This is a genomic window from Nocardiopsis sp. YSL2 (genome assembly GCF_030555055.1).
In the GTDB taxonomy this organism is placed as follows: domain Bacteria; phylum Actinomycetota; class Actinomycetes; order Streptosporangiales; family Streptosporangiaceae; genus Nocardiopsis.
This window is the reverse complement of sequence record NZ_JAMOAO010000001.1, coordinates 456,301-513,971: the sequence shown is the minus strand read 5'-3', so window position 1 is coordinate 513,971 and position 57,671 is coordinate 456,301. Positions and strand designations below refer to the sequence as shown.

General features: G+C 71.4%; 46 protein-coding genes and 3 rRNA genes (2 of these 49 only partly in view). 40 read left to right on the top strand and 9 right to left on the bottom strand.

What is annotated here, in order from left to right:
* From M1P99_RS02225 to M1P99_RS02110, 24 genes are all read left to right on the top strand, one after another.
* Positions 1 to 500, top strand: the 3' end of a protein-coding gene (locus M1P99_RS02225) for an ATP-binding protein (protein ID WP_304455538.1). The gene continues 565 nt to the left of window position 1, outside the view; the window shows 500 of its 1,065 coding nt (coding positions 566-1,065); the start codon falls outside the window, past its left edge; its stop codon occupies positions 498 to 500.
* 168 nt (positions 501 to 668) lie between these two features.
* Positions 669 to 1,787: a phenylalanine--tRNA ligase subunit alpha gene (gene pheS, locus M1P99_RS02220; RefSeq protein ID WP_304451022.1), complete on the top strand. Its 1,119-nt coding sequence runs from the start codon at positions 669 to 671 to the stop codon at positions 1,785 to 1,787.
* A complete protein-coding gene (gene pheT, locus M1P99_RS02215; protein ID WP_304451021.1) occupies positions 1,787 to 4,276 on the top strand; it encodes a phenylalanine--tRNA ligase subunit beta in 2,490 nt (829 codons plus the stop codon). The genes pheS and pheT overlap by 1 nt, the downstream gene beginning before the upstream one ends.
* A gap of 858 nt (positions 4,277 to 5,134) precedes the next feature.
* Positions 5,135 to 6,382, top strand: a complete 1,248-nt coding sequence (locus M1P99_RS02210; RefSeq protein ID WP_304455537.1) for an aspartate aminotransferase family protein — start codon at positions 5,135 to 5,137, stop codon at positions 6,380 to 6,382.
* Positions 6,383 to 6,734: 352 nt separating this feature from the next.
* Complete coding sequence (locus M1P99_RS02205; RefSeq protein WP_304451020.1) at positions 6,735 to 7,226, top strand: MarR family winged helix-turn-helix transcriptional regulator; 492 nt, start codon at positions 6,735 to 6,737, stop codon at positions 7,224 to 7,226.
* 172 nt (positions 7,227 to 7,398) lie between these two features.
* The gene (locus tag M1P99_RS02200) at positions 7,399 to 8,850 is read left to right on the top strand and encodes an FAD-binding oxidoreductase (RefSeq protein WP_304455536.1); all 1,452 of its coding nucleotides are present in this window, start codon (positions 7,399 to 7,401) and stop codon (positions 8,848 to 8,850) included.
* Between the two features lie 109 nt (positions 8,851 to 8,959).
* Positions 8,960 to 9,988, top strand: a complete 1,029-nt coding sequence (gene argC, locus M1P99_RS02195) for an N-acetyl-gamma-glutamyl-phosphate reductase (protein WP_304451019.1) — start codon at positions 8,960 to 8,962, stop codon at positions 9,986 to 9,988.
* A 396-nt stretch (positions 9,989 to 10,384) separates the two neighbouring features.
* The gene (locus tag M1P99_RS02190; RefSeq protein WP_304451018.1) at positions 10,385 to 11,173 is read left to right on the top strand and encodes a bifunctional ornithine acetyltransferase/N-acetylglutamate synthase; all 789 of its coding nucleotides are present in this window, start codon (positions 10,385 to 10,387) and stop codon (positions 11,171 to 11,173) included.
* Positions 11,170 to 12,168 (top strand): acetylglutamate kinase, encoded by a 999-nt coding sequence (gene argB / locus M1P99_RS02185; RefSeq protein WP_304451017.1) that lies wholly within the window; start codon positions 11,170 to 11,172, stop codon positions 12,166 to 12,168. Before M1P99_RS02190 ends, argB begins: the two co-directional genes overlap by 4 nt.
* Complete coding sequence (locus M1P99_RS02180; protein WP_304451016.1) at positions 12,165 to 13,373, top strand: acetylornithine transaminase; 1,209 nt, start codon at positions 12,165 to 12,167, stop codon at positions 13,371 to 13,373. Before argB ends, M1P99_RS02180 begins: the two co-directional genes overlap by 4 nt.
* Positions 13,370 to 14,317: an ornithine carbamoyltransferase gene (gene argF / locus M1P99_RS02175; RefSeq protein ID WP_304451015.1), complete on the top strand. Its 948-nt coding sequence runs from the start codon at positions 13,370 to 13,372 to the stop codon at positions 14,315 to 14,317. The genes M1P99_RS02180 and argF overlap by 4 nt, the downstream gene beginning before the upstream one ends.
* The gene (locus M1P99_RS02170; protein ID WP_053618953.1) at positions 14,314 to 14,847 is read left to right on the top strand and encodes an arginine repressor; all 534 of its coding nucleotides are present in this window, start codon (positions 14,314 to 14,316) and stop codon (positions 14,845 to 14,847) included. Before argF ends, M1P99_RS02170 begins: the two co-directional genes overlap by 4 nt.
* Positions 14,848 to 14,911: 64 nt before the next feature.
* Positions 14,912 to 16,114: an argininosuccinate synthase gene (locus M1P99_RS02165; protein ID WP_304451014.1), complete on the top strand. Its 1,203-nt coding sequence runs from the start codon at positions 14,912 to 14,914 to the stop codon at positions 16,112 to 16,114.
* Between the two features lie 90 nt (positions 16,115 to 16,204).
* Positions 16,205 to 17,650, top strand: a complete 1,446-nt coding sequence (gene argH / locus M1P99_RS02160; protein ID WP_304451013.1) for an argininosuccinate lyase — start codon at positions 16,205 to 16,207, stop codon at positions 17,648 to 17,650.
* A 384-nt stretch (positions 17,651 to 18,034) separates the two neighbouring features.
* On the top strand, positions 18,035 to 18,301 hold the full coding sequence (locus tag M1P99_RS02155) for a hypothetical protein (protein WP_304451012.1): 267 nt from the start codon (positions 18,035 to 18,037) through the stop codon (positions 18,299 to 18,301).
* A gap of 29 nt (positions 18,302 to 18,330) precedes the next feature.
* Positions 18,331 to 20,958 carry a nitrate- and nitrite sensing domain-containing protein gene (locus M1P99_RS02150; protein WP_304451011.1) on the top strand — a complete coding sequence of 876 codons (2,628 nt, stop codon included), beginning with the start codon at positions 18,331 to 18,333 and terminating at the stop codon, positions 20,956 to 20,958.
* Between the two features lies 1 nt (position 20,959).
* Positions 20,960 to 21,394 carry a roadblock/LC7 domain-containing protein gene (locus tag M1P99_RS02145; RefSeq protein ID WP_304451010.1) on the top strand — a complete coding sequence of 145 codons (435 nt, stop codon included), beginning with the start codon at positions 20,960 to 20,962 and terminating at the stop codon, positions 21,392 to 21,394.
* A 38-nt stretch (positions 21,395 to 21,432) separates the two neighbouring features.
* Entirely contained in the window at positions 21,433 to 21,885 is a 453-nt protein-coding gene (locus M1P99_RS02140; RefSeq protein WP_304455535.1) for a DUF742 domain-containing protein, read from the top strand.
* Positions 21,866 to 22,468, top strand: coding sequence for an ATP/GTP-binding protein (locus tag M1P99_RS02135; protein ID WP_304451009.1), 603 nt, complete (start codon positions 21,866 to 21,868; stop codon positions 22,466 to 22,468). Before M1P99_RS02140 ends, M1P99_RS02135 begins: the two co-directional genes overlap by 20 nt.
* Positions 22,469 to 22,623: 155 nt before the next feature.
* A complete protein-coding gene (locus tag M1P99_RS02130; RefSeq protein ID WP_304451008.1) occupies positions 22,624 to 23,541 on the top strand; it encodes a sirohydrochlorin chelatase in 918 nt (305 codons plus the stop codon).
* Positions 23,542 to 23,806: 265 nt separating this feature from the next.
* Positions 23,807 to 26,881: a nitrate- and nitrite sensing domain-containing protein gene (locus M1P99_RS02125; RefSeq protein WP_304451007.1), complete on the top strand. Its 3,075-nt coding sequence runs from the start codon at positions 23,807 to 23,809 to the stop codon at positions 26,879 to 26,881.
* Positions 26,871 to 27,332: a DUF742 domain-containing protein gene (locus M1P99_RS02120; protein WP_304451006.1), complete on the top strand. Its 462-nt coding sequence runs from the start codon at positions 26,871 to 26,873 to the stop codon at positions 27,330 to 27,332. The genes M1P99_RS02125 and M1P99_RS02120 overlap by 11 nt, the downstream gene beginning before the upstream one ends.
* A 96-nt stretch (positions 27,333 to 27,428) precedes the next feature.
* A complete protein-coding gene (gene lhgO, locus M1P99_RS02115; RefSeq protein WP_304451005.1) occupies positions 27,429 to 28,646 on the top strand; it encodes an L-2-hydroxyglutarate oxidase in 1,218 nt (405 codons plus the stop codon).
* Between the two features lie 119 nt (positions 28,647 to 28,765).
* Positions 28,766 to 29,263, top strand: coding sequence for a hypothetical protein (locus tag M1P99_RS02110; RefSeq protein WP_304451004.1), 498 nt, complete (start codon positions 28,766 to 28,768; stop codon positions 29,261 to 29,263).
* Positions 29,264 to 29,428: 165 nt separating this feature from the next.
* Here M1P99_RS02110 and M1P99_RS02105 read toward each other — a convergent pair whose 3' ends face one another.
* The 3 genes from M1P99_RS02105 to M1P99_RS02095 all read right to left on the bottom strand — a co-directional run bounded on the left by M1P99_RS02105 (position 29,429) and on the right by M1P99_RS02095 (position 31,888).
* Positions 29,429 to 30,127 (bottom strand): HNH endonuclease family protein, encoded by a 699-nt coding sequence (locus tag M1P99_RS02105; RefSeq protein WP_304451003.1) that lies wholly within the window; start codon positions 30,125 to 30,127, stop codon positions 29,429 to 29,431.
* Between the two features lie 365 nt (positions 30,128 to 30,492).
* A complete protein-coding gene (locus tag M1P99_RS02100) occupies positions 30,493 to 31,086 on the bottom strand; it encodes a TetR/AcrR family transcriptional regulator (RefSeq protein ID WP_304451002.1) in 594 nt (197 codons plus the stop codon).
* Positions 31,079 to 31,888 (bottom strand): alpha/beta fold hydrolase, encoded by an 810-nt coding sequence (locus M1P99_RS02095; RefSeq protein WP_304451001.1) that lies wholly within the window; start codon positions 31,886 to 31,888, stop codon positions 31,079 to 31,081. The genes M1P99_RS02100 and M1P99_RS02095 overlap by 8 nt, the downstream gene beginning before the upstream one ends.
* Positions 31,889 to 32,141: 253 nt before the next feature.
* Between M1P99_RS02095 and tyrS the strand changes: the two genes are divergently transcribed.
* From tyrS to rrf, 4 genes are all read left to right on the top strand, one after another.
* On the top strand, positions 32,142 to 33,443 hold the full coding sequence (tyrS, locus tag M1P99_RS02090; protein ID WP_304451000.1) for a tyrosine--tRNA ligase: 1,302 nt from the start codon (positions 32,142 to 32,144) through the stop codon (positions 33,441 to 33,443).
* A gap of 883 nt (positions 33,444 to 34,326) precedes the next feature.
* Positions 34,327 to 35,859: ribosomal RNA gene (locus M1P99_RS02085) — 16S ribosomal RNA — on the top strand.
* 350 nt (positions 35,860 to 36,209) lie between these two features.
* Positions 36,210 to 39,303, top strand: a 23S ribosomal RNA gene (locus tag M1P99_RS02080).
* A 118-nt stretch (positions 39,304 to 39,421) separates the two neighbouring features.
* Positions 39,422 to 39,537: ribosomal RNA gene (gene rrf / locus M1P99_RS02075) — 5S ribosomal RNA — on the top strand.
* Together the 16S, 23S and 5S rRNA genes form the textbook arrangement of a ribosomal RNA operon.
* 239 nt (positions 39,538 to 39,776) lie before the next feature.
* Here the strand turns inward: rrf and M1P99_RS02070 are convergent.
* On the bottom strand, positions 39,777 to 40,628 hold the full coding sequence (locus M1P99_RS02070; protein WP_304450999.1) for a hypothetical protein: 852 nt from the start codon (positions 40,626 to 40,628) through the stop codon (positions 39,777 to 39,779).
* Here M1P99_RS02070 and M1P99_RS02065 point away from each other — a divergent pair.
* Both M1P99_RS02065 and M1P99_RS02060 read left to right on the top strand, forming a co-directional pair.
* Positions 40,560 to 41,300 carry a M48 family metallopeptidase gene (locus M1P99_RS02065; protein ID WP_304450998.1) on the top strand — a complete coding sequence of 247 codons (741 nt, stop codon included), beginning with the start codon at positions 40,560 to 40,562 and terminating at the stop codon, positions 41,298 to 41,300. The two genes, M1P99_RS02070 and M1P99_RS02065, sit on opposite strands and share 69 nt — an antisense overlap.
* A gap of 53 nt (positions 41,301 to 41,353) precedes the next feature.
* Positions 41,354 to 41,752 carry an NUDIX domain-containing protein gene (locus M1P99_RS02060; protein ID WP_304455534.1) on the top strand — a complete coding sequence of 133 codons (399 nt, stop codon included), beginning with the start codon at positions 41,354 to 41,356 and terminating at the stop codon, positions 41,750 to 41,752.
* 44 nt (positions 41,753 to 41,796) lie between these two features.
* Here the strand turns inward: M1P99_RS02060 and M1P99_RS02055 are convergent, their stop codons facing one another.
* The gene (locus M1P99_RS02055; RefSeq protein WP_304450997.1) at positions 41,797 to 42,735 is read right to left on the bottom strand and encodes a GNAT family N-acetyltransferase; all 939 of its coding nucleotides are present in this window, start codon (positions 42,733 to 42,735) and stop codon (positions 41,797 to 41,799) included.
* 37 nt (positions 42,736 to 42,772) lie between these two features.
* Entirely contained in the window at positions 42,773 to 43,768 is a 996-nt protein-coding gene (locus tag M1P99_RS02050; protein WP_304455533.1) for an MBL fold metallo-hydrolase, read from the bottom strand.
* Positions 43,769 to 44,505: 737 nt separating this feature from the next.
* Between M1P99_RS02050 and M1P99_RS02045 the strand changes: the two genes are divergently transcribed.
* Entirely contained in the window at positions 44,506 to 44,865 is a 360-nt protein-coding gene (locus tag M1P99_RS02045) for a single-stranded DNA-binding protein (protein WP_304450996.1), read from the top strand.
* Positions 44,866 to 44,876: 11 nt separating this feature from the next.
* On the opposite strand, the gene M1P99_RS02040 is transcribed toward M1P99_RS02045, so the two are convergent.
* From M1P99_RS02040 to M1P99_RS02030, 3 genes are all read right to left on the bottom strand, one after another.
* The gene (locus M1P99_RS02040) at positions 44,877 to 45,884 is read right to left on the bottom strand and encodes an HAD-IIA family hydrolase (protein ID WP_304450995.1); all 1,008 of its coding nucleotides are present in this window, start codon (positions 45,882 to 45,884) and stop codon (positions 44,877 to 44,879) included.
* Positions 45,885 to 46,127: 243 nt separating this feature from the next.
* Positions 46,128 to 47,417 carry a DUF1015 domain-containing protein gene (locus M1P99_RS02035; protein WP_304450994.1) on the bottom strand — a complete coding sequence of 430 codons (1,290 nt, stop codon included), beginning with the start codon at positions 47,415 to 47,417 and terminating at the stop codon, positions 46,128 to 46,130.
* 63 nt (positions 47,418 to 47,480) lie between these two features.
* Entirely contained in the window at positions 47,481 to 47,831 is a 351-nt protein-coding gene (locus M1P99_RS02030) for an SCP2 sterol-binding domain-containing protein (RefSeq protein ID WP_304450993.1), read from the bottom strand.
* A 119-nt stretch (positions 47,832 to 47,950) separates the two neighbouring features.
* Between M1P99_RS02030 and M1P99_RS02025 the strand changes: the two genes are divergently transcribed.
* The 9 genes from M1P99_RS02025 to murJ all read left to right on the top strand — a co-directional run.
* Positions 47,951 to 48,838: a membrane fusogenic activity family protein gene (locus M1P99_RS02025; protein WP_369696488.1), complete on the top strand. Its 888-nt coding sequence runs from the start codon at positions 47,951 to 47,953 to the stop codon at positions 48,836 to 48,838.
* A gap of 31 nt (positions 48,839 to 48,869) precedes the next feature.
* On the top strand, positions 48,870 to 49,046 hold the full coding sequence (locus M1P99_RS02020; protein ID WP_304450992.1) for a hypothetical protein: 177 nt from the start codon (positions 48,870 to 48,872) through the stop codon (positions 49,044 to 49,046).
* Positions 49,047 to 49,085: 39 nt separating this feature from the next.
* Complete coding sequence (locus tag M1P99_RS02015; RefSeq protein WP_304450991.1) at positions 49,086 to 49,886, top strand: TlyA family RNA methyltransferase; 801 nt, start codon at positions 49,086 to 49,088, stop codon at positions 49,884 to 49,886.
* Positions 49,887 to 50,075: 189 nt separating this feature from the next.
* Positions 50,076 to 51,002, top strand: a complete 927-nt coding sequence (locus tag M1P99_RS02010) for an NAD kinase (protein ID WP_304450990.1) — start codon at positions 50,076 to 50,078, stop codon at positions 51,000 to 51,002.
* Positions 51,003 to 51,087: 85 nt separating this feature from the next.
* On the top strand, positions 51,088 to 52,797 hold the full coding sequence (recN, locus tag M1P99_RS02005; protein ID WP_304450989.1) for a DNA repair protein RecN: 1,710 nt from the start codon (positions 51,088 to 51,090) through the stop codon (positions 52,795 to 52,797).
* Between the two features lie 216 nt (positions 52,798 to 53,013).
* Complete coding sequence (gene steA / locus M1P99_RS02000; RefSeq protein WP_304455531.1) at positions 53,014 to 54,186, top strand: putative cytokinetic ring protein SteA; 1,173 nt, start codon at positions 53,014 to 53,016, stop codon at positions 54,184 to 54,186.
* Positions 54,183 to 55,298 (top strand): copper transporter, encoded by a 1,116-nt coding sequence (locus M1P99_RS01995; RefSeq protein WP_304450988.1) that lies wholly within the window; start codon positions 54,183 to 54,185, stop codon positions 55,296 to 55,298. Before steA ends, M1P99_RS01995 begins: the two co-directional genes overlap by 4 nt.
* Positions 55,299 to 55,393: 95 nt before the next feature.
* Positions 55,394 to 56,335, top strand: a complete 942-nt coding sequence (locus tag M1P99_RS01990; RefSeq protein ID WP_304455530.1) for a hypothetical protein — start codon at positions 55,394 to 55,396, stop codon at positions 56,333 to 56,335.
* A gap of 25 nt (positions 56,336 to 56,360) precedes the next feature.
* On the top strand, positions 56,361 to 57,671 hold the 5' portion of the coding sequence (gene murJ, locus M1P99_RS01985; RefSeq protein WP_304450987.1) for a murein biosynthesis integral membrane protein MurJ. 291 nt of this gene lie beyond the right edge of the window; the window shows 1,311 of its 1,602 coding nt (coding positions 1-1,311); the start codon lies at positions 56,361 to 56,363; its stop codon lies off the right edge, out of view.

Genomic DNA, 57,671 nt, shown 5'->3' with positions numbered 1-57,671 from the left:
ACGACCTCCTGGACGTGTCCCGGATCGAGTCGGGCCGCCTGGAGGTGCGCCGCCAGGTCGTCGACCTCGCCGAGGCCGTGCGCCGGGTCGTGGCCGGGCGCGTCGCCGCGGGCGAGCCCGAGGAGCGCTTCCGCGTCGAGACCCGCGGCGAGCTCCCGCAGCTGTGGCTGGACGCCGACAAGATCGAGCAGATCCTGCTCAACCTGGTGGAAAACGGTGTGCGGCACGGCGCTGGTACTGTCAGTATCGTGATCGAGCCGTGTGAGGGAGGAGCAGCGGTGTCGGTGCGCGACGAGGGCCAGGGCATTGCACCTGAGACCATTCCGCGCGTCTTCCGCCAGTTCTGGCGCAGCAAGCGCCGGAGCGGGACCGGCCTCGGCCTGTTCATCGTCAAGGGCCTCGTCGAGGCCCACGGCGGTACGATCACCGTCGGACGCGCCCCCAGCGGCGGCGCCGAGTTCCGATTTACCATGCCCGCCGGGACACCCGAGTTCGTCTGAGTCCCTCAGACCCTTCGGCCCCGGTGGGCTCACGCGTCGTGTCCCGGCCGGTCACCTGTCCCGGGCACGCCCGCAACCCGCCTGTGCTTGTCCTGTCGGCTTCGTCCGCCCCGTGCGGACCGTGACTGCCGTCCACCCCCGCGGGGTGCGGCGGCGAGGCAACCAACCATGTCTGCACCGAACAATTCCTTCGATCCGGTCGAGGTGACCCCCCTGCACCCCGACGAGGTCGCCCGTATGCGCGAGGAGGCCCTGGCCGCCATCGAGGCCGCGGCCGACCTCGCCGAACTCAAGGAGGTCCGGCTCGCGCACGCCTCCGACCGCTCTCCGCTGGCCCTGGCCAACCGGGAGATCGGCGCCCTGCCCCCGGCCGCCAAGGCCGACGCGGGCAAGCGCGTGGGCGGGGCCCGCCGCGACGTCGGCCAGGCCCTCAAGGCCCGCCAGGCCGTCCTGGAGGCCGAACGCGACGAGCGCGTCCTGGTGGAGGAGCGGGTCGACGTCACCCTGCCCTGGGACCGGGCGCCGCGCGGCGCGCGCCACCCGCTGACGACCGTGGCCGAGCGCATGGCCGACATCTTCGTCGGCATGGGCTTCGAGATCTCCGAAGGGCCGGAGATCGAGGCGGAGTGGTTCAACTTCGACGCCCTCAACTTCCTGCCCGACCACCCGGCCCGCACCATGCAGGACACGTTCTTCGTGGAGAGCCCCGACGGCGGCGAGACCGGACTGGTCATGCGCACGCACACCTCGCCGGTCCAGGTGCGCTCGCTGCTCACCCGAGAACTGCCCGTGTACGTGGTCGCGCCGGGCAAGACGTTCCGCACCGACGAGCTCGACGCCACGCACAGCCCGGTCTTCCACCAGCTCGAAGGGCTGGTCGTGGACAAGGGCATCACTCTGGCGCACCTGCGCGGGGCCATCGACGCCTTCGTCGGGGGCATGTTCGGCGAGGGCCTGCGGACGCGCTTCCGCGCCTCCTACTTCCCCTTCACGGAGCCGTCCGCCGAGGTGGACATGGAGTGCTTCGTGTGCCGGGGCGCGTCCGTGGGCGACCCCGACGCGCCGTGCCGCACCTGCTCCAGCGAGGGCTGGATCGAGATCGGCGGCTGCGGCGTGGTCAACCCGCGTGTGCTCACCGCCGCCGGGGTCGACCCCGACGTCTACAGCGGCTGGGCCTTCGGCCTGGGAATCGAACGGACACTGATGTTCGCGCACGGCGTGCGCGACATGCACGACATGGTCGAGGGCGACATCCGCTTCACCTCGGCGTTCGGGAGTGAGAACTGATGCGCGTCCCCCTGACCTGGCTCCGGGAGTACGTCGACCTTCCGGCCGACGTCACCGCCCGCGACCTGGCCGCGAAGCTGACCCTGGCCGGTCTGGAGGTCGAGACCGTCGACGAGCTCGGCGCCGACCTGACCGGACCCCTCGTCTTCGGCCGCGTGCTGGAGATCGAGGAGCTCGAAGGCTTCAAGAAGCCCATCCGCTACTGCAAGGTGGACGTCGCGGAGGCCAACGGCACCGGTGAGCCCCAGGAGATCGTCTGCGGTGCCCGCAACTTCTCCGAGGGCGACCTGGTCGTCGTGGTCCTGCCCGGCGGCGTGCTCCCCGGCGGATTCAGCATCGGCGCCCGCAAGACCTACGGCCGGATGTCGGCGGGCATGATCTGCTCCGCCACCGAACTGGGCCTGTGGGAGGACCACGCGGGCATCGTGGTCCTGCCCGAGGGCTTCGGCGCGGTCGGCGAGGACGCCATCGGCCCGCTGGGCCTGCGCGAGGACGTGCTGGACATCGCCGTCACCCCCGACCGGGGCTACGCACTGTCGATGCGCGGTGTGGCACGCGACACCGCGGCCCTGTACGGGGTCGCCTTCCACGACCCCGCGGGGATCGCGGTCGCCGCGCCCGCCGGCGAGGGCCACCCCGCCACCGTCGACCCCGCCGTGTGCGACGGCTACGTCCTGCGCGGCGTCAGCGGGTTCGATCCCGACGCGCCCTCCCCCCTGTGGATGAAGCGCCGCCTCGCCCACAGCGGTGTGCGTCCCATCTCCCTGGCCGTCGACGTCACCAACTACGTGATGCTCGAACTCGGCCAGCCGCTGCACGCCTGGGACCGCGACCGGCTCAAGGGCGGCCTGCGGGTGCGCCCCGCCGCCCAGGGGGAGAAGCTGGAGACCCTCGACCACGTCCAGCGCGTCCTGGACACCGACGACATCGTCATCGCGGACGAGAGCGGGCCGGTCAACATCGCCGGCGTCATGGGCGGACTGACCACGGAGATCTCCCTGACCAGCACCTCGGTGCTGATCGAGGCCGCGCACTTCGAGGCCATGCACATCGCCCGCGCCTCGCGCCGCCACCAGCTGTCCTCGGAGTCCTCCCGCCGCTTCGAACGCGGTATCGACTCCGCCGTGCAGGCGGCGGCCGCCACGCGCGCGGTCCGGCTGCTCGCCGAGCTGGGCGGGGCGCACGTGGAGGACGCCTACACCCACATCGACGAGTCCGCGCCCCGCGGGCCCATCACCCTGCGCGCCTCCCACCCGGGCGACGTGGCGGGCGTGGACTACCCCGAGGGCACCGCGCGCACATGGCTGGAACGGATCGGCTGCGCCGTCGAGGCCCAGGGGGAGGAGTTGGCGGTCACCCCGCCCACCTGGCGTCCCGACCTCACCGACCCCAACGACCTCGCGGAGGAGGTCATCCGGTTCGAGGGCTACGAGAACATCCCCTCGATCCCGCCCCGGGCCCCCGCCGGGCGCGGCCTGACCCGGAGCCAGCGGCTGCGCCGCACCCTCGGCCGGGTCCTGGCCGACACCGGGTACAACGAGGTGCTCAGCTACCCGTTCGTGAGCGAGGCCGACCTCGACGGGCTCCAGCTGGAGGACGACGACGCCCGCAGGACGAGCCTGCGCCTGGCCAACCCGCTCAACGAGCAGGAGCCGCTGCTGCGGACCACACTGCTGCCCGGCCTGTTCAAGGCCCTGGCCCGCAACGTGGGCCGGGGGTTCACCGACGTCGCCCTGTTCGAGATGGGTCTGGTCTACCGCCCCAAGCCGGGCGCCACCCGCGCCCCTCTGCTGCCCGTCGACCGCGGACCCAGCGCCGAGGAGCTCCGCCAGATCGACGCCGCCGTCCCCGACCAGCCGCGCCGTGTCGGCGCCGTGCTGGCCGGGAGCGCCGAGCGCGCGGGCTGGTGGGGTCCGGGCCGCCCGGCCACCTGGGCCGACGCGGTCCAGGCCGCCCGGGAGATCGCCCGGACCGCCGGGGTCGAGCTGGAGGTCGAGGCCGACCGGCACGCGCCCTGGCACCCGGGCCGGTGCGCCGCGCTGTACGTGCGCGTGGACGGTGAGCGCCTGCTCGTCGGCCACGCGGGCGAACTGCACCCGCGCACCGTGAAGGCGTTCGGGCTGCCCGAGCGGACCTGCGCCATGGAGGTCGAGATCGACCGGATCGAGCGCGCGCGGGGCGGCGACACCGCTCCGACGGTCTCCACCTACCCGGTGGCGACGCAGGACGTGGCCCTGGTCGTGGACGAGTCGGTGCCGGTGGGAGCGGTCGGCGACGCACTGGCCGAGGGTGCGGGTGAGCTGCTGGAGAGCGTGCGGCTGTTCGACGTCTACACGGGCGAGCAGGTCGGGGAGGGCCGCAAGTCGGCCGCCTTCACCCTGCGGTTCCGGGCCGGGGACCGGACGCTGACCGCCGAGGAGGCGGGCGCGGCGCGCGACGCGGCCGTCGCGCTGGCGGCCGAGCGCACCGGGGCGACCCTGCGCGGCTGACACACGGCGCACGGACCGAAGCGCAGCGGAGGTCCAGAGAGGTACAGCGAGGGCACCGACGGGGTTCTGGAGGGTCCATAGGTGGGAGCGTGAGGAACGAGCGTTCTCGCCGGAGTGGCCCGAAGGTTCCCGTGCTCAAGGCGCACGGACCGAAGCGCAGCGGAGGTCCAGAGAGGTACAGCGAGGGCACCGACGGGGTTCTGGAGGGTCCATAGGTGGGAGCGTGAGGCACGAGCGTTCACGCCGGAGTGGCCCGAAGGTTCCCGTGCTCAAGGCGCACGGACCGAAGCGCAGCGGAGATCCAGAGAGGTACAGCGAGGGCGCCGACGGGGTTCTGGAGGGTCCGTAGGTGGGAGCGTGAGGCACGAGCGTTCACGCCGGAGTGGCCCGAAGGTTCCCGTGCTCAAGGCGCCCGAGCCCACGGCGGGGCCGGTTCTCCAGGTGTGGGGACCGGCCCCGCCGTCATGTGTGAAGAACATGCTACGGGTGGCCCTCCGACCCCCTCTCAGACGTCAAAGGTCCGATCTATGACCTGGGTTCCCCAACTATTTTTCAGCGCGTTCTTGCTGCGTAGACGGGGTTTTGCGGTGCTTCACGGAGGGTAGTCGGCATGAAGTTTGGGTTTCGGGGCATGAAGGGTCGTTTTGGCTCTTGCTGAGGAGGTGCTCGTGAGCTTAGCCTGCAATCACCTGCTGAGGACTGGGCGCCCGGTGCAGAGGCAGGCAACCTGAGTTTTCCGCTGCGCTGCTGCGCAAGACACGGCTCGGAGGTCGCCATATGACCGAAACGGTTGTCTCGTCCGCGCTCGCTCCCAGGGACCACCGGGAGCCCAACCGCCTGTGGCACACGTTCTGCGATATGAACGCCGTGGCCCGGGGCCCTGAGTTCGTCGTCGCCAGAGGCGAGGGTGTATGGCTGTGGGACGAGTCCGGCGACCGCTACCTGGACGGCACCGCCAGTCTCTGGTACTGCAATGTGGGACACGGTCGCCGGGAGATCGCGGACGCGGTCTACCGCCAGATGACCACCCTTGACGCCTACACCGTCTACGGGGACTTCTCCAACGCCCCGGCCAGGGACCTGAGCGAGCGGCTGGCCTCGCACGCACCGGTCGTCGACCCCCGGGTGATCCTCACCTGCGGGGGAGGGGAGTCCATCGACACCGCAGCCAAGCTGGCGCGGCGGTACTGGAACGTACTGGGCCGTCCCGAGCGCACCCACCTGATCAGCCGCACCGGCGGGTACCACGGGCTGAACGGCTTCGGCACGAGCATCATCGGCATGGAGCGCTTCCGGACCGGCTACGGCAAGCTCGTCGAGGACACCTCCGTCGTCCCGCACGACTCCGCGGCCGCGCTGGAGGCCGAGATCCTACGGGTCGGACCGGAGCGGGTCGCGGCGTACTTCGCCGAACCGGTGATCGGGGCCGGCGGCGTCTTCCTCCCCGAGGACGGCTACTTCACCGAGGTCGCCCGGATCTGCGAGAAGTACGGTGTGCTGTTCATCGTGGACAGTGTCATCTGCGGCTTCGCGCGCATGGGCAACTGGTTCGGCATCGAGCGCTTCGGTGTCAGCCCGGACATGATCGTCTTCGCCAAGGGCGTCTCCAGCGGGTACCTGCCGCTGGGCGGTGTCGTGGTCAGCGGTCGGGTGGCCGACCCGTTCTGGAACCAGGCGGGCAACCCGTTCATGCACGGGACGACCTACGCCGGACACCCGGCGGGCTGCGCCGCGGCGATGGCCAACCTCGACATCCTGGAGCGCGAGGACCTGTTCACGGTGTCGCTGGAGGTCGAGCGCCACCTGGACGCGGCCCTGCGCACGCTGGCCGACCACCCGCTGGTGGCCGAGGTGCGTTCCGGGATGGGCGTCATGGGAGCCGTGGAACTCACCGACGAGGCGCTGGACGACCTGGGGATCACCACGGCGGAGGTGTTCGCCGAGGCGCGCGCCCGCGGCGTCATCCTGCGCCCCGTGCCCCGGGCCATGCTGGTCTCGCCGCCGCTGATCATCACCTGGGAGCAGATCGACCACTTGGTCTCCACACTCGCGGCGGCACTGGACGCCGTCGCCGCCCGCCACGGAGCGGCGGCCGTCAGGTTCTGAGGACGGGTCGGGGCCGGCCATGCCGGGGGCGTGGCCGGACCCGGCCCGAAGAAGAGACAGCGTTCCGCTCCACCGGGGCCCCGAGACGGCAGGGCTCGGGCGCGCCCGTGTGACGGGCTTCTGCGGACCGGCGTCGTCCCCCGCGGGCCCGGCGACCCCCAGGACCGTTCGGACGATCAGCCTGTGCGCTCGGCCCGGAACCGCGGAGGGTGGCGGAGGGAGGCCGACCACCGTTGGAACGATGTGACGTTTGTCCATGGCCCCGCTTCCCCGCCATCGAGTAATGTTTGCTGGGAAGATTCTTCGGATGGGTGAGGTGCCGGGAGGTATCCGCCGGGCGACGGGGGCGGCCATGACCATGCAGCACGACGAGCCAGGAGCGGGCACGGAGGCGGTCGAGCTCAGCGACGACGACCTCATCACGGCCTGGGGCCTGGTCCACGAGGCGATGAGCGCGCTCCAGCCCAAGCTGTTGGGCGGGATCACGCCCGATGGCAGGGATATGGCGGGACCCTGGTTCGAGGTCCTCATCCGCCTGCAGCGCACGCCCGGTCACCGGCTGCCCATGAGTCGGCTCGCCCGCGAGGTCAGTCTGAGCACCGGCGGGTTCACCAAGCTCGCCGACCGCCTCGAACGCGAGGGCTACCTGGAGCGATCCAACTGCGCCGAGGACCGGCGCGTGGTGTACGCGGTCCTGACCGAGCCGGGTCTGGCCTTCATCCGCGAGGTGCGCGCCAAGCACGTCGACCGGTTGCGCGAGCACGTCCAGGGCCCGCTCGGGGTCGAGGGAGTTCGACGGCTCGCCGCCACCGCCCGTACGCTGCGTGACAGTGCGTGCGATTGAGTCCGTCCGCAGTTGGCGACCCTCCGTAGCCGAAATGCCTCTTTCCTCCGCGCGGGCCCCGTCCGAAAGCGTGGACAGGACCACACACACCGCCGTTCCCGTGTAAGTTGGCGGGAGTTCGCGCGTCCCATGCGGGGTGGACCGCGGGGGCACCGAGGTTCCGGGGGGAATGATGAGACTGTTCAGCACTGCCGCGCAGCTGAGGCCGATCCCCCGGTCCACGCGCTTCGCCAACGGCGGTGTCTCCTTCTGGTTCCGCGACATCGGAGCGCCCGAGCGCCGCGACCCCCTCCCGGGCGACGCCGAGTACGACGTGTGCGTGGTCGGAGCCGGTTACTCCGGCCTGTGGACCGCCTACTACCTGAAGAAGGCCCAGCCCGATCTGCGCGTCGCGATCCTCGAACGTGAGTTCGCCGGTTTCGGCGCCTCGGGTCGTAACGGAGGGTGGCTCTCGGCCGAGTTCGCGGGCTCCCGCGAGCGCTACGCCCAGTCACACGGCAAGTCGTCGATGATCGCCCTGCAGCGCGCGATGATGAACACCGTCGACGAGGTCGCGACCGTCGCCCGCGACGAGGGCATCGATGCCGACATCGTGCGGGGCGGCATGCGTCTGGTCGCCACCAACGCGGCCCAGCGCGCTCGCCTGGCCGAGGAGATCGAGTACCTGCAGGAGTGGGGCTACTGGCCCGACGACATCCACCTGCTGGAGCCCGACCACGAACCCCGCCTGTCCGTCGCGGGCGCCGTGGCCGCCGCCTATTCGCCGCACGCCGCTCGCGTGCACCCCGCCAAGCTCGTCACAGGTCTGGCCCGGGTCGTGGAAGGGCTCGGAGTGGACCTCTTCGAGGGCACCGCGGTCCAGGAGATCCGGCCCCGCGAGGGCACCGCTTCCCCCGCGGTCGTCACCGACCACGGCACCGTGCGCGCCGAGCACGTGATCCGCGCGACCGAGGGCTTCACCTCGACCCTGCGCGGCCACAAGCGCGAGGTGCTGCCGATGAACTCCTCCATGATCGCCACCGAGCCGCTCTCCGACGACCTCTGGGAGAAGATCGGCTGGGAGGGCCGCGAGGTCCTGGGCGACTCCGCGCACTCCTACGTCTACGCCCAGCGCACCGCCGACGGCCGCATCGCCATCGGCGGGCGCGGTGTGCCCTACCGCTTCGGCTCGGCCCAGGACGACGACGGCGCCACCCAGCCCCAGGCGATCGTGGAGCTGTGGCAGGCCCTCGTCCGGCTGTTCCCCGACGCCTCGGAGGTCCCGGTCGAACACGCCTGGTCCGGTGTCCTGGGGGTGCCGCGCGACTGGTGCCCCAGCGTGCACCTGGACGCCGGATCCGGTGTGGGCTGGGCCGGCGGCTACGTCGGCAGCGGCGTGGCCACGAGCAACCTGGCCGGGCGCACCCTGTGCGACCTGGTGCTGGGACGTGAGACCGAACTGACCCGCCTGCCCTGGGTGGGCCACCAGGCCCGCGGCTGGGAGCCCGAGCCCCTGCGCTGGGTGGGCACCCAGATGATCTACGGCCTGTACCGCACCGCCGACCGCCGCGAGTCCAAGACGTCGGAGGACAAGGCCCACACCTCCCGCTTCGCCGGTCTGGCCACGCGCATCGCGGGCCGCTGACCGCACCCCCACACATCCCGCCTCGGCGGGGTGCACGCCATCCTGGTTGCATAAACTTGCAGAGGCATGCATGATAGTCCAGTCAGGATTCAGGAGGGGGAGCGGCACCATGGGATACAGCGCGGCGATCGCCGGAGCAAGCGGCTACGCGGGAGGCGAGCTGCTCCGTCTGCTGCTCGGCCACCCCGAGATCGAGATCGGCACCCTCACCGCCGGAAGCAACGCCGGCACCCCGCTGATCCAGCACCAGCCGCACCTGCTGCCGCTCGCCGACCGCGTCCTGGCCCCCACCACCGTCGAGGAACTGCGCGGCCACGACGTCGTCTACCTCGCCCTCCCGCACGGCCAGTCCGCCGACATCGCCCAGCAGCTCGGCGACGACGTCCTCGTCGTGGACTGCGGAGCCGACTTCCGGCTCAACGACGCCTCCGCCTGGGAACGGTTCTACGGTACGCCCCACGCCGGCACCTGGCCCTATGGTCTGCCCGAACTCCCCGGCCAGCGCGACCGACTCGCCGGGGCCCGACGCGTCGCCGTCCCCGGCTGCCACGTCACCGTCGCCACCCTCGCGCTCTTCCCCGGCCTGGCCGAGCAGCTCGTCGAGCCGGACCTGACCGTCGTCGCCGTCACCGGCACCTCCGGCGCGGGCAAGGCACCCAAGCCCAACCTCATCGGCAGCGAGATCATGGGTGCCCTGAGCCCCTACGGCGTCGGCGGCACCCACCGGCACAACCCCGAGATCGTGCAGAACCTCACCTCCGTCACAGGCGAGCCGGTCAAGCTGTCCTTCACCCCGGTCCTGGCGCCCCTGCCGCGCGGCATCCTCGCCACCTGCACCGCCCCCCTCAAACCCGGCGTCACCGCCGCCCAGGTCCGCGCCGCCTACGAGACCACCTACGCCGACGAGACCTTCACCCGCCTGCTGCCCGAGGGCACCTGGCCCAGCACCGCCATGACGCTGGCCGCCAACACCACCCTCCTCCAGGTCACCGTGGACGCCGACGCCGGACGCATGGTCGTCGTCGCCGCCCTGGACAACCTCACCAAGGGCACCGCCGGCGGCGCCGTGCAGAGCACCAACATCGCCCTCGGCCTGCCCGAGGAGACCGGCCTCCCGCTCGCCGCCGTCGCCCCCTGATCCCCGGACCACGGCGCTCCCGCGAACGGTTCCACCCAGCCGTGACCCCTGGGGAACAGAGGCATGTGGTTCCCCTCTCCGGCACCGCAGGGGGTCTGTCCGGCCCCACCGGCTTCGCCCTCCGCCACCACAGGGGGGTCGACGCCGCACAAGACGGCACGGCTGAACCCGAGGGGGGTAAGGGTGGCCGTCCAACCCACCCCGACCACAGGGGGGTTGGTCGGGCCAGAGCAGGAAGGACTGCGCCGCAGGCGTCCGTTGAGGGTGGTGGCGGGCGACGGCGCGGGCACGAGCGGAGGCCCAAAGAAAGCACAGGTGTGAGGGGCGCGCCGGTGCCTGCAGAAGCGACGACGAAGGCCCCGGCGTGAAGCGCCCCGAACACAGAAAGGCATCACCGTGAGTGTCACCGCTCCCCGCGGCTTCAGAGCCGCGGGCGTCGCCGCGGGTACCAGGGACGGCCGGGCCCGGGACGTCGCCGTCGTCATCAACGACGGACCCTCCCGGGCCGCCGCCGCGGTGTTCACCCCCGACGACTCCGCCGCCCCGGTCCTGTGGTCGCGCCAGGTCGCCTCGGGTCACCGCGTGCGCGCCGCCGTCCTGGCCTCCGGCGGAGCCAACGCCGGCGCCGGCCCGCTCGGCTTCCAGGACGTCCACGCCCAAGCCGAGCACGCGGCCGGCGAGCTCGACGACTCCGCCGCGGAGATCGTCGTGTGCGCCTGCGGAGACCCCGGGACGCGCCCACCCCTGGACTCCCTGCGCCGGGGCACGGCCGAGGCCGTCGCCGAGGCCTCCCGGGGCGGGGGACTGGCCGCCGCCGACGCCCTGCGCACCACCGACACCGTCGCCAAGATCGTCTTCCGGCGCGGCGACGGCTACACGATCGGGGCCATGGCCAAGGGCCCCGACCCCTCGGTCTCCAGCGTCCTGGCCGTCCTGACCACCGACGCCGACCTCACCGGGCCGCAGTGCGAGCGCCTGCTGGCTCCGGCCGTCGCCAAGGCCTTCGCGCCGCTGGGCGCCACCAACGACACGGTGCTGCTCATGGCCAGCGGAGCCGCCGGCACGGTCCCCGACGAGGAGGGGTTCGCCGCACTGCTGACCGACGTGTGCGCCGACCTGGCGGCCCAGATCGCCGCCGACCCCTCGACCCCAGCACACTCCCATGACCCCGCGGAAGGCCCATGATCGCGCGCTCCGACACACCCTCAGAAGACCAGGCCCAGGCCATCGACAAGGCCGCCAACCTCATCGAGGCGCTGCCCTGGCTGTCCCGCTTCCACGGCCGCACCGTCGTGGTCAAGTACGGCGGCAATGCCATGATCAGCGAGGAGCTGCGGGTCCGCTTCGCCGAGTCCATCGTCTTCTTGCACTACGCGGGCCTGCGCCCCGTCGTCGTGCACGGCGGCGGCCCCCAGATCAGCGCCCAGCTCGACCGCGCCGGAGTGGAGTCCACCTTCACCGCCGGTCTGCGGGTGACCACCGACGAGGCCATGGACATCGTCCGTATGGTCCTGACGGGGCAGGTCAACCGGGAGATCGTCGGCCTGGTCAACCAGCACGGGCCGTTCGCGGTCGGCATGTCCGGCGAGGACGCCAACCTCCTGTACGCCGAGCGCAAGTCCGTCACCGTCGACGGTGAGGACCTGGACATCGGACGCGTCGGCGAGGTCACCGAGGTCAGCCCCGGCGCCGTCGCCGCGCTCATCGCCGACGGCCGCATCCCCGTCGTCTCCAGCGTCGCCCGCGCCGACGACGGCGGCGTGTACAACGTCAACGCCGACACCGCGGCCGCCGCGCTGGCCGTCGCCCTGGGCGCCAGCAAGCTCATCATGCTCACCGACGTCGAGGGCCTGTTCGCCGACTACCCGGCCAACACCGAGCTCATCAGCCGCCTCAACGTCGAGGAGCTGCGCGGCCTGCTGCCCTCGCTCTCGGCGGGCATGGTGCCCAAGATGGAGGCCTGTCTGGCCGCCGTCGAGGGCGGGGTTCCCCAGGCCCACATCATCGACGGCCGCGTGCCGCACTCCCTGCTCCTGGAGGTCTTCACCGACCGCGGCGTCGGCACCATGGTCGCCGACGAGGAACTGGAGGCGGCCCTGCTCGCCGGCAACGGCCACTACCCGCGCCCCTGGCGCGCCACCGACCACCGCACCGACACACCCACCGGAGGCTCCCAGTGACCAGTAGCGACCTGCGCGAGCGCTTCGCCGCCGCGCTCATGCCCAACTACGGCGTCCCGCCCGTGGCCCTGACCCTGGGCCGCGGCTGCGAGGTCTACGACGCCGACGGCCGCCAGTACCTCGACCTCATCGCCGGGATCGCCGTGTCCAGCCTCGGACACGGACACCCCGCGCTGGTCAAGGCGATCGCCCACCAGGCCGCCACCCTGGCCCACACCAGCAACCTCTTCGTGCACGAGCGCGAGATCCAGCTCGCCGAACGCCTGATCGGCCTCCTGGGCGGCGACGCCAAGGTGTTCTTCGGCAACTCCGGCACCGAGGCCAACGAGGCCGCCCTCAAACTGGTCAAGCGCGCCGCCGGGCCCGGTCGGCACTACTTCGTCGCCGCCACCCACGGCTTCCACGGCCGCACCTCCGGCGCCCTCGCCCTGACCGGCAAGGACGCCATCCGCGAGCCCTTCGGGCCCTTCGGGATGGACGTGCGCTTCGTCCCCCATGGAGACGCGGACGCCCTCGCCGAGGCCGTCGACGAGCACTGCGTCGCCGTGTTCACCGAGCCCGTCCAGGGTGAGGCCGGCGTCGTGACCGCTGACGACGGCTACCTCGCGCAGGTCCGCCGGATCTGCGACGAGGCCGACGCCGCCTTCGTTCTGGACGAGATCCAGAGCGGCATCGGCCGCACCGGCCACTGGTTCGCCCACCAGACCGAGGGTGTGCGTCCCGACGTCCTCACCCTCGCCAAGGGCCTCGGCGGCGGTCTGCCCATCGGCGCCACCGTCGGGTTCGGGCGCTACGCCGACGCCTTCCACAAGGGCGACCACGGCTCCACGTTCGGCGGCAACCCGGTCGCCTGCGCCGCCGCACTGGCCGTCATCGACACCATCGAGGAGGAGGGCCTGCTCGCCCACACCTCCGTCATGGGCGACCTGCTCGCCGAACAGATCGAGGGCATCGACCACTCCCTCCTGGCGGGCCAGCGCGGCGTCGGCCTGTGGCGCGCCCTGGTCCTGACCGGGCCCCACGCCGCGCACGTCCAGGAGCAGGCCGCCGTCCGCGGCTTCCTCGTCAACGCGGTGGCCCCCGACGCCGTCCGGCTCGCTCCGCCCCTGGTCATCACACCCGAGCAGATCGGTGTGTTCATCGAAGCCCTGCCGACCATCCTGGACGCCGCGGAGGCCGCCGCGAGCAAGGAGAGCACGTCATGACCCGGCACTGCCTGCGCGACGACGACCTCACCCCCGCCGAACAGGCCAGGGTGCTCGACCTCGCGGACGCCATGAAGAAGGACCCCTTCGGCCGGCGGCCCCTGGCCGGGCCCCGCACCGTCGCCCTGATCTTCGACAAGCCCTCCACCCGCACCCGCCTGTCCTTCAGCGTGGGCGTGACCGACCTCGGCGGCGCCCCCCTGGTCCTGGACTCCTCCAGCACCCAGATGGGCCGGGGCGAACCCCTGGCCGACACCGCCCGAGTCCTGGAGCGCCAGGTCGCCGCCGTGGTCTGGCGCACCTTCGCCCAGAGCGACATCCGGACCCTGGCCGACCACATCTCCGTGCCCGTGGTCAACTCGCTCACCGACGCCTTCCACCCCTGCCAGATCCTCGCCGACCTGCAGACGGTCCGCGAACACAAGGGCGCACTGGCCGGGCTCACGCTCGCCTACCTCGGCGACGGCGCCAACAACATGGCCCACTCCTACCTGCTCGGCGGCGCCACCGCCGGACTGCACGTGCGCGTCGGCGCGCCCGAGGGCTACCATCCCGACCCCGACGTGCTCGCCCGCGCGGCCGCGATCGCCGAGCGGACCGGTGGTTCGGTCGGCGTCACCACCGACCCCCGCGAGGCCGCCGACGGCGCGGACGTCCTGGCCACCGACACCTGGGTCTCGATGGGCCAGGAGGACGAGGCGGCGGACCGCGAGGCGCCCTTCCGCCCCTACATCATCGACGAGGCGCTCCTGGGCGCCGCCCGCACCGAGGCGATCGTCCTGCACTGCCTGCCCGCCTACCGCGGCAAGGAGATCAGCGCCGGCGTCATCGACGGCCCCCGGAGCGTGGTCTGGGACGAGGCGGAGAACCGCCGCCACGCGCAGAAGGCCCTGCTCGCCTTCCTGCTCGAGACCAGTGACGACCCCGGGGCAGGGCGACGATGATGAGTGAGAGCGGTGGAACGGCGCCGATGACCAAGGCGGCCAGACACGCCAGGATCAGCGACGTCCTCACCCGCGAGGACGTGCGGTCCCAGGGCGAGCTGGCCAAGCGCCTGGCCGAGGCCGGCGTCCAGGTCACCCAGGCCACCCTGTCCCGGGACCTGGACGAACTCGGCGCGGTCAAGCTCCGGACCGCCGAGGGCCACCTGGCCTACGTCCTGCCGGGGGAGGGCGGTGAACGGCTGCAGCGCACCCGCCCCGACAGCCTGGACCTGGAACAGGTCTCCGGGGCGCGACTCACCCGGCTGGCCGAGGATCTGCTGGTCTCGGCCGAGGCCTCCGCCAATATGGTCATCGTCCGCACCCCGCCCGGTGCGGCCCAGTACCTGGCCTCGGCCATCGACCACACCGACTTCCACGCCATCCTGGGCACCATCGCGGGCGACGACACCATCATGGTGATCGCCCGCGATCCCCAGGGCGGCGACGAGCTGGCCGCCGCGCTGCTGCGCCTGGCCGACCGCAGGCCGTAGGGGAGCGCGCGCCGCCGCGGGGCGGCCGGCACCACGCCCACACGTACAGCCCAGGGGGAACACCATGTCCGAGCGCGTCGTACTCGCCTACTCCGGAGGGCTCGACACCTCCGTCGCCATCGGCTGGATCGCGGAGGAGACCGGGGCCGAGGTCGTCGCCGTGGCCATCGACTGCGGGCAGGGCGGGGAGGACCTCGACGCCGTCCGCCGCCGCGCACTGGACTGCGGGGCCGTGGAGGCCGTCGTCGCCGACGCCCGTGACGAGTTCGCCGCCGAGTACTGCGTCCCCGCCATCCAGGCCAACGCCCTCTACATGGACCGCTACCCCCTGGTCTCGGCGCTCTCGCGTCCGCTCATCGTCAAGCATCTGGCCGACGCCGCCCGCTACCACGGCGCCACGCACGTCGCCCACGGCTGCACGGGCAAGGGCAACGACCAGGTCCGCTTCGAGGCCGGGCTCGCCGCCCTCTTCCCCGAGCTCAGGGTCCTGGCCCCGGTCCGCGACTCCGGCATGACCCGGGACAGGGCCATCGCCTTCGCCGAGGACAAGGGCCTGCCCATCGACGTCAGCAAGAAGTCGCCCTACTCCATCGACCAGAACCTCTTCGGGCGCGCCGTCGAGACGGGGTTCCTGGAGGACATCTGGAACGGCCCCATCGAGGACGTCTACGACTACACCCGGGACCCGGCCGACTCACGCGAGCCCGACGAACTCGTCATCACCTTCGCCGACGGCGTGCCCACCGGCATCGACGGCCGTGAACTCACCCCGCTGCAGCTCATCGAGGAGATGAACCGCCGCGCCGGCGCCCAGGGCGTGGGCCGCATCGACATGGTCGAGGACCGCCTGGTCGGCATCAAGAGCCGTGAGGTCTACGAGGCGCCCGGCGCCATCGCCCTCATCACCGCCCACCAGGAACTGGAGAACGTCACCGTCGAGCGCGAGCTGGCCCGCTTCAAGCGCGGCGTCGACCAGCGCTGGGGCGAACTCGTCTACGACGGCCTGTGGTTCTCCCCGCTCAAGGACGCGCTCCAGGGCTTCGTCACCGAGGCCAACCGGCACGTGAGCGGCGACATCCGCATGGTCCTGCACGGCGGCCGCGCCGTCGTCACCGGCCGCCGCAGCGAGAGCGCGCTCTACGACTTCGACCTGGCCACCTACGACACCGGCGACACCTACGACCAGAGCGCCGCCCGCGGGTTCATCGACGTGTTCGCCATGCCGGGCAGGATCGCCGGCCGACGCGATCGGCGCACCGCCAGGTAGCGGCGCCACCGCGCCCCGGGTGGCGCGGCCCGACCGCGCCACCCGCCACCCCCCTCGTCCACCATCCCGCTGCACCGAAGGAGAACCACCATGGCCGACCGGCCCGGCAACGACCAGCCAGGCGAGGGCCGGCCCCAGGCCCTGCGCCTGTGGGGCGGCCGCTTCGAGGGCGGCCCCGACCAGGCGCTGGCCCGACTCTCGCTGAGCACGCACTTCGACTGGCGGCTCGCCCGGCACGACATCGCCGGCTCGCGCGCCCACGCCAGGGCCCTGCACCGGGCGGGGCTGCTCACCGCCGACGAGCTCGACGGCATGATCGAGGGCCTGGACCGCCTGGAGGCCGACGTCGCCTCGGGAGCCTTCACCCCCGTCCTGGAGGACGAGGACGTGCACACCGCGCTGGAGCGCGGCTTCATCGAGCGCGTCGGTGCCGACCTGGGCGGGCGCCTGCGCGCCGGGCGCTCGCGCAACGACCAGATCGCCACCCTGGTGCGGATGTACCTGCGAGAGGAGGCCCGCGCCATCGCCGACCAGCTCCTGGACCTGGTCGGCGCGCTCGCCGACCAGGCCGCGGCGCACCCCGGGGCCGCCATGCCCGGCCGCACCCACCTCCAGCACGCCCAGCCGGTGCTGCTCGCGCACCAGCTCATGGCGCACGCCTGGCCGATCATGCGCGACGTCGAGCGCCTGCTCGACTGGGACCGGCGGGCCGCGGTGTCCGCCTACGGTTCGGGCGCGCTGGCCGGGTCCTCGCTGGGCCTGGACCCGCGCGCGGTCGCCGCCGAGCTCGGCTTCCCCGAGTCGGTCGACAACTCCATCGACGGCACCGCGGCCCGCGACGTCGTCGCCGAGTTCTCGTTCGTCACCGCGATGATCGGAGTCGACCTGTCCCGGCTGTCGGAGGAGGTCATCCTCTGGGCGACCAAGGAGTTCTCCTTCGTCACCCTCGACGACGCCTTCTCGACGGGCTCGTCGATCATGCCCCAGAAGAAGAACCCCGACGTCGCCGAACTCGCGCGCGGCAAGGCGGGCCGCCTGATCGGCGACCTCACCGGCCTTCTGAGCACACTCAAGGGACTCCCGCTCGCCTACAACCGCGACCTGCAGGAGGACAAGGAACCGGTGTTCGACGCCGTCGACACCCTCCACCTGCTGCTGCCCGCGATGACTGGGATGGTCGCGACCCTGACCTTCCACACCGACCGCATGGCCGAACTGGCGCCGCAGGGCTTCTCCCTGGCCACCGACATCGCCGAATGGCTGGTCCGCGAGCGCGTGCCCTTCCGGGACGCGCACGAGATCGCCGGCACGTGCGTGCGGGTGTGCGAGGAGCGAGGCATCGACCTGCCCGACCTGACCGACGAGGACTTCGCGGCCATCTCCCCGCACCTGACCCCGGCCGTGCGCGAGGTCCTCACCGTCGAGGGCTCCCTGGCCTCCCGGTCCGGCCGGGGCGGCACCGCGCCGGTCCGCGTGGCCGAACAGCTGGAACGGCTGCGCGCGGGTGCCGCCGAGTACCGCAAGGCGTTCGGATAACACGGGAGCACGTGTCCGGTGGATGCCGCGCCCCGGCGCGGGCGTCCGCACGCCTCAGCCCGGCTCGTGACCGGACCGCCGCACAGGCGCGCACCCACCTCGGGTGCGCGCCTGTGGTGTTCGCGCCCCTCGTGTGCGGAAGGCCCCCGAACGCGTGCCCCGCGCCTGCCCCTACGTGCATGTCGGGCATGTCCACGGCGGGCGCGCCCTCATTTCGCCAATCCCCCCGCGCCCGTGCTGGGAGTGCGATAGCGTCCAGAAACTGCGGGCACTACGCGGCCTCTCCTGTAACGGGATCCCGGTTCTGAAGGGCCGGGCCTTCAGCCCATGTGTCCGGGGACGCCGTTACCAGATCCAGTCATCATCTGGAAGGAGGTGACCTTGATGGCTACGTTGCGTACAGGACCGAAGACCCAGCGGGCCGGGCTTCCTCAGCGGCCTGCTCTGGAATCCGCGTCGTCGGACCACCCCCAGCGGAAGCGGAAGGGCTCCCACACCGGACGGGTGCTCGTCAGGGCCGGGGGCGGTGCCGACACCACCGCCGACGCCGGGCGGGCCGGGATCGGCCACGGGCGCGGTCGCCTGCTCCAGCGCCCGGACGGTTACGCGTACACCACGGGGAAGGAGACGGGCGTTTCCGCTCCGGTCTGACGGCCGGGGTTCGCACGCCCAACGAACTGATGAGGCAGCCGGCGGGAAACCGCGGCATCAGGGCCCAGCTCAACCGGATCGTGCTGATCCCCAGCATCACCTTCCTGGTGCTGTTCGTCGTCATCAGCGCGGCCACGCTGGCCCAGGCCGTCTCACTGCGCGCCGCCCTGAGCGAGGGCCGGGCGGGGATCGAGCTCGCCGAGCTGCTGACGCTGCTCCAGGAGGAGCGCCGGGTCGGCGTCGCGTACCTGGCGGCCCCCTCCGGCGACCGTCGCGACGCGCTGGCCGAGGCGGGCAGGAGTACCGACCTCGCCGTCGCCGACCTGCGGTCACTGGCCGACGACCTCGGTGACCAGGACGATCCCGCCACCGCCCCGCTGGCCGAGGACTTCCTCGACTCCCTCAGGGCCGCCGAGGAACTGCGCGCCGACAACCTCACCGCCCCCGGGGACGCCGAGGCCACCCTGCTGGCCTACACCACCGCGATCCACCAGGGCATCCGCCTGTACGCCGGGACGGCGCGCGCCCTCGACGACGGGACCGCCTCCGCCGAGGCCTCCGCCACCACCGACCTGATGTGGGCGCAGGAGAGCTTCAGCCACGCCGACGCCGTCGTCGCCTCCGTCCTGGCCCGGAACTCGCTCACCCGCGCCGACCAGACCGAGATCGCCGCGCTGACCGCCGACGCCCGCCACCGCGTCGAGACCGTCCACACCAGCGACGCGGCGCCGGCCGCCGAGGTCGAACCGGTCGGTCCGGCGGGCGAGCCCGACACCGGAGCGACGGAGGCGACCGCGGAGGTCCCCACACCCGTCACCCTCGCCGCCGGAGAACCCTGGCAGGACGCCCTGGCCATGGCCGCCACCCTGGCCCGCCACGAGGCCGAAGTGGCCGTGGACCCGGTCACCGGTGAACTGGAGCGCGGCTCCGCGCCGCCCGGCGGGCTCGCCGGCTGGCGCGAGGCGGCCGACGCCGTCAACTCCGACCTGAGCGCCATCACCGCCGACCGGGCCGCCTCCGTCGTGGACGCCACCGACTCCGCCAGCACCTGGATGTTCTCGCTCGCGCTCGGCGGCGGCATCACCTCGCTCTTCGCGGGCACCGTCGCCTACGGCGTGGCCGCGCACTCGGTCGGTCGGCTCACCTACCGGTTGGCGCGGCTGCGCGCCGACACCCTGGGCACCGCCCGCACCGACCTGCCGCGCATCGTGCGCAGGCTGGAGGCGGGGGAGAGCGTCGACCTCGACACCGAGATGAAGCAGCTCGACCACGGCGACGACGAGGTCGGCCAGGTCGCCGACGCCTTCAACATCGCCCAGCGCACCGCCGTCGGCGCCGCCGTCAAGCAGGCCGACATCCGTGCGGGTGTCAGCCGCGTCTTCCTCGGCATCGCGCACCGCAACCAGTCGCTCGTGCAACGGCAGATCCAGCTCCTGGACCGCATCGAGCGCGAGGAGGACGACCCCGACCTGTTGGAGAGCCTCTTCCAGCTCGACCACCTGGCCACCCGCGGGCGCCGCCACGCCGAGAACCTCATCATCCTCGGCGGCGCCCAGCCGGGCCGCCGCTGGCGCCACCCCATCCCATTCGTCGACATCCTGCGCGGCGCCATCTCCGAGACCGAGGAGTACGCCCGCGTCCGGCTGGTGTCGGTTCCCGACCTGTCCCTGTCCGGAGCCGTCGTCGCCGACGTCATCCACATGATCGCCGAGCTGGTCGAGAACGCCACCGCCTACTCGCCGCCGCACACCGAGGTCACCATCGTCACCGAGACGGTGCCCAAGGGCATGGCCGTCGAGATCGAGGACCGCGGCCTGGGCATGGCCGAGGACGCCCTGGCCAGGGCCAACACCACGCTCAGCGAGGCGCCCGAGTTCGACGTCATGGTGCCGGGCACCGACGCCCAGCTCGGCCTGTTCGTCGTCGCCCGCCTCGCCGCCAAGCACGACATCCAGGTGCAGCTGCGCCCCTCTCCCTACGGAGGCACCCGCGCCGCCGTGCTCATCCCCTCCGCGCTGATCGCCGCCCAGCCCGGGCCCGGAACCGAGCGCCCCCGGATCGCGGCGCTGGCACGCCAGGAACTGCTGGAACAGCGGGACTCCCGTGAGGCGTCCCCCGGGCGCCGGGCCCGGGACGTGCTCTCCCCCGAGGACACCCCGCGCGGTTCGCGCGCCCTGCTGCGCCCGGTGCCCGCGCCGGGTGGGGACGGGCCCGCGGCGGAGCGCCGCACCGGCCCCCTGCTGCGCCAGGTCCCCGACCTGACCACCGACACGGGCGCCGGCCCCCGCCCACTCGGCGCCACCGAGGACACCCCAGCCCCCGCCGACACCCCCATGACCTCGCGGGAGACCCCCGACCACACGCTTCCCGGCAGGGTCGGGGCGCGACCGGACCGCCCCGGGCTGCCGCGCCGCAGACGCCAGGCGAGCCTCGCGCCCCAGCTCAAGCACGACGCCGCGTGGGCACCGGCCGACCCGGACCCACACGAGCGGACGGCCGCCACCGAGCGGAGCCCCGAGGACGCGCGCCGCATGATGGACGCGTTCAGCGCGGGCACCAGGAGGGGGCGTGCCGCGGACGCCGAGGAGACCGGACGGGAGCACAGCAGTGACCAGGTCGGTGTCAGCACCGACGACCGCAGGGGAGAGAGCGACTGAGATGGTGGGAATGAGCGGGGCCGCGGACAACCTTGACTGGCTCCTGGACGACCTGGTGGACCGGGTCGTCGGAGCCGCACACGCGATCGTCCTGTCGTCGGACGGCCTGCTCCTGGGCGGTTCGCGAGGACTTTCCTCCCAGGACGCCGAGCACCTGTCGGCGGTGGCGTCGGCCTTCCAGAGCCTGGCCCGGGGGACCGGCCGCCACTTCGGCGGAGGCGAGGTCCGCCAGACCGTGGTGGAGATGGAGCACTCCTATCTCTTCGTCACCGCCGCGGGTACGGGGGCCTGCCTGGCGGTGCTGGCGACCGAGGACGCCGACGTGGGCCTGGTCGCCTACGAGATGAACCTGCGCGTCAAGCGCGTGGGTCAGTTCCTCACGGCCGCACCACGCCGCTCCGGCCACCTCACCGCCATGGGCGGGGCGGGGTCGTGAACCCCTGGGAACGGCCGGGAACCGCCTGGGCCGGAGCGGTGGAGGCGGCGGGAGGAGCGGCGCGCGGGCGCCCCGCGTCCTTCCGGCGCCGCGGCGGGGGCCATCCCACGTCCGAGGGACCCGCCGCGGGCGTGGCGCCGGGGGACGCGCCCTCCGAGCCCCTCGTGCGTCCCTACACCCTGACCCGGGGGCGGACGCGGCCCCGATCCGCGGGCCCGTCCCTGGACATGATCACGATCGTGGTGGCCGCCAAGGACCGGCAGGAGCACCACCTGGAACCCGAGTACAAGGAGATCCTGCGGCTGTGCCACAGGCCGATCTCCGTCGCGGAGGTCTCCGCACGACTCGACATGCCCCTGACGGTCGTCAAAGTGCTCCTGGGCGACCTCGTCGCCGAGGGCGACGTACGCACGCGGGCGGCCGTGCCCGTGACCCGACTCCCCGAGAAGAAAGTACTTCAGGCGGTACTCGATGGCATCCGCAGACTCTGAGACCGGCCCGGGAACGCAGGAGGCGATCCCCCAGGCCGTCAAGATCATCGTCGCCGGGGGATTCGGCGCCGGCAAGACCACCCTCGTGGCCTCGGTCAGCGAGATCACCCCGCTGAGCACCGAGGAGGTGATGACCGAGGCCAGCTACGGGGTGGACGACCTGGGCGGGGTGGAGAGCAAGCGCACCACCACCGTCGCGCTCGACTTCGGGCGCATCACGATCAACGACGACATCGTCCTCTACCTCTTCGGCACACCGGGGCAGGACCGCTTCTGGTTCATGTGGGACGAACTCGCCTCGGGCGCTCTCGGCGCCGTCGTGCTGGCCGACACCCGCCGGTTGGACACGTGCTTCCACGCGGTGGACTTCTTCGAACGCCAGGGGCTGCCGTTCGTCGTCGCGGTCAACCGGTTCGTCGGCTCGGAGCCCTACGAGGCGGCCGAAGTGCGCGAGGCGCTCGACATCCCCGCCGCGGTCCCGGTCGTGATGGCCGACGCCCGCGACCGCGACTCGTGCCGGGACGTGCTGGTCGAACTGGTCACCCACGTGATCCGCAGCCGGAGTCCCGCCATGACGGGGTGACCCGTCCGGGCGGTGCCCCGCCGCCGCACCGGGGCCGTACCCGGGTATACGTTCGGGGGATGCGCCCGGAAATGTGGTGTTGAACGCTACAATGTCGCGGCAGTGAACAAAGCTGTGAACTGGGCACCCCATCCGCCTCTCATCTGAATCCTGGTATGCGAAACTCTGATCGACTTCCTCCACGTGAACTGCCCAAGCGGCGTTCGGGCCGACACCGCAACCCTCTGTCCTTCGACAACTGGTTCGGGACGCCCGCACTGATCATGGCGGTCCCGGGCACGGCCGAACAGGCCAGGGACGCCGACGGTGGGTCGATCGGTGAGCGCATGGCCGACCTGGTGCGGGCCTACCGTCCCGAGGTCACCATCCGCCACGGCCACATCGAGGGTGACGAGCAGACCCTGGACGAGGCCCTGACCGGGCTGGAGCGGTCCGACGACCGTCCCCTGGCCGGAGTGGTCGTCCCCCTGGTCACCGCACCGCACGCCGCGATGTCCGCCGCCATCGAGTCGGCCGTCTCCCGGGCCGGCGCCGACGTGCGCGTCACCGAGGGCCTGGGACCGCACCCGATGCTCGCCGAGGTCCTGCACCTGCGCCTGGCCGAGGCCGGGTTCGTCCGTGCCGACCGCATGCGCCTGATCAGTGTGGTGGCGCGCAACAACACGATGGCGGACGGCGTCGTCGTGGGCGCGGTCGGCGGTGAGGCCGCCGCCGGCGCCGCCGGTGTGTCCGCCGTGCTGCTGGCCGCCCGCCTCGGTCTGACCGTGCTGCCCGCCGACCTGGAGACACCGGCCGCCGTCGAGCAGGTCCTGGGCCAGCTGCGGCAGGGCGGCTGCCAGCGGCCGGTCATCGCGCCCAGTGCGCTGGGCCCGGAGCTGCGCACCGCCGAGCTGGAGGACCTGGCCGCACGGTTCGGCGCCCGCCTCGGCGCCCCGCTGGGCGCCGACAGCCTGCTGGGCAAGATCGCCGCCCTGCGCTACGCCGAGGTCCTGAACTCGCTCGGCGTGGAACAGCCGCCGACCGCCGAGGAGCTTCCGGCGCCCGTCGGCTCCCGGCACCGGCCGGAGTCCTGAGAACGCGACACGCCGACTCCCCCCGTCACCGAGGGCCGCCCGTTCCACGGGCGGCCCTTCGTGCTGTGGCCGGTACGACCTGCGCGTTCGACGCGGTGTGATGTCGCTTAGCACACGGTGCGTCAGCGTCGTCTCCAACGACGCATAACTACTTGTGATCGTTCGACAGCGTACGGCAATGTTTTTTCGATAGCCTCGACACGACCACGAGCCTCCGGGCCTCCTCCGAGGACGCGCCCGGTACCCGCTCAGGCTGGAGGGGACCATGCGCACCAACCGCGACAACGCGTCCACGATCCGCGGTCAGCTCACCCGTATCGTGCTGATTCCGAGCCTGTGCTTCCTCGCGCTCTGGCTCGTCGTGGCGTCCGTCGGCACCGTGCGGGCGGTCCAACTCATGGGCGACGTCGGGCGCGCCGCCGAGGGCACGGAGATCTTCTCCCGAGCCGCGACCGAACTGCGCGACGAACGCCGCGACACCCTGGTCCACATGGGCCGGAGCGAGAAGGAGGACACCGGCGAGCAGATCGGGCCGGCCCTGCGGGAGCAGCGCGAGAGCACCGACGCGGCGCTGGCCGACGCCGTGTCCCTGGCCGCACGGCTGCGCGGCGCCCAGGACGACGAGGTCGACCGCAGCGCGGCCGTCGTCGCCGCCGCGCCCGACGCCCTGGCCGAGACGCGGGACCTGGTCGACGACCTCGCCGTCGACCGCGCGGAGGCGCTCCTGCGCTACGGGGACCTGATCGGCGGCACCCGCTCGGCCATCACCGCCCTCGTCCACACCACCGACGGGGGAGAGAACCTCACCGACGCGGTCCTGACCCGCGAACTCATGGGCGCCCACGCCGACTACGCCACGGCCGACGCGCTGCTGGCCGGGGTCATCGCCAGCGGGGAGATGAGCTACGAGGAGACCGCGCACTTCACCTACCTCACCGCCTCCTACCGTTCCACGCTCTCCACGGTCGCCCCGACCCTGCACCCCTCGCTCCGACAGCGCTACGAGGCGCTGACCGGCCGGGAGAACTGGTCACGGGCCGAGGAGCTCAGCCGCCAGGTCGTCACCCGTCCCCCCATCGTCGAGCGCGACCCCGAGGAGGGCCCGCCGCCCGTCGGGGAACCCGACGCCGAGTGGAACACCGAGGTCGGCGTGGGCGCCGCCGCGTGGTACGGGTCCTCGGCCTCCTCGGTGCGGAGTCTGGACACGCTCGCCCAGGCCCAGGCCGAGCGCACGGTCGACCTGGCCTGGAGCGCCGCACTGCTGCGCGTGGCCCTCGGCGTGGCCGCCGCGGTGGCCACGCTCGCCGGCGGGGTGGCCGCCATCGCCGTGGTCGGCCGGTCCTCGCGCCGGCTGACCGACCGCCTCGTACGGCTGCGCTCGCAGATCCTGGACCGCGACGACGACCTGCCCGACATCGTCGACCGCGCCCAGCGGGGACAGAAGGTCGACGTCCAGGAGGAGCTGCCCCCGCTCGACGACATCGGCAGGGACGAGATCGGGCAGGTCGCGGAGGCGTTCGACTCCGCCCAGCTGACCGCCGTCGAGGCGGCCGTGCGCCAGGCGGAGATCCGCCGCGGCGCCAACCGCGCCTACCTGGGCATCGCCTTCCGCAACCAGAACCTGGTCCAGCGACAGCTGCGCCTGCTCGACGAGATCGAGTACAACGAACAGGACCCCGAGGCGCTGCGCCGACTCTTCCGCCTCGATCACCTGGCCACCCGGGCGCGGCGCTACGCCGACAACCTCATCATCCTGGGCGGTGGCCAGTCCGTGCGCCGGTGGCGCCAGCCGCGCCCCCTCGTGGACGTGCTGCGCGCCGCCATCGCCGAGACCGAGGACTTCGACCGAGTCCGCCTGACCTCCGCGCCCCGTGTCCTCATGCACGGCCAGGCGGTCGCCGACGTCGTCCACCTGCTCGCCGAACTCGTGGAGAACGCCACCCAGTTCTCCCCGGCGGGCGCTCCGGTGGACGTCAGCTGCGCGCCGGTGGTCGGCGGGCTCACAGTGGAGGTGGAGGACCGCGGTCTGGGGATGTCGGAGCACGGCTACGCGGCCGCCGAGCGCACGCTCACCCAGCCGCCGGAGTTCGACGTGATGGAGCTGCCGGAGGACCCGCGCCTGGGACTGTTCGTGGTGGCCCGGCTGGCCGAGCGGCACGGCATCCGCGTGTGGCTGCGGCCCTCCTCCTACGGCGGGACCAGGGCCACGGCGCTCCTTCCGGAGGCCCTGCTCGAACCCGTGGAGAGCCCTGTCGCCGTCCCCGCCACGGCACCGGGCGGCGGACCGCGGACGCCCGTCGCGTCCCGGCCCACCAGCGGCCCCCACGTCTCCGTCCACGGCGCGCCCGCCGAGCGGCCGGGCGACGGGACGCCGGTGACAGGTCCGCAGCAGCGCCTGGGGCAGGGCGCTGAGAGCGTCCGCGGGGGCCCGGAGGCGTTCGGGCCGCCGGGTGGTCATCCGGAGCCGGTGTCCAGGACCGGTCCGCAGAGCCCCCTGCCGGCGACCGGCCCCCTGCCGCACGTGGGCCGGGTCGGCGAGGAGGTGCCGGGGGGTTCGGAGCACACCGGTCGCCCGGGCGGGGGACCGCCGGGCACACCGGTGACGGGCCCGCAGCGACCGGTGGACCAGGGGCGCGGCCCTGTCCCCGGACCGGAGCACCCGGGGGCGGCCGACGCGCCCCAGGTGCCGGTGACCGGACCACAGTGGCCGGTCGTGCCCGGGCCGGACGGTTCGGGCCCCCCGGGGGACCCCGGCCGATCCCCCTGGCCGGGCGACCGGCCCCTTCCCGGCCGGTCATGGGGTGGGGGTGAGGGCGGGCCGGCACCGAACGCCCCCGGACACGGTGCCCCGCGGAGCGACCTCGATGCCCTGGTCGCGCTCTCCCAGCCCCAGCCGTGGAAGGGACACGGCGCGCACCAGCCGCCGGAGGCGCCGGCCCACACCGCGTGGCCGGGGGAGGGGCCGCCCCCGGTGTCCTCCAGCGGCCCCCGGGTCCCCCCGGCGCACCACGGCCCCGTCGCGCCCGAAGGCGCGGCACCCGGTGCGCCCCACCAGCGGCCCGACCCCTCCGCCGAGCCCCGGGCGCCGCTGCCCAAGCGCGTGCCTCAGGCCTCCGCGGCGCCCACGGACGGGCACGCGGCGGTCGCACCGCCCGACTCCGGGCACCCCGGGTGGCCGCACGACCCCCAGACCTCCTCCTCCGACCCGGCACGGACGGACCCGGCGCAGGACCATCGGTATCCGCTCGACGAACCGGGGACGGCATGGCCCACCCCACCCGACGGGTTCGGCCGTGTCCTCTCTCCCGACACACCATCGGAGGCGCACGATGAGGGGTGACGGCGCCCGGGCCCGACACGTCGTGGGCCGGATTCCCGAACCGCCGCCGACGGTGGCGCCACGGCACTCGGAACCGCCCACGGACGCCGGCGAGGAGGAGGCGGAACGGTTCCTGCGCCCCTACGCCGTGGACGCGGGAGCCGCGGAGTGCTCCACGGTGGACGCGACCGAGCCACAGGACGACCTGGACATGCTCACGCTGGTCGTCGCCGCCCGGATGCCCGGAGAACGCGAAGCGCTCCGTCCCGAACGCGAGACCATCCTGCTGGGCGCCGTGCGCGCACGCACCCTCGCCGAACTCGCCGCGGAGGTGCGCCTGCCGATGGGCCAGGTCAGGACCATCGTCGCCCGGATGATCGCCGACGGCTCCCTCCAACGCTGCGGACCCTCCCGGCCGCTGGAGCGCCAGGACATCCTGCACGCGGTCCTGGTGGGCCTGCGCTCGCTGTGATCCCAGGCGCCCCGAGCCGGGGCCGGGGCCGGGCCCGCATCCGACCGCCCGGCCCCGACCGCCCCTGGACGCCGCCCGGGTTGCTAGCGTGCGGCCATGCGCAGCAGCGAACACATCGGCGTCGTCGGCGCGGGCATCGTCGGCCTCGCCCTGGCCCGCCGGATCCTCCTCCAACGCCCCGGCACCCGCGTCACCGTCCTGGAGAAGGAGGACCGGGTCGCCGCCCACCAGACCGGACACAACAGCGGGGTCGTCCACGCGGGCCTGTACTACAAGCCGGGCTCCCTCAAAGCCACCCTGTGCCGCCGTGGCGTCGGCCTGCTGCGCGACTACTGCGCCGAATACGGACTCCCCTACGACGAGGTCGGCAAGGTCGTCGTCGCCCTCGACGCCGAGGAGGAGGCCCGGCTGGACGACATCGAGCGCCGTGCCAAGGCGAACGGCGTGCCCGGCGTCACCCGGCTCGGCCCCGAGGGCCTGCGCGACATCGAGCCGTACGCCGCCGGAGTCGCCGCCCTCCACTCGCCCACGACCGCCGTCACCGACTTCGTGGCCGTCGCCGAGCAACTCGCCGACGACGTGCGCCGTTCGGGCGGGCGGGTCCTGCTCGACAACCCGGTCCTGGACCTGCGACAGCAGGACGACGCGGTGCGCGTTCTCACCGGTGACCCGCGCGGGGAACGGCACATCCACCGCTTCGACCGGCTCGTGGCCTGCGCCGGCCTGCAGAGCGACCGGCTCGCCAGGATGGCGGGAGCCGGACCCGACCCGCGCGTGGTCCCCTTCCGCGGGCACTACCACGAACTCGTCCCCGAACGCCGCCACCTCGTGCGGGGGCTGATCTACCCGGTGCCCGACCCGCAGTACCCCTTCCTGGGCGTGCACCTGACCCGGCACGTCCACGGCGAGGTCATGGCCGGTCCCAACGCCGTGCTCGCCACGGCGCGCGAGGGCTACCGCCTCCGGGACCTGGACAGGGGCGAGTTCGCCGAGACCCTCGCCTGGCCGGGCTTCTGGCGGCTGGCGCGCCGGCACTGGGCCACCGGTATGCGCGAGTCCCTGGTCTCCGCCTCGCGGACGGCGTTCGCCCGGCAGGCGCGTCGGCTGCTGCCGGAGATCACCGGCGCCGACCTGCGTCCGGCGGAGGCGGGTGTGCGGGCCCAGGCCCTGGGGCGTGACGGCTCACTGGTCGACGACTTCCGGGTGGACACCCACGGTCGTGTGGCGTGCGTGCGCAACGCCCCCTCGCCCGCCGCGACCTCCGCGCTCGCCATCGCCGAGTACCTCGCCGACACACACGTTCCTCCCCGCTGAGGTGTGTCGGAGCAGGGTTGTCCACAGGCCGCAGACCACTCTGGAACTGGCCTCCGACTCCGCGGAACATGGAAGGCAGGTGGTCCGGGAGGGGCCCGCGACCACCGTCGGGGGTGACCATGTTCGTTGTCCGGTGGGCCATGGTGGCGTTGGCCACCGCGCTCGTGTTCGTACTCACGGCGGCCGCGGCCGCCACCGACCCGCGAGGGGGAGAGTTGGACGGCTTCGCCATCGGGCACCTGCCCGACCAGATCGACGAACGGACCGAGGTCGCGGACTTCAGCTACGAATGGGAGGACGTGTCCTTCTCCACACGCGTGTGGGAGCGGGCCCTGGAGGGCGGGGGCGCACAGGTCGTCCTCCAGGTCCTCGTGCTCCGGGGCCCGCGACTCGCCGACCTGTCCGCCGTGCGCGAGTTCCTCACCGAGTACCACGAGCGCTCACCGGACAGTTGGGCGCTCAGCGAGTTCGACAACAACGGGGTCCGGGGCCTGCACGGCGAGACGGAGGCCTTCTGGTGCCCCGAAGCGGGTGTCGCTGTGGAGGTCCGTGACGCCTTCGGACTCCTCGGCACGGACGAACTCCTGGCCACCGCGCGCGGGATCGGCGCGAGCTGACCGGAAGCCGCACCGGCCCCGGCCCCGGTCCTGGGTGACCGGGGCGGGACGGGGCCACTCCCGACCGATCCCCTGGGCGGGCGGGACCGGACCGTATCGGCCCTACCTGCCGGGGACGGTCGGGTCCGGGCCGGTCACGGAGTCCGCGCGACCGGCCAGGGGGACTCAGCAGCCGGAGAGTACCTCGCGCAGCGCCGCCTCCTCATCGGGGTCCACGGTCAGGTCCCACTCGTGCTTGACCTCGATCCACGCCGCGACGTACTCGCAGTGGAAGTCCTCGCTCGGCGGCATCCAGTCCGAGGGGTCGGCATCGCCCTTGGAGCGGTTGCTGGACGCGCTCGCCGCCCACAACTGGGGCGAACGCTCCAGGTCGTTGGCGAACTGTTCCCGCTCTTCGGTGGTCCAGGCGTGCGCACCCGAGCGCCAGCCCTCCTTGAGCGGCACCATGTGGTCGATGTCCAGGTCGCCGGCGTCGGTGAAGCTCTCGCCGTCGTAGACGCTGTCCCAGGAGCCCGACACCGCCCGGCACTCGTCGTCGGCCTCCACGTCACGGCCGTCCCGGGCCAGGACCGTCTCCCGGGTGTTGCAGCCGTCCCCGACCGTGCTCCAGTGCGGGAACATCGCCCGGTCGTAGCCGGGCGGGTCCTCCTCTTCCTCGATGCGGATCTCGTCCAACCACGCCGACGCCTGGTCGGTATCGGAGGCCGAGGCCGCGGCGTCGCTGGACGGGGCGTCGCCTGCGGAGGTGTCCAGGCCCTCCAGGTCGATGACGCCCAACTGGTAGAGGACGAACGCCGCGGCGGCGAGGACACCGACCACGGTGGCGACGAGGCTCGTGCCTCGGGGGGATGGCTTCTTGGGCATGGAGGACTCCAACACTGCTGTTCGATCCGCGCGGGCGGGGGCCGTTCCGGCACCTCAAGCTTGGACCATGACCACCGGTGACGGAAACCGTGCCTGTGGGCACGGTGTCGTCACCGCTCACGCGGTGACGTCGAAGACCAGCGATCCCACCAGCAGCAGGGTGATTCCCGCGCTGTGGGCCCAGGCGCGGCCGCGGTTCGGCGGGCTCCAGGTCCGCGCCCGCCGGCGGGAGGGGAAGGAAGAGCACGTCCGGGAGCTGGGCGGCGACCAGCAGTGCGCCCATGGGCAGCGCCGGTCGCCACGCCCTGACCGTGCCCGCGATGCCGAAGTGCCCGGCCGGTATGGGTACCTCTCCCGTTCCTCGTTCAGGTGTGTCCGGTCCGTGACGCGGCGCCGGTGGGCCAGCCCTCGAAGGCGCGCACGAATCCCTCCACCAGCAGCCGGTAGCTCTCGTCCAGGTCCTCGGGCAAGGCGAATCCGCCGTTGGCCTCCAGGTGGACGAACCCGTGCAGCGCGCTGCGCAGCGCCCGGATGGCGTGCACCGACTGGTCGTCCCCGACGCCGAAGCCGCGCAGAACGGCCGCCAGCACCGAGACCGGGCCCGCGGCGACCCGTCGCGCCTCCTCGTCATCGGCTCGGGGCGCGTGCTGGAGCGCGGCGTAGCGCCCGGGATGGGCGCGGGCGTAGCGCCGGTAGGCGTCGGCCACCGCTCGCAGGGCCGGTGCCCCGGCCAGTCCGACGGCGGCTCCGCGCAGTACCTCGTTCAGTTCGGCCATGCCCATGAGAGCGACCTCACGGCGCAGGGCGGCCAGTCCGTCGACGTGCTTGTACAGGCTGGGCGCGGCCACACCCACCCGCTTGGCGAGCGAGGCCAGCGTCAGCGCGTCGAACCCCTCCTCATCGCACAACCGGGCGGCCTCCTCGGCCACCACGCGCGAGGTGAGTCCCGCCCTAGGCATCGGCGCCGACCTCCGCGATCAGCCGCAGCACGCCGGCGGCGACGACATCTGGCCGTTGCGACTGCGCGTAGTGCCCGCTCCCGGGGACCATCTCGACCGTGCCGGCGACCACCGAGGCCACCCACTCCGCCTCCGCGCGCGGGTCCGGCCAGTCGGGGTCCAGTTCGCCCACCATGACCAGCGCCCTGGCCCTGAGCCCGGGCGCGGTCAGGACCTGCTCGTTGGGCCCGAAGATGGTCGCCCGCACCGCCCGCAGGCGGTCGGCGGGCCGCAGCATCGCCACGATGCGGGCCTTCTGCTCCCGGTGGCCCTCGGGGACGCGTCCCTTGTGCAGGTTGTCGTAGACGGCGGCCACGGTCCACGGAGCCCAGGGGCGGGCGACCAGGATCCGCAGGAGGAGGCTCATGACGGGACCCGTGGGGGCGGTGCGCAGGAACGGGCTGAGCAGGGCGATGCCCGCGACGAGGTCGGGGCGCTCCAACGCGGCGATGGTGATGGCCGCCCCGCCGAAGGAGTTGCCCATCATGACCACGTCGCGACCGCCGAGTTCCTCGGCGAGGGCGATCGCGTCGGTGGCGGCGGCACGGTTGGTGTAGGCCTCGAACGTCGCGTCGCTGTCGCCGTGCCCGCGCAGGTCCATCACGGCCACCCGGTGTCCGGCGTCGGCCAGCCGTTCGCCGACGAGACGGAAGGAGGCTCGGTGGTCGAACATGCCCGGCACGCAGACCACCAGGCTTCCATCGTTCTCGGCTCCGAAGAGGTCGTAGGCGATCCGCCCGTGGGGTCGGTTGAGGTGGTGCATGGAGGTCTCCCCGGCACTGGTTAATTTCTATAGCCATAAAGCTATGTCCATTAGCCAACGCGGTCAAGGCCCTGCCCCAAGGCGAAGGGGAGCCGCTCGGGCGCAGCCGGTCCCGGTGGGGCGGCACACGTGTGACCGGTGTTCGGGGCAGCCGATAGCGTGGAGCAGAGCCGCATGATCCGCCGTGGGCGCCCGGCCTAGAATGCTAGGCAGATCGGGCCACGGGCCCGCCTACACAACAGAGAGCAACACAGTGACCGACATCATCGACGAACTCCAATGGCGCGGCCTGGTCGCGCAGACGACCGACATTGACGCGCTCCGCAAGTCGCTCGCCGATGGTCCGATCACCCTGTATTGCGGATTCGACCCCACGGCGGGCAGCCTGCACGTCGGCCACCTCACCCAGATCCTCACCCTGGCCCGTTTCCAGCAGGCCGGGCACCGTCCGATCGCCCTGGTCGGCGGAGGCACCGGGCTCATCGGCGACCCCAAGCCGTCGGCCGAACGCCAGCTGAACACGGTGGACACGGTCGAGGGATGGGTGGGCAACCTGGCCGGACAGCTCTCGAGGTTCCTGCGCTTCACTCCCGAGGGCGAGCAGCCCGAGCCGACCGACGCGATCCTCGCCAACAACCGTGAGTGGCTCGGCGAGATCAACGCGATCGAGCTCCTGCGCGACGTGGGCAAGCACTTCAGCATCAACCAGATGCTCGCCCGCGAGACCGTGCGCAGCCGCCTCGACGGCGAGGGCATGAGCTACACCGAGTTCAGCTACGTGCTGCTGCAGTCCTTCGACTACGTCCAGCTCTACCGGCGCTACGGGTGCACCCTGCAGACCGGCGGCTCGGACCAGTGGGGCAACATCACGGCCGGCCTGGACCTGGTCCGCCGGATGGACGGCAACGAGCCGCACGGCCAGGCGCACGCCCTGACCACGAACCTGCTCACCAAGGCCGACGGCACCAAGTTCGGCAAGACCGAGACGGGTACCGTCTGGCTCGACCCCGACATGACCTCGCCGTACGCGTTCTACCAGTTCTGGTTCAACGCCGACGACCGGGACGTCGTGCGCTACCTCAAGGTGTTCAGCTTCCTCGGCCAGTCCGAGATCGAGGACCTGGAGCGCCAGACGCAGGAGCGCCCGCAGGCCCGTGCCGCCCAGCGTGCCCTGGCCGAAGGCCTCACCACACTGGTGCACGGCAATGAGGAGTGCCGCAAGGCGGTCGAGGCCAGTCTGGCCCTCTTCGGGCGCGCGGACCTGTCCGAACTGGACGGGCGCACGCTGGACGCGGCGCTGTCCGAGGTGCCCAGGACCGAGCACGACGGATCGGTGGCGGACCTGCCGTCGGTCGCCGACCTGTTCGCTCAGTCCGGTCTGACGCCGAGCAAGTCCGCCGCCCGACGGGCCATCCAGGAGGGCGGTGCCTACGTGAACAACGTCAAGGTCACCAACGTGGAGGCGCGTTTGACCACCGAGGACCTGCTCCAGGACCGCTTCGTGGTGCTGCGCAAGGGCAAGCGCAACATCGGTGGCGTCATCCTCACCGGCTGACCCTGAGCGCACGTCCGACCGGCGGGGTCGGTGCACCAGCGAGTGCACCGACCCCGCCGTCATCCGGGGGAGTGGGGCCGGCCCGTCGGTGCCGCGCTCGGCAGGAGCGGTCCCGGCGGAGACACTTTGCCGTGACTTGCGTGTTTCGAGGGGGAATCCTGAGGGAATGACGCTCGTTGACAGACACGAGAGCCGACGCGAACACGCGATCCCGGTGTGCGGATCGCGCCCGTCGGGAGACCGACAAGCCGCCCCACGGGGGCGCCGAGGTCCCGGATCGCGGGGAGTAGCCCCGCTCCGGGCTCTAGCTTGACGTCTGCTCAGCATCAGACTAGAGTGGGTCGAGTCGCCAAGGGACGGCGAGCGGCTCTGATGAGTCGACTCGGTACCGGCCTGCGATCACATGGGGTTTCGAACCATGTGAACGTGCCGCGGCGCACAGACACTTTTCCAGGCACACCGGTCCGAGCACTGATTCGGTTCCGGTAGGCTCGGGGAGTTGCTTTAAAAGCCCGGCGAATTCGCCGGGCCCAACGAAGCAGAACGGGCTTTACCCCGATCAATTGCTCCGAAACCGCCGATTTGGCGGAACACGGAACACCTGATAAAGTAAAGACACAACGAAGCGGAAACGCAGACAGCCTTCCACGGAAGAGCACACCGGCCGGTCAAACGGTTCGGAGCTTGTACGGGATGAGCGGTTGTTTCTTGAGAACTCAACAGCGCGTGTTTGATTTTCTTTAAGCCATGTTTGTTTTGGCCCCGTCACACTTCGGTGTGAAGGGTTCCTTTGATTGGCCATCGGAAGATGGTCGGTCAGGATTACTTCTAGGTTTACCCGCCCAGGCCCCGTTCACGGTGGCCGGGACAGGGTTGTATGACCTTTATGGAGAGTTTGATCCTGGCTCAGGACGAACGCTGGCGGCGTGCTTAACACATGCAAGTCGAGCGGTAAGGCCCTTCGGGGTACACGAGCGGCGAACGGGTGAGTAACACGTGAGCAACCTGCCCCCGACTCCGGGATAAGCGGTGGAAACGCCGTCTAATACCGGATACGACCGGCCACCTCATGGCGGCCGGTGGAAAGTTTTCTCGGTTGGGGATGGGCTCGCGGCCTATCAGCTAGTTGGTGGGGTAAAGGCCTACCAAGGCGATTACGGGTAGCCGGCCTGAGAGGGCGACCGGCCACACTGGGACTGAGACACGGCCCAGACTCCTGCGGGAGGCAGCAGTGGGGAATATTGCGCAATGGGCGAAAGCCTGACGCAGCGACGCCGCGTGGGGGATGACGGCCTTCGGGTTGTAAACCTCTTTTACCACCAACGCAGGCTCCCAGTTCTCTGGGGGTTGACGGTAGGTGGGGAATAAGGACCGGCTAACTACGTGCCAGCAGCCGCGGTAATACGTAGGGTCCGAGCGTTGTCCGGAATTATTGGGCGTAAAGAGCTCGTAGGCGGCGTGTCGCGTCTGCTGTGAAAGACCGGGGCTTAACTCCGGTTCTGCAGTGGATACGGGCATGCTAGAGGTAGGTAGGGGAGACTGGAATTCCTGGTGTAGCGGTGAAATGCGCAGATATCAGGAGGAACACCGGTGGCGAAGGCGGGTCTCTGGGCCTTACCTGACGCTGAGGAGCGAAAGCATGGGGAGCGAACAGGATTAGATACCCTGGTAGTCCATGCCGTAAACGTTGGGCGCTAGGTGTGGGGACTTTCCACGGTTTCCGCGCCGTAGCTAACGCATTAAGCGCCCCGCCTGGGGAGTACGGCCGCAAGGCTAAAACTCAAAGGAATTGACGGGGGCCCGCACAAGCGGCGGAGCATGTTGCTTAATTCGACGCAACGCGAAGAACCTTACCAAGGTTTGACATCACCCGTGGACCTGCAGAGATGTGGGGTCATTTAGTTGGTGGGTGACAGGTGGTGCATGGCTGTCGTCAGCTCGTGTCGTGAGATGTTGGGTTAAGTCCCGCAACGAGCGCAACCCTTATTCCATGTTGCCAGCACGTAATGGTGGGGACTCATGGGAGACTGCCGGGGTCAACTCGGAGGAAGGTGGGGACGACGTCAAGTCATCATGCCCCTTATGTCTTGGGCTGCAAACATGCTACAATGGCCGGTACAATGGGCGTGCGATACCGTAAGGTGGAGCGAATCCCTAAAAGCCGGTCTCAGTTCGGATTGGGGTCTGCAACTCGACCCCATGAAGGTGGAGTCGCTAGTAATCGCGGATCAGCAACGCCGCGGTGAATACGTTCCCGGGCCTTGTACACACCGCCCGTCACGTCATGAAAGTCGGCAACACCCGAAACTTGTGGCCTAACCCTTCGGGGAGGGAATGAGTGAAGGTGGGGCTGGCGATTGGGACGAAGTCGTAACAAGGTAGCCGTACCGGAAGGTGCGGCTGGATCACCTCCTTTCTAAGGAGTCTTATTCAGACCAACTCTTTCCTATGGTTGGTCGGACTCGAAAGTGGACCCGGCACCATCCCCTAGCGGATGGGTGGTCGGGAGTGGCTTGAAGAAAACGAACTTCACCTCCAGCGACTAGAAGCGCTGGGGGGCGCGCTGTTGGGTGTCTGAGGAAGCAACCTCTCGGCTGCTGACTCTCCCGTGTGGGGGGTTGGTGGCCGGTGGTGTTTCCCGCGGACCGTCTCTGAGAACTCTCAGATGCCGTCAGGACGAGGATCCTGGTGGTGTGAGTGGTGTCGGAGCTTGCGGTTGGTGTTTTGATTTGTGAATAGTGTGCGCGAGCATCTTATTATCTGTAGTGGCCAAGTGATAGTGGCACACGGTGGATGCCTTGGCATCAGGCGCCGATGAAGGACGTGGGAGGCCGCGATAGGCCACGGGGAGCTGTCAACCGAGCTTTGATCCGTGGGTGTCCGAATGGGGAAACCTAGCCCGAGTTGTGTCGGGTTGCCGCCACCTGAATGTATAGGGTGGTTGGTGGTGACGCGGGGAAGTGAAACATCTCAGTACCCGTAGGAAGAGTAAACAACAGTGATTCCCCTAGTAGTGGTGAGCGAACGGGGAAGAGGCTAAACCGCATGCGTGTGATAGACGGCAGTCGTTGCGTGTGCGGGGTTGTGGGGCGCATCTGTTCGGGCCTGCCGGCCCGGAGCGCTGATGCCGGAGATAGTTGAATCCGTTGGGAAGCGGTACCGTAGTGGGTGAGAGTCCCGTAGACGAAGTTTCCGGCTAGGTGTTGGTGTGTTCCCGAGTAGCGCGGAGCCCGTGAAATTCCGTGTGAATCTGGCAGGACCACCTGCTAAGCCAAAATACGTCCTGATGACCGATAGTGCACTAGTACCGTGAGGGAAAGGTGAAAAGTGCCCCGGTGAGGGGTCGTGAAATAGTACCTGAAACCGTGTGCTGTCAAGCCGTCAGAGCTGAAGCTTGTCTTTGGTGATGGCGTGCCTTTTGAAGAATGAGCCTGCGAGTCATGGTGTGTGGCGAGGTTAACCCGGGTGGGGTAGCCGTAGGGAAACCGAGTCTGAATAGGGCGATCTGAGTCGCATGCTGTGGACCCGAAGCGGAGTGATCTACCCATGTCCAGGGTGAAGCGGGGGTAAGACCTCGTGGAGGCCCGAACCCACCAGGGTTGAAAACCTGGGGGATGAGGTGTGGGTAGGGGTGAAAGGCCAATCAAACTCCGTGATAGCTGGTTCTCCCCGAAATGCATTTAGGTGCAGCGTCACGTGTTTCTTGCTGGAGGTAGAGCTACTGTTTGGCTGATGGGCCCGACAAGGTTACTGACGTCAGACAAACTCCGAATGCCGGTTAAGTGAAGCGTGGCAGTGAGACTGCGGGGGATAAGCTTCGTAGTCGAGAGGGAAACAGCCCAGATCATCAGCTAAGGCCCCTAAGCGTGTGCTAAGTGGGAAAGGTTGTGGAGTTGCTGAGACAACCAGGAGGTTGGCTTAGAAGCAGCCATCCTTTAAAGAGTGCGTAATAGCTCACTGGTCAAGTGGTTCTGCGCCGATAATGTAGCGGGGCTTAAGTACACCGCCGAAGCTGTGAAGCCTGAGACTTGTTCTCGGGTTGGTAGGGGAGCGTCGTGCATCCAGTGAAGCTGCCGAGTGATCGTGTGGTGGAGGGTGTGCGAGTGAGAATGCAGGCATGAGTAGCGAAAGCAACGTGAGAAACGTTGCCGCCGATTGACTAAGGGTTCCTGGGGCAGGTTAATCCGCCCAGGGTGAGTCTGGACCTAAGGCGAGGCCGACAGGCGTAGTCGATGGATAACGGGTTGATATTCCCGTACCCGTGCACGAGCGTCCAGTATCGAGGCGACGGATGCTAACCACGCTGGTCCTTGGCGGTCCCTTCGGGGACGGCCTCTGGATCGGTCTGGGAACCGATGTTGTAGTAGGTAAGTGATGGGGTGACGCAGGAGGGTAGCTCTACCCGGCGGTGGTTGTCCGGGGGTAAGCGTGTAGGCCGGTGTGTTGGCAAATCCGCACACCGTGTGGCTGAGACGTGATGCCGAGCCGTTTTTGGTGAAGTGAGTGATCCCATGCTGTCGAGAAAAGCCTCTAGCGAGTTCGTGTGTGGCCAGTACCCTAAACCGACGCAGGTGGTCAGGTAGAGAATACCGAGGCGTTCGGGTGAACCATGGTTAAGGAACTCGGCAAATTGTCCCCGTAACTTTGGGAGAAGGGGAGCCCTGTCTGGTGATGGACCTTTGCGTCTTGAGCTGGGTGGGGTCGCAGATAGCGGGGGGAAGCGACTGTTTATTAAAAACACAGGTCCGTGCGAAGTCGTAAGACGCTGTATACGGACTGACGCCTGCCCGGTGCTGGAACGTTAAGAGGACTGGTTAGTGGGTTTCGGCCCGCGAAGCTAGGAATCTAAGCGCCAGTAAACGGCGGTGGTAACTATAACCATCCTAAGGTAGCGAAATTCCTTGTCGGGTAAGTTCCGACCTGCACGAATGGCGTAACGACTTCCCCACTGTCTCAACCATGGGCCCGGTGAAATTGCACTACGAGTAAAGATGCTCGTTTCGCGCAGCAGGACGGAAAGACCCCGGGACCTTCACTATAGCTTGACATTGGTGTTTGGGATGGTTTGTGTAGGATAGGTGGGAGCCTGTGAGACTGTCACGCTAGTGGCGGTGGAGGCGTTGGTGAAATACCACTCTGACTGTTTCGGGCATCTAACTTTGGACCGTGATCCGGTTCGGGGACAGTGTCTGGTGGGTAGTTTAACTGGGGCGGTTGCCTCCCAAAGAGTAACGGAGGCGCCCAAAGGTTCCCTCAGCCTGGTTGGTAATCAGGTGTTGAGTGTAAGTGCACAAGGGAGCTTGACTGTGAGACGGACGTGTCGAGCAGGAGCGAAAGCTGGGACTAGTGATCCGGCACCGGCGTGTGGAAGCGGTGTCGCTCAACGGCTAAAAGGTACCCCGGGGATAACAGGCTGATCTTCCCCAAGAGTCCATATCGACGGGATGGTTTGGCACCTCGATGTCGGCTCGTCGCATCCTGGGGCTGGAGTTGGTCCCAAGGGTTGGGCTGTTCGCCCATTAAAGCGGCACGCGAGCTGGGTTTAGAACGTCGTGAGACAGTTCGGTCCCTATCCGCTGTGCGCGTTGGAGACTTGAGAAGGGCTGTCCCTAGTACGAGAGGACCGGGACGGACGAACCTCTGGTGTGCCAGTTGTCCTGCCAAGGGCATGGCTGGTTGGCTACGTTCGGGAGGGATAACCGCTGAAAGCATCTAAGCGGGAAGCTTGCTTCGAGATGAGGTCTCCTGCCTCCTTTGAGAGGGTAAGGCTCCCTGTAGACGACGGGGTTGATAGGCCGGGTGTGGAAGCCCTGTGAGGGGTGGAGCTGACCGGTACTAATAGGCCGAGGGCTTGTCCGCTGCAGATAATTGGGTGCTCGCGCATATTTTTCACATGATCTACGGTTTTCCCGTTGTGGCTGTGATCCCCTTGCCGGTTGGTGGGGTGTGGGTCGTGGTCGTGGATGGGTGTTGGTTTCCGTGGTGGTTATGGTGGGAGGGTCACACCCGGTCTCATTCCGAACCCGGTCGTTAAGTCTCCTTGCGCTGATGGTACTGCCCTGTGGTGGGGTGGGAGAGTAGGTTGCTGCCACGGTTTTTCTTGGGGGAGGGGTCGTCTTTTGACGGTTCCTCCCCTTTTTTTGTGTCTGGGTTTGTGCGTTTGTGAACGGCTGGTCGGGGGTTGGTGCTGGAAGCCGGGTGGTTGCGGGGTGGGTGTGGTCGGGGGCGGGCCACCGGCCCACCGACAACCGGTGTCGTCGCCTGCGGAGAGAGTCCCCACTGGCGGGGTGGCGGTGAGGAGCCGCGCCATGTCGTAAGGTGGGGGGACGAATACTATGACGCGCTGCTCCCAGTCAAGGTGGCAGCGCTTTTGAATGTTGACGGACGGGTTGGATGACTGAGGACAGCCGATCGGGAGACCGCGAGGACTCCGGAGCTAACGACCGTAGCGGTGGCCGCTCCGGGGCACCCGACGGTCGGGGACGAGGCGATGCACCCCGCTCCCGGTCCGGCTACGGCGGTGGCAGAGACGACAGAGGCCGCGGAGGGGAACGAGGCCGCGGTCGCGATGACCGTGGCGGATACCGCGGTCGTGATGATCGTGACCGACGCGACGACCGCGGCGGCCCCCGTGCTCGGAGCGACCGAGGCGGGTACCAGGGCCGGGACGACCGCGGTGACCGCGGTCGTGATGAGCGCCGTGGCGGCTTCGACCGCCGTGGTGACCGTGGCGCGCCCCGTGGCCGGGATGACCGTCGTGACGAGCGCGGTGGGGTACGTGGCCGCGACGACCGTGGGGGCTTTCAGGGCCGCGACGACCGCGGTGGGGCCCCTCGGGGTGATCGAGGCGGATTCCCCCGTCGTGATGACCGCGGTGGTTCGCGTGGTCGTGACGATCGTGACCGTCGTGACGACCGTGGCGGGTCTCGCGGGCGCGACGACCGCCGCGACAACCGCGGAGGCTTCCAGGGCCGGGACGACCGGGGCGGCCGTGGCCGTGACGACCGTCGTGGCGGTGGCGGCTTCCGTGACGACCGCGAGAGGCGGCGTCCGCGTGAGGACCGCGACCCCGCGGACGTCGCTCCGCCGCTTCCGGACGAGGCCAGCTTCTCGCAGGTGGACCCGGACACCAAGCGCGACCTCAACTCCCTGCCGAAGTCGCTGGCCGAACTCGTCGGCAAGCACATCGTCGCCGCCGGCATGTTCGTGGACGAGGACCCCGAGCGGGCCTACGCGCACGCCGTCTACGCCCGTCGCAAGGCGTCGCGGCTGCCCAGCGTGCGTGAGGCCTCGGGTGTGGCCGCCTACACCGTCGGCAAGTGGCAGGAGGCGCTCTCGGACCTGCGCGCCGCACGGCGCATGAGCGGCCGGGACAACTTCCTGGCCATCATGGCCGACAGCGAGCGCGGGCTCGGCCGCCCCGAGCGCGCCTTGGAGATCGCCCATGATCCGGCGGCGGAACAGCTCGACGCCGCCGACCGCATCGAGCTGCGCATCGTGGCGGCGGGGGCGCGTCGCGACATGGGCGACCCCAAGGCGGCCCTGGCCGAACTCCAGGTTCCCGAGTTGAAGGAGCGGCGCGCCCGTCCCTGGGTGGCCCGCCTCTTCTACGCCTACGCCGACGTCCTGGAGGAGCTCGGTCGCGAGGAGGACGCACGCGAGTACTTCGCACGCGCGTCCTCCGTGGACAGCGAGGGCGTCACCGACGCCGACGAGCGGCTGGCCGCGCTGGAGGGCGTGGAGCTGGTCGACATCGACATCGAGGACGGCATCGTCTGGACCGACGCCGAGGAGCCCTCCGAATCCGAGGGGGACGAGGGCCCGGAGCCCGGACCCGCTCCCCGGGAACGGGACTGAGCGCACCGAATGACGCGTCGCCGGGCGGCCCCGTGCCGCTCGGCGGCGCGGTCGTGCGTCTGGACTCCCTGCCACCGGCCCACGAGTCGGTGGTGTGCCTGACCTTCCTCGGCGGTCGGCCGTTGCTGGTCCGCCACCGCGACCGGGCCTGGGAGTTCCCGGGCGGGCACACCGAGCCCGGTGAGTCGGTGGAGGACACCGCGCGCAGGGAGGCACTCGAAGAGGCCGGCGCCACGCTCGACGACGTCCGGGTCGTCGGCCACTACGTCCTGTCCAGTGGACACGTCACCGTCGTCACCCAGGCGCGGGTCAGCGCGCTCACGCCCATCACCGGTGACTTTGAGACCGTCGACGTGCGGGTGTTCGACACCCTGCCGGAGGACCTGTCCTGGCGGGACGGCATCTACGCCCATCTGCTCCGCGAACTGGGTCTGCCCGGGGCACCTTTCTAGGGCGTGTGCGGCGGACGCGCGGTGGGCCGGACGGGTCCGGGCCCCTATCCCGAGGGCCGGATGTAGAGGTCCTCGGTTCCCAACGGCTGGTAGCCCAGCCTCCGGTTGATCGCGAGCATCGGCTCGTTGACCAGGCTGTTGCCGGTGAAGGCCCGGGTGAAGCCCCGGTCCCGGGCCCGGTGCAGAGCGACGGTCTTGGCGTAGCCGGCCAGGCCGAGACCCCGGTACTCGCCCAGGGTTCCCGTCATCGCTGACTCCAGACGGGTGCCGCCGTCGGAGTGGTACCGGGTGAACGCGACCGGAGTGCCGTCCAACAGCAGCACCAGGCTCAGGTCGAGGTCGGAGAGCGGGTGCCGCCAGACGTCCTGGTACCAGTCCTCGTAGCGTGGGAGCGCCCCGGAGACCGCCCCGGGCTCGTCCTCACCGGTGATCCGGTCGAGGTCGTACAGCGTGCGAGGATCGCCCTCGTACTCCGCCCACGCGCACAGCGCGGCGCCGGACGGAGCCGGTGGCACGTCGGGGAGGTCCTCCAGGTCCAGTCCGAGGACGGCATCGGACTCGGACAGCTCGTATCCGTGCTCCCCGAGCACCCGGCGCAGCTCCGGGCCGCCGTGCTGGACCGCCTCGTCGGCGGCGGCCACGCGGAGCGCGACGGCTCCCGCCTCCACGAGACCGCGTTCGGCCGCCTCCAACAGGCGGTCCTCGACACCCGTGCCGCGATGGGCCGGGTCGACCGACATGAGGTACGTGATCCCCGAGGGCTCCTCGCCCTCGCGCCGGCGGACACGGGTGCGGACGAAGCCGACCACCGCGCCGCCGCGGTCCACCGCGACCAGCGTCGTGCGGTCCGCGTCGGCCCGCTCGCGGTCGTGGCGCCAGAGCATCGCCTCCTGAGTGAGGACCATGCTCGGGAAGGACGCGTGGACGAGGGCGAAGGCGGCGGGGATGTCATCGCGGTCCAGGGCACGGATCTGAATCGTCATGCGCCGAGGCTAGGTGAGCCTCCCGCCGCCGCGCACACTATTTTCGCGGGTCGCCGACCGCCGCGGCCTGCTCCTGTGCCAGCCGGTCCAGCCAGTGCATGATGCCCGACACGTTGGCTTCGGGCCCGGCGAGGATGTCCAGCACCGCCGCCGCGTCCTTCGAGGCGTCCTCCGGAAGGGGCTTGTACCGGGAGACCACCTTGTCGCGGACCATGGCGACCGCGTGGTCGAGGTCGCCCTGGGTGCCGTGCGACTCCCGGACGGTCTCCACCCACAGCCGCAGCTCCGACTCGGCCCGGTCGATCGTCTCCCCGACGGTGTCGACGGCACCGAAGTGGGAGAACATCAGCCGCTGGGCGTCGATGTCGCCGAACAGGCGCAGTGTGCGCAGGCAGGCGTCGAGGTCGAAGTCCGGCGGCGGTGTCGCGGGGCGCACGTCGCCGGTGAGCGGGTTGTATACGCCCAGGGCGTCACCGACGTACAGGTCCCCGGTGAGGGTGTCGACCAGGCCCATGTGGTGCTTGGCGTGGCCGGGCGCGTAGTGCGACACGAGCTTGCGGCCCGCGCCGAGGTCGATCTCCCCGGTCTCGGCCACGGAACGGATCCGGGCGGCCTCGGTGGGGGACATCCGGCCGAACAGGACGTCCAGGCGGTCGCCCCACACCATGGCGGCGCTGCTCATCAGGCGGCTGGGGTCGGCCAGGTGCCGGGCGCCGCGCTCATGGACGACGATCTCCGCGTTGGGGAACAGGGCGGCCATGTCGCCGGTGCCACCCGCGTGGTCGAGGTGGATGTGGGTGACGACGATGGTGGCGAGGTCCTCGGGCGCCAGGCCGAGCCGGGTGACGGCCTTGTGCAGGACCGGTGCCGAACCGGCGGTGCCCACCTCGATCAGGCACGGCCGCTCCGAGCGGATGAGGTAGCTGGACACGACCCCCGCGTATCCGGCGAGCATGGTGTCGATGGCGAAGATCTCGTCGCCCAGAGGGGTGATTCCCTCGGGCGGACGGCTGACGTCCACGTCGTCGTGCACTGTGAGCACCCCTGTCTTCCTCGGTCGTCCGCCGGTCACCGGGTGACCGAATCCGACTCTAGGACATCCGAGTCTCCACAGCCGGGGTCGGGGGGCCGCCGTTGTCCACAGCCGCAACGTTCGGCCTTGTCCTTCCGGCGGCCTCCGATGATCCTGGAATCAGCGCACACGCCCTCCACCCACGGCTCGGATCCGTGCCCTCTCCGCGCGGTGCGCCGGTTCTGCCGCTTCCGAGTCCTGGAGGGTCCACGCACATGCAGCACACCACCACCGCGGCTCCTGAGCGCCGCGCATCGACGCCGGAGCCCGTCGCCGCGCCGGTCCGGATCCCGGGGACGGATGCTTCCGGGCGGGGCGCTCGGTCGAGTCCGTCGGAACCGGCCACCGAATCCGCGGGTGCCCGCCCGCCCCGGCGCACCCGCCCGTCCCGCCCGAGGGGCCGATCCGGGGTACCGACCGGCCCCGGTGGGGCGCAGGCGCCCCCGTCCACCGAGAGCACGGACGGTCGGGCGCGGAGCTCGGAGGCCGCGGGGACGCCCGGGACGGTGGGCGCGTCCGGGCGCGGCACGGCTTCACGGCCGTCGGGAGCCGGGGGAACAGCGGGCACGTCGAAGAGGGCCTCGTCCCGCGCCCCCGCGGGATCGACGAAGCCGACGAAGGAGGGCAGGCGTGAGGAGTCCCCGACGGCCGAGGGGCCGAGGGCGGTCGTGGGGTCCCCGGAGGCGGATGGAGCCGCTGTGCCCGAGGACGAGCACCTCAACGAGATCGTGCTGGTGGGCCGGGTGACGGCTGCACCGGTCGTCCGGGACCTGCCCAGCGGTGATCGGCTGGTGACCTGGCGGATCTGCGTGTCCAGGCCACCGGACACGCGGTTCCGCGGCAGGCGGGTCGACTCCGTCACCTGTGTCAGCTTCGACGCGTGGGTCCACGACGAGGTGCGGGAGTGGCGACTCGGTGACGTGGTGCGGATGTCAGGAGCGCTCAGGCGTCGTACCTGGCGGGGGTTCGACGGTGTGCGGAGCGTTCACGAGGTGGAGGTCCGGAGTGCGGCGCTGGTCCGCACTGTACGGTCCGGGCGCGGGCAGGTGCGCCGGTGAGCGGGCCGGGGTCACCAGCCCAGCAGGGCCAGGGCCGCTCGTGCGGACGGGCCGGCCGGGTCCACCGAGGTGTGCGCCCACACCGCTGCGCACAGGGCGCGCAGGCCGTCGAGCCGGTCGCCGGAGCCCTCCAACCGCACTGTGCCGTCCGCGGCCGTGACGGTCCATCCGCGGCAGCGGGTGCGGGATCCGTCGATCAGCACGGCCGGGTGCGTTTCGTTCATGCCCGACACGTCCCACGCCAGGAAGCGGGGGCGCTGGTGTGCGGGGGCCGCCAGCGCGTCCGCGGCGGTGGCCACTCCGGACAGCACGAGCATGCCGGCGGCGCCGTGCGTGGTGGCGCCCTCGATGTCGGTGTCCAGCCGGTCTCCGACGATCAGCGGGTTGCGGGCACCGGTGCGCAGCATGCCCTCTTCGTGCAGGGGGCGCATGGGCTTGCCCGCCACCACCGGTTCCACGCCCGTCGCGTGGGCGATCACGCGGACGAACGAACCGTTGGCCGGTGTGATGCCCTGCTCGGAGGGTGCGGTGGCGTCGGCGTTGCTCGCCACGTAGAAGGCGCCGCGTGCGACCGCGAGCGCGCCCTGGTCGAGCAGGTCCCGCGCGATGCGCGGTGTGTAGCCCTGCACGACGGCCACCACCGATGCGGTGGCCACCGTCACGGGGCGCAGGCCCATGCGGCGTACCGCCTGGCGGAGACCGGTGTCGCCCACCACCAGCACGTCCGAACCCGTGGGGAAGCGTGTGCTGACCAGTCGGGCGGCGGCCTCGGCGGAGGTCACCACGTCCTCGGGTGCGGCCGCCACACCCAGGTGGGTCAGCTGCTCGGCGATACGTGCGGGCGTCCGGCCCGCGTTGTTGGTCACGAACGCCACGCGTGCGCCCGCGGCCCGCGCCTTGCCCACGGCCTCCGGCGCTGCGGGGACGGCGTTCGGGCCGATGTAGACCACTCCGTCCAGGTCCAGGAGCATCGCGTCGTACAGCTCGTTGAGCGGGCGGTCTGCGGCGAGCAGCGACATGGTGGAAGGCCCACTTTCGCGTGGCGGACGGGTTCGCTCTCCAGGCTAGGGCTCGCACCGCCCCGCGGCCGACGCCGGGACGCGGCATGGGGTGTGCGCTGCGTCGCACGGCAGGCTGGGCGGGCTGGTGCGCGGTGCGGTAGGTGACCCACCGGGTGCGGTCCGGGTGGGGAACCGCGTAGGAGGGCGGAGCGGTAGGGGTCGGGACGGTCGGTGTTCGGCGAGGTGGAAGGCGGTGGCCGGTCAGGGCTGGTCGAGGACGCGCATGATCAGGCCGGAGCGCGGTTTGGGGCCGAAGGAGGTGGACTTGCGCGGGGTGAGCTCTCCGCGCTCGACGATCGAGTACACGTGCTCGACGCTCATCGGAGGGACGAGCACGGCCGTGCCCGCGGTGTCGCGGGCGGCCTGGACGGCTTCGTCGGGGTCGTCGTGGATCATTCGGACCGGGCGGTCGTCCTGGTAGCCCCACAGGGGCAGCAGGACTTCCCGCAGGATCGCGGTGGGCAGGTGGCGCCAGTCGGCCGATCGGTGGGGCATGGCGCGCTCCAGCGCGGCCTCGTCGAAGTCGTGGACCAGGTGCGCGGTGCCGTCGGGTGCGACCAGGACGAGTGAGGGCTCGGGCGCCGGCTCCGGCAGGGCGCGGTCGGCGAGCGTGTCCACGGTGGCGATCTCCCGGACGGCCGCGATCGCCGTGGCGGTGTCGAGCCCGGGCAGGACCCGGTGGATCGCGCCGAGGCGCGGGGGGTGGGCCTCGCTGTCGACCAGGAAGGCGAGACCGTAATCCCAGCCGGGGTCCCGGTCGTGTTCGCGTACGGCCTGGTAGGCGTCGTAGCGGTGGTGGCCGTCGGCGATGAGTGCCGTGCGCTCGGCCAGGTCGGCGCTGATCTCGGCGTGTGCGTCCGTCGAGGGCAGCGCCCACAGGCGGTGGGTGGTCCCGTCGGAGGTGCGCGTGTCCACGAGCAGGTCGCCGTGGTGCTCGGCTGACTCGGTGATGCGTGAGGCGGCGCCGTTTCCGCCCCGGTACAGCAGGAAGATCGGTTCGAGGTTGGCGCGGGTGGCGCGCATCAGCCACATGCGGTCCAGCACCGGGCCCTGGCTCACGCTCTCGTGGCCGCGGACGGGGCCGGATTCCTTCTCGGGCAGGCGTAGGGCTCCGACCAGTCCGCGCTGGTGGTCGCCTGCGGCGGTGACCTGTTCGTAGACGTAGAGCGCGGGGGTCTCGTCCTGGGCCAGTACGCCGTCGTCGATCCATGAGCGCAGCCGCGCGGCCGCCTTGTCGTAGATGAATCGTGCCGGAGTCCCGCTGCGGTTGCCCGGCATCGTGAGGTTGAGCTGGTAGGGGACGGTGAGGTAGGCGGCGTTGTGGGGGTCCGAGCGCAGGAGTTCCCTGGTCTCCTCGGGGCCGGGGACGTCGTAGGGCGGAGCCAGGAGGTTGGCGACCTCCAGTTCACCCGAGTCCAGGGCGCGGTCGATGTCCAGGTCGGTGTAGCGCAGGCCGCGGAAGGGAGCCAGTTCGAGTGGTTGGCGTGGCATCACAGAAAACTACCTGGAGCGGTGGAGCCGTCGTCCGCGCACGGCCCGGTCGGTGGGGCGGGCTCAGATCAGCTTGCGCATGCGCAGCAGGTCGCTGACGCTGGCGTCCACCCGGACCCGGCGGGTGAACAGCGCTCTGGCGTAGTCCATGCGCTCCTCGGCCAGTTCCACCAGGTCGTCGCTGTCCACGGTGACGACGACCTGGGCCCTGGGTGCGGGTGTGCCGTCGGGGCGGTGGGTGAGGCCGACCAGGCCTTCCCGGGTCAGTCGCATGTCGAACACCGTGTCCAGGTCGGGTACGCGCACGCTCACCGAACGCTCCCGGATGTGCTTGCGGCGTTCCTCCGGGGGCTGTTCGAGGATGCGTTCGTTCAGCTTGGCGATCCCGGCGAGGCAGGCGTCGATACTGCTCATGGGCAACATCATGCCCTACCCGGCGGGCGGGGTCCGGTCGTGTGCGGGGCAACCGGGACGAATGGGGTGCCCTTGGGGGTTCGCGTGTCACAGGCGTCCCGGACCGGTAGCGTTGGCCCGTGAACCCCCCACTGCGTAGTGGCCCCTCCCTTGCTGCGCCCTTCCTTCCTCTCCTGCGTCCCATCAAGGAGCACGTGATCATGGTCGTCGACGCGGTACGCACCTATTTCGATGCCACCAGTGGCCTCACCGAGCTGTCACGCAAGGAGGCCGTCGCGGCGGCCAAGGCGTTGTTGAAGGCCAACGGGGGGGCCAGCGCTCCCGCTGCCGGGCAGGAGGCGCTGCCCGCACGTGTGGGGCAGAGCATCCAGGCTCTGGCCGGGGAGCTGATCGCGACGAACGAGGCGAACCGGACGGCCATCGCCGACCTGGTGCGTTCGGAGGTCGCGCACCAGTTGGAGCGGATGGACGTCGTGCCGCGTACCGAGTACGAGCGGGTGGTCCGCCGGGTGGCCGAGCTGGAGCGGCGGCTGGCCGCGCGGCACATGGCCGACAGGGTCCCGGTGGGCGAGGTTCCGGTGGTGGCCGCCGCGGGCGCGGTGGTCGGCGGGGCGTCCGGAGCGCAGGCGCGGCCGGCGGAGCGCGCCGCCACGGCCGCGGACCCCGACGGCTCCGGGGACGCCGCTCCGGGCGGCGCCGCCACCGGTGCCGAGGCCGGTGCCGCCGACTCCGCCGCGGAGCCCGCCGGCGAGGACGCCGGTGAGGACGCAGGAGCGGGCACCGGGTCCGAGTCCGAGTCCGGCGCCGGGTCGGCGTCGGAGGCGTCGGAGACCCCCACCGGGGGCGAGGGCGTCGGCGCCGAGCAGGGGGAGCGCGCGGCCGCGCCCCGCAAGACCACCTCGCGCAGCAAGCCGCGCACGGCCGCCAAGTCCTCCCGCGCCCGTTCGGCGCCCAAGCGCACCGCGAAGGCCAAGGGTTCCACGGGCAAGGGCCCGACGAAGAAGTAGAGTCCCAGCAGAGCACGACCACGGGGAGAGCATGGACACCGAGGACGAGGCCGCGCGGCTGGCCGAGCAGACACTCAGCAGCACCCGGGAGCGGTTGGCCGGCCTGGACGCGCGGCCCACGGCCGAGCACGTGGAGGTCTTCGACTCCCTGCACCAGGAGTTGTCCGGTGTCCTCGGCGCGCTCGGACAGGGTGCGCAGAGCTCCTGACCCCCGCGGTGTCCACCGACCCCGATATCCTTGGTAACCATGGCAAAACGAACTCGGCTCGACGCGGAACTGGTCCGCCGCGGTCACGCACGCTCCCGGGGCCACGCGGCCGAGATCATCGAGAGCGGATTCGTCCGCGTCGCCGGGATCATCGCGTCCAAGGCCGCGACCCAGGTCGGCACCGACCAGCCCATCGTCGTGCGCACGCCCGCGGACGAACCCTCCTATGTCTCGCGCGGCGCCCACAAGCTCATCGGGGCCCTGGACGCGTTCTCGCTGGACGTGTCCGGACGCAGGGCCCTGGACGCCGGTGCCTCCACCGGCGGTTTCACGGACGTGCTGCTGCGCCGCGGCGCCGCGCACGTCACCGCTGTCGACGTGGGCTACGGCCAGTTGGCCTGGGCGCTGCGCAGCAACGACCGGGTCCGTGTCATGGAGCGCGTCAACGTCAGGGAGCTCACGGCCGAGCAGATCGGTGAGCCGCGTCCCGACCTCGTCGTGGGCGACCTGTCGTTCATCTCCCTCAAGCTGGTCCTGCGGCCACTGAGGGACTGCGTGGCGGCCGACGCCGACTTCGTCCTCATGGTCAAACCCCAGTTCGAGGTGGGCAAGCAGCGGGTCGGCGCCGGGGGCGTGGTCCGTGAGCCCGCGCTGCGCGCCGAGGCCGTGGCCGACGTCGCCGCCCACGCGCTCACCCTGGGGCTGGGCACCGTCGACGTGGCGGCCAGCCCGCTCCCGGGCCCCTCGGGCAACGTCGAGTACTTCTTGTGGATGCGTGCCGACGCGTCGGCGCTGGACCCCGACGCGCTCGCCCGCGCCATCGAGGAGGGGCCACGCTAGGGCGTGTTCCGTGGATGCCGCCCGTCGCGCCGGGGCCTGGCGCGACGGGGGTGGGGCCCGTGGACGTGGCCCTGGTGAGCGTGGCGGCGTGTCCGGGGTGTCCGGTAACGTGACCCGGCCGGGTCAGCGCGAGGCTTCCCGGTCAGCACTCAGGCTCCCCGGCAGGGGAGTGAACGTAAGGGGACGGCGATGACCAGCGGACGCAGTGTCCTTCTGCTGGCGCACACGGGTCGGCCCGCGGCTCTGCGCAGCGCCGATCTGGTCCACAGGAGCCTGACCCGTGCCGGGCTCACCGTGCGCATGCTCAAGGGCGAGATCGAGGAGCTGGCGGCCGCGGGCTGTGCTCTGACCCCCGTCGAGGCGGTCGAGCCGGCCGAGGCCGCCGAGGGTGTCGAGCTGGTCATGGTCCTGGGCGGGGACGGCACGCTGTTGCGGGCCGCCGAGCTCGCCCGGCCGGCCGGGGCGCCCCTGCTCGGTGTCAATCTGGGCCACGTGGGCTTTCTCGCCGAGGCCGAGCGCGAGGACCTGGGTGCCACGGTGCGCAGTGTGGTGGACCGCGACTACGACGTCGAGGAGCGCATGACCCTCGACGTGGCCGTTTTCAACGGGGGCCGCGCAGAGGGCACTCCCACGGTGCGCACCTGGGCGCTGAACGAGGCCACCCTGGAGAAGGGCGAGTCGCGGCGCATCGTCGAGGCCGTCCTGGAGATCGACGGGCGTCCGCTGTCCCGGTGGGCCTGTGACGGGGTGGTGTGCGCGACCCCGACCGGCTCGACCGCGCACGCCTTCTCCGCGGGCGGTCCCGTGGTCTGGCCGGACGTGGAGGCGCTGATGGTCGTCCCGCTCAGCGCGCACGCCCTGTTCGCCCGGCCCCTGGTCGTGGGGCCGCACGCCACGGTGGCGCTGGAGGTGCTGCCCGACACGGCGCCGGGCGTGCTCTGGTGTGATGGACGACGTATGGTCGAATTGCCCGCAGGGGCACGAATCGAGATCACCCGTGCCGATACGCCGGTCCGGCTGGCCCGGCTGCACCGGGCGCCGTTCACCGACCGGCTGGTGGCCAAGTTCGGTCTGCCGGTCGCGGGCTGGCGCGGGAGGGTCGAACCGGGCCGGTGAGCGGGGCCGTGAGTCCCACCGGGCCGTGTCCGCGTGCGTGTGCGCGGGTGAACGCTAGTGGTGTCGACGATCAGGAGAGGGACCGGTGCTCGAAGAAGTCCGCATCAAGGGACTCGGAGTCATTGACGACGCCGTACTGGAGTTGTCACCGGGGCTGACCGTCGTCACCGGTGAGACCGGTGCGGGAAAGACCATGGTCGTCACCGGTCTCGGGCTGCTCTTCGGAGGGCGTGCCGACCCCCAGCGGGTCCGCCCCGGCGCCGTCCGCGCGGTCGTCGAGGGGCGCCTGACCGTCCCCGAGGGCGGCCGTGTGGCCACGCGTGTGCTGGACGCGGGCGGCGACATCGAGGACGACGTCCTCATCCTCACCCGTGCGGTCTCGGCCGAGGGGCGTTCGCGCGCCACCATGGGCGGGCGCTCGGCCCCGGTGAGCCTGCTCGCCTATCTCGCCGACGACCTCGTGGCCGTGCACGGCCAGTCCGACCAGCAGCGCCTGTTGCGCACCGACCGCCAGCGCTCGGCCCTGGACCGTTTCGCGGGGGAGGCGCTGCACAAGGCGTTGAAGCAGTACTCCGTGGCCTATCGCCGCCACCGCGAGGTCACGACGGAGCTGGAGGAGCTGGTGGAGCGGGCGCGCGAGCGCGCGCAGGAGGCCGACATGCTGCGTTTCGGTGTGGAGGAGATCACCGCGGCGGAGCCGCAGCCGGGTGAGGACGCCGAGCTGTTGGCCGAGGAGACCCGGCTGGCCCACGCCGACGGCCTGCGGGTCGCCGCCACCACCGCCCACGAGGCGCTGGCGGGTGACCCCGCCTCGGACGTGGAGGTCGACGTGGCCGCCCTGCTGTCGGCGGCGCGCCAGGCGGTGTCGGCGGTGCGCGAGCACGACCCGGACCTGGCCTCCATCGGCGACCGGTTGGACGAGGCCTCCTACATCCTCACCGACGCGGCCACGGAGCTGGCCTCCTACGCCGAGTCGGTCGACGCCGACCCGGCGCGCCTGGCGGCCGTCCAGGAGCGCCGTGCGCTGCTGACCCAGCTCTCGCGCAAGTACGGTGCGACCACCGACGACGTCCTGGCCTGGGCCGAGAACGCCGCCAAGCGGCTGGCCAACCTGGAGGGGGACGACGAGCGGATCGAGGTCCTGCGCGCCGAGGCGGAGGACCTGCACGAGCGGTTGGAGTCCTCCGCTCAGGAGCTCACCCGGATCCGTACCGAGGCGGCCGAGCGGTTCGGTTCGGCGGTCACCGAGGAGCTCACGGCGCTGGCGATGCCGCATGCCCGTGTCAGCGTGCGCATCCAGACGGGTGAGGAGTTCGGTCAGCACGGCCGTGACGAGGTGGAGCTGCTGCTGGCGCCCCACCCCAGTTCTCCGCCGCTGGCCCTGCACAAGGGTGCCTCGGGCGGTGAGCTCTCGCGGGTGATGCTGGCCATCGAGGTCGTCTTCGCCGGGGCCGATCCCGTTCCCACGTTCGTCTTCGACGAGGTCGACGCCGGGGTGGGCGGCAAGGCGGCCGTGGAGATCGGTCGGCGTCTGGCCCGGTTGGCCCAGCGGGCCCAGGTCATCGTGGTCACCCACCTGCCGCAGGTCGCGGCGTTCGCCGACGCGCACCTGGTGGTGGAGAAGTCCACTGAGGGCCTGGTGACCGAGAGCGGTGTGGTCCGTCTGGACCGCGACGGGCGGGTGCGGGAGCTGTCCAGGATGCTGGCCGGGCTGGAGGACTCCGAGCTGGGTCGCGCCCACGCCGAGGAGCTGCTCGGCAACGCCGACCCCGAGCGCGCCTACCCCGCGGCCTGAGCGCCGCCCGCGCGGGTGTAGGCGCCGGGTGCGGGTGGGTAGGGGTGGTGGGAGGTCGCTGCGGGTGCGCTGGTGGGCTCGCGGGGGCGCCGGAGTCGCTCCGCGGCGGTGGAGGAGTGTCTAACACGCCGACCGATCAGCTGTTGTGACTCACCGTAGTTGAGTTCTGACAGTATTCCTGCGATGAAGGTATCGGACGCGCTCAGCGCCACAGTCATGCGGTTCCGTCGCACTCGGGCGGACGCTCCCTCCGGGCTGGTCGCACCCGTCCGCTCGGACCGCCGCACCAAGAACCTGACCAAACGGCTGCGCCCCGGCGACATCGCGGTCATCGACCACGTCGACCTCGACCGGGTGAGTGCCGAGGCCCTGGTCGACTGCGGGGTGTCGGCGGTGCTCAACGTCGCTCCCGGTATCAGCGGCCGTTACCCCAACCAGGGGCCGCAGTTGTTGGTGGAGGCGGGCATCCCCCTGGTGGACGAGGTCGACCCGGAGGTCTTCGTCCGGGTCCGCGACGGCGAACGCCTCCGTCTGGACGGCGGGGGGCTCTACCGCGGCGACGAACCGGTGGCGCTCGGCCGGATCCAGACCCCGGAGTCGGTGGCGTCGGCCATGACCGAGGCCCGGGCGGGCCTGGCCACCCAGTTGGAGGCCTTCGCCGCCAACACGATGGCCTATTTGCAGCGCGAGCGCGATCTGCTGCTGGACGGGATCGGTATCCCGGCCATCGAGACCGACATGGAGGGCCGCCATGTCCTCATCGTGGTCCGCGGGTACCACTACCGGGAGGACCTGGCCGCGCTGCGGCCCTACATCCGCGAGTTCCATCCGGTCATCGTCGCCGTGGACGGGGGCGCCGACGCGGTGATGGAGGCCGGGTACCGGCCCGACATCATCGTCGGCGACTTCGACTCGGTCTCCGACCAGGCGCTGACCAGCGGCGCCGAGCTGGTCGTGCACGCCTACCGCGACGGGCGGGCGCCCGGGATGCCGCGGCTCACCGCCCTGGGCCATACCGCGGTGGTCTTTCCCGCGACCGGCACGAGCGAGGATGTGGCGATGATGCTCGCCGACGGTTCGGGTGCGGCCCTGATCGTGGCGGTGGGCACGCACGCCACGCTGGAGGAGTTCCTCGACAAGGGCCGGTCCGGTATGGCCAGTACCTTCCTCACCCGGCTCCGGGTGGGCGGCAAGCTCGTGGACGCCAAGGGGGTGAGCCGCCTGTACCGCTCCCGGATCTCGCCGTGGGCGCTGTTGTTGCTGGTGGCCGCGTCCCTGTTCACGATCGTCGTCGCCGCCTACAGCTCGCCCGCCGGGCAGGTCTACCTCACGTTTCTCGCGGCGCGCTGGGACGCGTTCTCCTACTGGTTGACGGGGCTGTTGACGTGATCGATTTCCGCTATCACCTGGTGTCCATCATCGCTGTGTTCCTCGCTTTGACCGTGGGCCTGGCGTTGGGCACGACCATGCTCCAGGACCCGCTGCTCAGCACCCTGCAGTCGGAGACGGACGACCTGCGCGGCCAGAGTGAGGAGCTGCGTCTGGAGCGCGACGAGGCCGAGCGCGTCAACGAGGGGGCCGACGAGCTGTCGGAGGCGGCGGCGGAGGACCTGCTGGAGGACCGGCTGCGCGGCCTGGGGGTGGCGGTCGTGGTCGCGCCGGGCGCGGACGAGGACATGGCGGCGCCCCTGTCCGCCCGGGTCGAGGACGCCGGGGGCGAGGTCGTGGGCCGGATCGTCTTCACGGAGGAGTTCCCCGACCAGGCCAACGAGGCGTTCGTCGACGAGCTCGCGGTGCAGGTCTCGGCCGAGGCCGCGGAGATGGCGGGCGGGGCCTACGCCAGGTCCGCGGCGCTGATCGGCGGAGCGCTGGCCCGGGACGGCGACGACGGGGAGGGCGACGACGGGGACGGTGGTGACGGGGACGGCGGGAGCGGGCCGGAGTCCGACGGCGAGGAGGGGTCCGGGGACCGGGAGGACGAGGGTTCCGGCGACGGGGACGGAACCGACCCCGACGCTGTCCTGTCCGCCTACTCCGAGGCCGACCTGCTCGTCGTGGAGGGCGACCCCGCGGGGGCCGCGGACGCCGTCCTGGTGGTCGCGCCCTCCGTCGACGGTGTCGAGGGCGACCCCGAGCGGACCAACACCGTGGTGGCCACGGTCGCCGAGACCCTGCGTGAGGAGGTGGGCCCCACCGTCCTGGCCGGGGACACGCGTTCGGGCCGGGGCCAGGGCCTGATCGCGCAGGTGCGCGTCCACGAGCCGGACTACGCGACCGTCGACGTCGCGGGGCGGCCGATGGGCGACATCGTCACCGTGCTGGCCCTGGCCGAGGCGCTGGAGGGCGACGGGGCGGCCTACGGCGTGGGCGAGGGCGTGGAGGGCTTCGTGCCCTCACCGCTGCCGGGTCCGCGTTCGGAGGGTTCGGAGGACTCGGACGGGGACGGCGAAGCCTCCGAGCGGCCCGACGACGAGGCCCGCCGGGCCACGGTCGGGGAGTGACGTTCGTGATCGAGCACGCGATCCGGCTGGTGCGCGCCGGCGCCGGTGCCGGCCGGCCGCGCCGCGAGCGGGCCGGCTCCCGTCCGCGGTACGCCTTGCAGGGTCTGGCGGGCGCCGCTCTGGGCGCCGTCGCGGCCAAGGCCGCCTACACCCTGCTGACCCGGCCCGGTACGGAGCCGGCCGGGGCGGGGCCGACGGGGCAGCGGTCCGGTCCCGTGCCGTCCGGCGGCGTCCGGGGAGGGGACCGCTGGCTCAGGTCCAACTTCCGCGGCCGCAGCGTCACCCTCCAGGAGGGGCCCGCCCTGGCCTCGGCCGTGTGCGCCGCCAGTCTGTTCACGCCGGGTCTGGGCCCGCGGGTGCGGGCGGCCAGCGCGCTGGCCGCCGCCGGGGCCGCAGCGTTCGGTGCCTACGACGACCTGGCCGGAACCGTGCGGGCCCGCGGGCTGCGCGGCCACCTCGGCGCGTTGGCCGACGGGCGGGTCACCACCGGCGCGGTCAAGGTCCTGGGTATCGGTGCCACGGGGGTGGCGGCCGCCGCGCTGCTGCGGCGCCCGCTCGTGGACACGGTCCTGGACGGTGCCCTCATCGCCGCCAGCGCCAACCTCGTCAACCTCTTCGACCTGCGTCCGGGCCGGGCGGCCAAGGTGTGCCTGATCGCCGCCGCACCCGCGCTGGCCTCGCCCGCCGCGCCGCTGCTGGGGCCGGTGGTGGGCGCCGCCGCCGCGCTGTTGCCGGACGACCTCGCCGAGCGCTCGATGCTGGGCGACACCGGGGCCAACGCGTTGGGTGCGGCCCTGGGGCTGGCCGCGGTGGCCCGTGCGCCGCGTCCGCTGCGGGGGGCCCTGCTCGGCGGCGCCGTCGCACTGACCCTGGCCAGCGAACGCGTCAGCTTCTCCCGGTGCATCGACCGTGTGCCGGCCCTGCGCCGACTCGACCAATGGGGAAGAACCGCGCCGGAGGCGTCCGTTGAGGGTGGCGGTGGGCGACGGGTGGGAAGGACCGCGCCGGAGGCGTCCGTTGAGGGTGGTGGCGGGTGAGCCCGGCCCCCGGCCCGGTCGCGGAGTGACGCGGGGGGTCGGCGCGGCCGCGGTGCTCATCGCGGTGGTCACCGTCGGGGCCCGCCTGGCGGGGTTCGGTCGCACCGTGGTCTTCTCCCAGACCGTCGGCGACACCTGTCTGGGGACCGCCTACGTCACCGCCAACCAGTTGCCCGCCGTGCTGTTCGAGATCGTCATCGGCGGCGCCTTGACCGCCGTGGTGGTGCCGGTGCTCGCCGCGGCCGCGCACCGGGGCGACCACGAGCAGGTGCGCTGGACGGTGTCGGCCCTGGTCACCTGGGTGCTGGTGCTGGCGGTGCCGCTGTCGGCCCTGATCGCCCTGGTGTCGGTGCCCGCGATGGCCCTCATGCTCGGCCAGGGGACCGGATGCGACCGCGCCGCGCTGCTCGCGCTCGCCGCGCGCATGCTGGTGGTGTTCGCTCCGCAGGTGGTCTTCTACGGGCTGGCCGCGGTGCTCTACGGGGTGTTGCAGTCCCACCGCCGCTACCTGGCTCCCGCGCTGGCGCCCCTGGTGTCCAGCCTCGTGGTGATCGGCGTCTACCTGGCGTTCGTGCCCCTGGGCGCCGACCACCGCCAGGACATCGGCGGCCTGTCGAGTGCCGCGGAGCTGACGCTGTCGGCGGGCACGACGCTCGGGGTGTCGGCGCTCTTCCTCACCGTGCTGGGACCCGCCGCCCGGCTGCGGGTCCGTCCGCGACCGCGCCTGGCGTTCCCGCCGGGGGTGGGGGAGCGGGTCCGGGCCCTGGCCGCGGCCTCCCTCCTGCCTCTGGTGGCCATGCAGGTGAGCCTGCTGCTGTCGGTGGCGTTGGCGAACTGGGGAGGGGGTTCCGGGGCGGCCGTGCTCTACACCTACGCCTGGGCGCTGTTCACCCTGCCCTACGGCGTGATCGCGGTGCCCATCGCCACGAGCGCCTTCACCGCGCTGTCGGTCGCGCACGCCGAACAGGACCATGTCCGGTTCGCCGCTCTGGTCTCGGGGTCGGCGCGGGCCTGCGTGGTGGTCACCGCGGGCCTGGGCACCGCTCTGGCCGCCGCGGCGGGTCCGGTGGCCGCGGTCTTCGCCCAGCAGGACGCCCTGCCCCTGGAGCGCGCCCTGCTGGCCTACGCGCCGGGGGTCGTGGGCTTCGGCCTGGTGGCCCTGTTGAGCCGTACCCTGTTCGCCTCCCACCGGGGCCGGTCGGCCGCCCTGGCACAGGTCGTCGGATGGCTGGTGGTGATGGTCTGCGCGGTGGTACTGGTGTGGGCGGGCCCGCCGGGCTGGGCCATCGCGGCCCTGGGCGGGGGGAGCACGATCGGTCTGAGCCTGGCCGCCGTC

Excerpts from the sequence above, each read along its gene's own strand:
- pheS (WP_304451022.1), top strand. The coding sequence starts at position 669 with ATGTCTGCACCGAACAATTCCTTCGATCCGGTCGAGGTGACCCCCCTG.
- pheT (WP_304451021.1), top strand. The coding sequence starts at position 1,787 with ATGCGCGTCCCCCTGACCTGGCTCCGGGAGTACGTCGACCTTCCGGCC.
- M1P99_RS02210 (WP_304455537.1), top strand. The coding sequence starts at position 5,135 with ATGAACGCCGTGGCCCGGGGCCCTGAGTTCGTCGTCGCCAGAGGCGAG.
- M1P99_RS02205 (WP_304451020.1), top strand. The coding sequence starts at position 6,735 with ATGACCATGCAGCACGACGAGCCAGGAGCGGGCACGGAGGCGGTCGAG.
- M1P99_RS02200 (WP_304455536.1), top strand. The coding sequence starts at position 7,399 with ATGAGACTGTTCAGCACTGCCGCGCAGCTGAGGCCGATCCCCCGGTCC.
- argC (WP_304451019.1), top strand. The coding sequence starts at position 8,960 with ATGGGATACAGCGCGGCGATCGCCGGAGCAAGCGGCTACGCGGGAGGC.
- argB (WP_304451017.1), top strand. The coding sequence starts at position 11,170 with ATGATCGCGCGCTCCGACACACCCTCAGAAGACCAGGCCCAGGCCATC.
- argF (WP_304451015.1), top strand. The coding sequence starts at position 13,370 with ATGACCCGGCACTGCCTGCGCGACGACGACCTCACCCCCGCCGAACAG.
- M1P99_RS02170 (WP_053618953.1), top strand. The coding sequence starts at position 14,314 with ATGATGAGTGAGAGCGGTGGAACGGCGCCGATGACCAAGGCGGCCAGA.
- M1P99_RS02165 (WP_304451014.1), top strand. The coding sequence starts at position 14,912 with ATGTCCGAGCGCGTCGTACTCGCCTACTCCGGAGGGCTCGACACCTCC.
- argH (WP_304451013.1), top strand. The coding sequence starts at position 16,205 with ATGGCCGACCGGCCCGGCAACGACCAGCCAGGCGAGGGCCGGCCCCAG.
- M1P99_RS02155 (WP_304451012.1), top strand. The coding sequence starts at position 18,035 with ATGGCTACGTTGCGTACAGGACCGAAGACCCAGCGGGCCGGGCTTCCT.
- M1P99_RS02150 (WP_304451011.1), top strand. The coding sequence starts at position 18,331 with ATGAGGCAGCCGGCGGGAAACCGCGGCATCAGGGCCCAGCTCAACCGG.
- M1P99_RS02145 (WP_304451010.1), top strand. The coding sequence starts at position 20,960 with ATGGTGGGAATGAGCGGGGCCGCGGACAACCTTGACTGGCTCCTGGAC.
- M1P99_RS02135 (WP_304451009.1), top strand. The coding sequence starts at position 21,866 with ATGGCATCCGCAGACTCTGAGACCGGCCCGGGAACGCAGGAGGCGATC.
- M1P99_RS02130 (WP_304451008.1), top strand. The coding sequence starts at position 22,624 with ATGCGAAACTCTGATCGACTTCCTCCACGTGAACTGCCCAAGCGGCGT.
- M1P99_RS02125 (WP_304451007.1), top strand. The coding sequence starts at position 23,807 with ATGCGCACCAACCGCGACAACGCGTCCACGATCCGCGGTCAGCTCACC.
- M1P99_RS02120 (WP_304451006.1), top strand. The coding sequence starts at position 26,871 with ATGAGGGGTGACGGCGCCCGGGCCCGACACGTCGTGGGCCGGATTCCC.
- lhgO (WP_304451005.1), top strand. The coding sequence starts at position 27,429 with ATGCGCAGCAGCGAACACATCGGCGTCGTCGGCGCGGGCATCGTCGGC.
- M1P99_RS02110 (WP_304451004.1), top strand. The coding sequence starts at position 28,766 with ATGTTCGTTGTCCGGTGGGCCATGGTGGCGTTGGCCACCGCGCTCGTG.
- M1P99_RS02105 (WP_304451003.1), bottom strand. The coding sequence starts at position 30,127 with ATGCCCAAGAAGCCATCCCCCCGAGGCACGAGCCTCGTCGCCACCGTG.
- M1P99_RS02100 (WP_304451002.1), bottom strand. The coding sequence starts at position 31,086 with ATGCCTAGGGCGGGACTCACCTCGCGCGTGGTGGCCGAGGAGGCCGCC.
- M1P99_RS02095 (WP_304451001.1), bottom strand. The coding sequence starts at position 31,888 with ATGCACCACCTCAACCGACCCCACGGGCGGATCGCCTACGACCTCTTC.
- M1P99_RS02055 (WP_304450997.1), bottom strand. The coding sequence starts at position 42,735 with ATGACGATTCAGATCCGTGCCCTGGACCGCGATGACATCCCCGCCGCC.
- M1P99_RS02040 (WP_304450995.1), bottom strand. The coding sequence starts at position 45,884 with ATGTCGCTGCTCGCCGCAGACCGCCCGCTCAACGAGCTGTACGACGCG.
- M1P99_RS02035 (WP_304450994.1), bottom strand. The coding sequence starts at position 47,417 with ATGCCACGCCAACCACTCGAACTGGCTCCCTTCCGCGGCCTGCGCTAC.
- M1P99_RS02030 (WP_304450993.1), bottom strand. The coding sequence starts at position 47,831 with ATGAGCAGTATCGACGCCTGCCTCGCCGGGATCGCCAAGCTGAACGAA.
- M1P99_RS02020 (WP_304450992.1), top strand. The coding sequence starts at position 48,870 with ATGGACACCGAGGACGAGGCCGCGCGGCTGGCCGAGCAGACACTCAGC.
- M1P99_RS02015 (WP_304450991.1), top strand. The coding sequence starts at position 49,086 with ATGGCAAAACGAACTCGGCTCGACGCGGAACTGGTCCGCCGCGGTCAC.
- M1P99_RS02010 (WP_304450990.1), top strand. The coding sequence starts at position 50,076 with ATGACCAGCGGACGCAGTGTCCTTCTGCTGGCGCACACGGGTCGGCCC.
- steA (WP_304455531.1), top strand. The coding sequence starts at position 53,014 with ATGCGGTTCCGTCGCACTCGGGCGGACGCTCCCTCCGGGCTGGTCGCA.